Annotated in this window: 59 protein-coding genes and 1 riboswitch (2 of these 60 cut by a window edge); of the genes, 28 read left to right on the plus strand and 31 right to left on the minus strand. The window is 45.1% G+C overall.

All coding sequences use genetic code 11. The features are described from left to right. The 4 genes from JO154_RS26520 to JO154_RS13805 all read left to right on the plus strand — a co-directional run. Positions 1-12, plus strand: the final stretch of a protein-coding gene (locus JO154_RS26520; protein WP_366935587.1) for an MGMT family protein. It extends 150 nt beyond the left edge of the window; 12 of the gene's 162 nt are visible here — the last part of the coding sequence; its start codon lies beyond the left edge, outside the window; the stop codon is at positions 10-12. A gap of 22 nt (positions 13-34) precedes the next feature. Further along, a complete protein-coding gene (locus tag JO154_RS13795; protein ID WP_291946419.1) occupies positions 35-526 on the plus strand; it encodes a hypothetical protein in 492 nt (163 codons plus the stop codon). Between the two features lie 118 nt (positions 527-644). After that, positions 645-1,145, plus strand: a complete 501-nt coding sequence (locus JO154_RS13800; RefSeq protein ID WP_291946421.1) for a YdeI/OmpD-associated family protein — start codon at positions 645-647, stop codon at positions 1,143-1,145. A 17-nt stretch (positions 1,146-1,162) separates the two neighbouring features. After that, on the plus strand, positions 1,163-1,783 hold the full coding sequence (locus tag JO154_RS13805) for a hypothetical protein (RefSeq protein ID WP_291946423.1): 621 nt from the start codon (positions 1,163-1,165) through the stop codon (positions 1,781-1,783). On the opposite strand, the gene JO154_RS13810 is transcribed toward JO154_RS13805, so the two are convergent. Next, positions 1,778-2,623, minus strand: a complete 846-nt coding sequence (locus JO154_RS13810; protein WP_291946425.1) for an AraC family transcriptional regulator — start codon at positions 2,621-2,623, stop codon at positions 1,778-1,780. The genes JO154_RS13805 and JO154_RS13810 overlap by 6 nt on opposite strands. An 81-nt stretch (positions 2,624-2,704) precedes the next feature. On the opposite strand from JO154_RS13810, the gene JO154_RS13815 reads away from it, so the two are divergent. Further along, positions 2,705-2,929, plus strand: a complete 225-nt coding sequence (locus JO154_RS13815) for a hypothetical protein (RefSeq protein WP_291946427.1) — start codon at positions 2,705-2,707, stop codon at positions 2,927-2,929. Between the two features lie 55 nt (positions 2,930-2,984). Here the strand turns inward: JO154_RS13815 and JO154_RS13820 are convergent, their stop codons facing one another. The 7 genes from JO154_RS13820 to JO154_RS13850 all read right to left on the minus strand — a co-directional run bounded on the left by JO154_RS13820 (position 2,985) and on the right by JO154_RS13850 (position 9,171). Next, positions 2,985-3,107, minus strand: a complete 123-nt coding sequence (locus tag JO154_RS13820) for a hypothetical protein (RefSeq protein ID WP_291946429.1) — start codon at positions 3,105-3,107, stop codon at positions 2,985-2,987. A gap of 157 nt (positions 3,108-3,264) precedes the next feature. Further along, positions 3,265-3,624: a cupin domain-containing protein gene (locus tag JO154_RS13825; RefSeq protein WP_291946431.1), complete on the minus strand. Its 360-nt coding sequence runs from the start codon at positions 3,622-3,624 to the stop codon at positions 3,265-3,267. A gap of 13 nt (positions 3,625-3,637) precedes the next feature. After that, positions 3,638-4,057, minus strand: a complete 420-nt coding sequence (locus tag JO154_RS13830; RefSeq protein WP_291946433.1) for a DoxX protein — start codon at positions 4,055-4,057, stop codon at positions 3,638-3,640. An 86-nt stretch (positions 4,058-4,143) separates the two neighbouring features. After that, positions 4,144-4,935: an AraC family transcriptional regulator gene (locus JO154_RS13835; protein ID WP_291946435.1), complete on the minus strand. Its 792-nt coding sequence runs from the start codon at positions 4,933-4,935 to the stop codon at positions 4,144-4,146. Between the two features lie 14 nt (positions 4,936-4,949). Beyond that, positions 4,950-5,972, minus strand: a complete 1,023-nt coding sequence (locus JO154_RS13840; protein WP_291946437.1) for a metallophosphoesterase — start codon at positions 5,970-5,972, stop codon at positions 4,950-4,952. Between the two features lie 369 nt (positions 5,973-6,341). Beyond that, entirely contained in the window at positions 6,342-8,513 is a 2,172-nt protein-coding gene (locus tag JO154_RS13845; RefSeq protein WP_291946439.1) for a TonB-dependent receptor, read from the minus strand. Positions 8,514-8,655: 142 nt separating this feature from the next. Beyond that, positions 8,656-9,171, minus strand: a complete 516-nt coding sequence (locus JO154_RS13850; RefSeq protein ID WP_291946441.1) for a methyltransferase domain-containing protein — start codon at positions 9,169-9,171, stop codon at positions 8,656-8,658. 72 nt (positions 9,172-9,243) lie between these two features. Between JO154_RS13850 and JO154_RS13855 the strand changes: the two genes are divergently transcribed. Continuing rightward, positions 9,244-10,548 carry a hypothetical protein gene (locus tag JO154_RS13855; protein ID WP_291946443.1) on the plus strand — a complete coding sequence of 435 codons (1,305 nt, stop codon included), beginning with the start codon at positions 9,244-9,246 and terminating at the stop codon, positions 10,546-10,548. 46 nt (positions 10,549-10,594) lie between these two features. Here JO154_RS13855 and JO154_RS13860 read toward each other — a convergent pair whose 3' ends face one another. Beyond that, complete coding sequence (locus tag JO154_RS13860) at positions 10,595-11,311, minus strand: type 1 glutamine amidotransferase domain-containing protein (protein WP_291946450.1); 717 nt, start codon at positions 11,309-11,311, stop codon at positions 10,595-10,597. 155 nt (positions 11,312-11,466) lie between these two features. Further along, the gene (locus tag JO154_RS13865) at positions 11,467-11,949 is read right to left on the minus strand and encodes a Crp/Fnr family transcriptional regulator (RefSeq protein ID WP_291946452.1); all 483 of its coding nucleotides are present in this window, start codon (positions 11,947-11,949) and stop codon (positions 11,467-11,469) included. A 172-nt stretch (positions 11,950-12,121) separates the two neighbouring features. Between JO154_RS13865 and JO154_RS13870 the strand changes: the two genes are divergently transcribed. From JO154_RS13870 to JO154_RS13885, 4 genes are all read left to right on the plus strand, one after another. Beyond that, positions 12,122-13,075, plus strand: a complete 954-nt coding sequence (locus tag JO154_RS13870) for a DUF5996 family protein (RefSeq protein WP_291946454.1) — start codon at positions 12,122-12,124, stop codon at positions 13,073-13,075. A 76-nt stretch (positions 13,076-13,151) separates the two neighbouring features. After that, on the plus strand, positions 13,152-14,105 hold the full coding sequence (locus JO154_RS13875; protein WP_291946456.1) for a GNAT family N-acetyltransferase: 954 nt from the start codon (positions 13,152-13,154) through the stop codon (positions 14,103-14,105). A 202-nt stretch (positions 14,106-14,307) separates the two neighbouring features. Next, a complete protein-coding gene (locus JO154_RS13880; protein ID WP_291946458.1) occupies positions 14,308-14,997 on the plus strand; it encodes an aspartyl/asparaginyl beta-hydroxylase domain-containing protein in 690 nt (229 codons plus the stop codon). After that, entirely contained in the window at positions 14,997-15,959 is a 963-nt protein-coding gene (locus JO154_RS13885; protein ID WP_291946460.1) for a hypothetical protein, read from the plus strand. Before JO154_RS13880 ends, JO154_RS13885 begins: the two co-directional genes overlap by 1 nt. Here JO154_RS13885 and cysC read toward each other — a convergent pair. Beyond that, positions 15,930-16,451: an adenylyl-sulfate kinase gene (gene cysC, locus JO154_RS13890; protein WP_291946462.1), complete on the minus strand. Its 522-nt coding sequence runs from the start codon at positions 16,449-16,451 to the stop codon at positions 15,930-15,932. The two genes, JO154_RS13885 and cysC, sit on opposite strands and share 30 nt — an antisense overlap. 114 nt (positions 16,452-16,565) lie before the next feature. Between cysC and JO154_RS13895 the strand changes: the two genes are divergently transcribed. Further along, positions 16,566-18,098 (plus strand): M60 family metallopeptidase, encoded by a 1,533-nt coding sequence (locus JO154_RS13895; protein WP_291946464.1) that lies wholly within the window; start codon positions 16,566-16,568, stop codon positions 18,096-18,098. Positions 18,099-18,143: 45 nt separating this feature from the next. Here the strand turns inward: JO154_RS13895 and JO154_RS13900 are convergent, their stop codons facing one another. The 10 genes from JO154_RS13900 to JO154_RS13945 all read right to left on the minus strand — a co-directional run bounded on the left by JO154_RS13900 (position 18,144) and on the right by JO154_RS13945 (position 26,255). After that, the gene (locus tag JO154_RS13900; RefSeq protein ID WP_291946465.1) at positions 18,144-19,265 is read right to left on the minus strand and encodes a hypothetical protein; all 1,122 of its coding nucleotides are present in this window, start codon (positions 19,263-19,265) and stop codon (positions 18,144-18,146) included. After that, positions 19,222-20,862, minus strand: a complete 1,641-nt coding sequence (locus JO154_RS13905) for an NAD(P)-binding protein (protein WP_291946467.1) — start codon at positions 20,860-20,862, stop codon at positions 19,222-19,224. The genes JO154_RS13900 and JO154_RS13905 overlap by 44 nt, the downstream gene beginning before the upstream one ends. Continuing rightward, positions 20,837-22,336, minus strand: coding sequence for a polyamine aminopropyltransferase (locus JO154_RS13910; RefSeq protein WP_291946469.1), 1,500 nt, complete (start codon positions 22,334-22,336; stop codon positions 20,837-20,839). The genes JO154_RS13905 and JO154_RS13910 overlap by 26 nt, the downstream gene beginning before the upstream one ends. Positions 22,337-22,346: 10 nt before the next feature. Then, a complete protein-coding gene (locus JO154_RS13915; RefSeq protein ID WP_291946471.1) occupies positions 22,347-22,565 on the minus strand; it encodes a DUF350 domain-containing protein in 219 nt (72 codons plus the stop codon). A gap of 9 nt (positions 22,566-22,574) precedes the next feature. Then, complete coding sequence (locus JO154_RS13920; RefSeq protein WP_291946473.1) at positions 22,575-22,781, minus strand: hypothetical protein; 207 nt, start codon at positions 22,779-22,781, stop codon at positions 22,575-22,577. Beyond that, positions 22,762-24,051 carry a DUF4178 domain-containing protein gene (locus tag JO154_RS13925; RefSeq protein WP_291946475.1) on the minus strand — a complete coding sequence of 430 codons (1,290 nt, stop codon included), beginning with the start codon at positions 24,049-24,051 and terminating at the stop codon, positions 22,762-22,764. Before JO154_RS13925 ends, JO154_RS13920 begins: the two co-directional genes overlap by 20 nt. A gap of 1 nt (position 24,052) precedes the next feature. Then, positions 24,053-24,406 carry an S-adenosylmethionine decarboxylase family protein gene (locus tag JO154_RS13930; RefSeq protein WP_291946477.1) on the minus strand — a complete coding sequence of 118 codons (354 nt, stop codon included), beginning with the start codon at positions 24,404-24,406 and terminating at the stop codon, positions 24,053-24,055. 168 nt (positions 24,407-24,574) lie between these two features. After that, positions 24,575-24,964, minus strand: a complete 390-nt coding sequence (locus JO154_RS13935) for a hypothetical protein (protein ID WP_291946479.1) — start codon at positions 24,962-24,964, stop codon at positions 24,575-24,577. Between the two features lie 102 nt (positions 24,965-25,066). Beyond that, positions 25,067-25,414 carry a hypothetical protein gene (locus JO154_RS13940; RefSeq protein WP_291946481.1) on the minus strand — a complete coding sequence of 116 codons (348 nt, stop codon included), beginning with the start codon at positions 25,412-25,414 and terminating at the stop codon, positions 25,067-25,069. Positions 25,415-25,493: 79 nt separating this feature from the next. After that, positions 25,494-26,255 carry a helix-turn-helix domain-containing protein gene (locus JO154_RS13945; RefSeq protein ID WP_291946483.1) on the minus strand — a complete coding sequence of 254 codons (762 nt, stop codon included), beginning with the start codon at positions 26,253-26,255 and terminating at the stop codon, positions 25,494-25,496. 125 nt (positions 26,256-26,380) lie between these two features. On the opposite strand from JO154_RS13945, the gene JO154_RS13950 reads away from it, so the two are divergent. From JO154_RS13950 to JO154_RS13985, 8 genes are all read left to right on the plus strand, one after another. Then, positions 26,381-26,566, plus strand: coding sequence for a hypothetical protein (locus tag JO154_RS13950; protein ID WP_291946484.1), 186 nt, complete (start codon positions 26,381-26,383; stop codon positions 26,564-26,566). A 158-nt stretch (positions 26,567-26,724) separates the two neighbouring features. Then, positions 26,725-27,531, plus strand: coding sequence for a ThuA domain-containing protein (locus JO154_RS13955; RefSeq protein ID WP_291946486.1), 807 nt, complete (start codon positions 26,725-26,727; stop codon positions 27,529-27,531). Between the two features lie 129 nt (positions 27,532-27,660). Next, on the plus strand, positions 27,661-28,413 hold the full coding sequence (locus JO154_RS13960; RefSeq protein WP_291946488.1) for an ABC transporter ATP-binding protein: 753 nt from the start codon (positions 27,661-27,663) through the stop codon (positions 28,411-28,413). Continuing rightward, positions 28,404-29,711, plus strand: a complete 1,308-nt coding sequence (locus tag JO154_RS13965; protein WP_291946490.1) for a hypothetical protein — start codon at positions 28,404-28,406, stop codon at positions 29,709-29,711. The genes JO154_RS13960 and JO154_RS13965 overlap by 10 nt, the downstream gene beginning before the upstream one ends. A gap of 135 nt (positions 29,712-29,846) precedes the next feature. After that, positions 29,847-30,055: riboswitch (cobalamin riboswitch) on the plus strand. A gap of 109 nt (positions 30,056-30,164) precedes the next feature. Beyond that, entirely contained in the window at positions 30,165-32,183 is a 2,019-nt protein-coding gene (locus tag JO154_RS13970) for a TonB-dependent siderophore receptor (RefSeq protein WP_291946492.1), read from the plus strand. A gap of 3 nt (positions 32,184-32,186) precedes the next feature. Continuing rightward, complete coding sequence (locus tag JO154_RS13975; protein ID WP_291946494.1) at positions 32,187-33,338, plus strand: DUF5074 domain-containing protein; 1,152 nt, start codon at positions 32,187-32,189, stop codon at positions 33,336-33,338. Positions 33,339-33,349: 11 nt separating this feature from the next. Further along, positions 33,350-34,285: a hypothetical protein gene (locus tag JO154_RS13980; protein ID WP_291946496.1), complete on the plus strand. Its 936-nt coding sequence runs from the start codon at positions 33,350-33,352 to the stop codon at positions 34,283-34,285. 90 nt (positions 34,286-34,375) lie between these two features. Continuing rightward, positions 34,376-35,167, plus strand: coding sequence for a PhzF family phenazine biosynthesis protein (locus JO154_RS13985; protein WP_291946498.1), 792 nt, complete (start codon positions 34,376-34,378; stop codon positions 35,165-35,167). 85 nt (positions 35,168-35,252) lie between these two features. Here the strand turns inward: JO154_RS13985 and JO154_RS13990 are convergent, their stop codons facing one another. Together JO154_RS13990 and JO154_RS13995 are read right to left on the minus strand one after the other, a co-directional pair. After that, positions 35,253-36,071, minus strand: a complete 819-nt coding sequence (locus JO154_RS13990; protein ID WP_291946501.1) for an NAD(P)-dependent oxidoreductase — start codon at positions 36,069-36,071, stop codon at positions 35,253-35,255. Between the two features lie 72 nt (positions 36,072-36,143). Beyond that, a complete protein-coding gene (locus JO154_RS13995; RefSeq protein ID WP_291946503.1) occupies positions 36,144-37,391 on the minus strand; it encodes an MFS transporter in 1,248 nt (415 codons plus the stop codon). 131 nt (positions 37,392-37,522) lie between these two features. Here JO154_RS13995 and JO154_RS14000 point away from each other — a divergent pair, with 131 nt between their 5' ends. Beyond that, a complete protein-coding gene (locus JO154_RS14000) occupies positions 37,523-38,407 on the plus strand; it encodes a LysR substrate-binding domain-containing protein (protein ID WP_291946505.1) in 885 nt (294 codons plus the stop codon). A gap of 41 nt (positions 38,408-38,448) precedes the next feature. Here JO154_RS14000 and JO154_RS14005 read toward each other — a convergent pair whose 3' ends face one another. The 3 genes from JO154_RS14005 to JO154_RS14015 all read right to left on the minus strand — a co-directional run bounded on the left by JO154_RS14005 (position 38,449) and on the right by JO154_RS14015 (position 40,998). Further along, positions 38,449-39,471: an AraC family transcriptional regulator gene (locus JO154_RS14005; protein ID WP_291946507.1), complete on the minus strand. Its 1,023-nt coding sequence runs from the start codon at positions 39,469-39,471 to the stop codon at positions 38,449-38,451. Positions 39,472-39,613: 142 nt separating this feature from the next. Continuing rightward, positions 39,614-40,156, minus strand: coding sequence for a DUF1697 domain-containing protein (locus JO154_RS14010; RefSeq protein WP_291946508.1), 543 nt, complete (start codon positions 40,154-40,156; stop codon positions 39,614-39,616). A gap of 47 nt (positions 40,157-40,203) precedes the next feature. Further along, complete coding sequence (locus tag JO154_RS14015; RefSeq protein WP_291946510.1) at positions 40,204-40,998, minus strand: helix-turn-helix transcriptional regulator; 795 nt, start codon at positions 40,996-40,998, stop codon at positions 40,204-40,206. Positions 40,999-41,092: 94 nt separating this feature from the next. Between JO154_RS14015 and JO154_RS14020 the strand changes: the two genes are divergently transcribed. Next, complete coding sequence (locus tag JO154_RS14020; protein ID WP_291946512.1) at positions 41,093-41,986, plus strand: sugar phosphate isomerase/epimerase; 894 nt, start codon at positions 41,093-41,095, stop codon at positions 41,984-41,986. Positions 41,987-42,017: 31 nt separating this feature from the next. On the opposite strand, the gene JO154_RS14025 is transcribed toward JO154_RS14020, so the two are convergent. Together JO154_RS14025 and JO154_RS14030 are read right to left on the minus strand one after the other, a co-directional pair. After that, entirely contained in the window at positions 42,018-42,512 is a 495-nt protein-coding gene (locus JO154_RS14025) for a hypothetical protein (protein WP_291946514.1), read from the minus strand. Positions 42,513-42,684: 172 nt separating this feature from the next. After that, complete coding sequence (locus JO154_RS14030) at positions 42,685-44,025, minus strand: DEAD/DEAH box helicase (protein WP_291946516.1); 1,341 nt, start codon at positions 44,023-44,025, stop codon at positions 42,685-42,687. A 122-nt stretch (positions 44,026-44,147) separates the two neighbouring features. Between JO154_RS14030 and JO154_RS14035 the strand changes: the two genes are divergently transcribed. Next, entirely contained in the window at positions 44,148-45,116 is a 969-nt protein-coding gene (locus JO154_RS14035) for an ion channel (RefSeq protein ID WP_291946518.1), read from the plus strand. On the opposite strand, the gene JO154_RS14040 is transcribed toward JO154_RS14035, so the two are convergent. Continuing rightward, complete coding sequence (locus JO154_RS14040) at positions 45,113-46,567, minus strand: sodium:solute symporter (protein WP_291946520.1); 1,455 nt, start codon at positions 46,565-46,567, stop codon at positions 45,113-45,115. The genes JO154_RS14035 and JO154_RS14040 overlap by 4 nt on opposite strands. Before the next feature lie 133 nt (positions 46,568-46,700). Between JO154_RS14040 and JO154_RS14045 the strand changes: the two genes are divergently transcribed. After that, complete coding sequence (locus tag JO154_RS14045; RefSeq protein WP_291946522.1) at positions 46,701-47,630, plus strand: helix-turn-helix domain-containing GNAT family N-acetyltransferase; 930 nt, start codon at positions 46,701-46,703, stop codon at positions 47,628-47,630. 30 nt (positions 47,631-47,660) lie between these two features. Here JO154_RS14045 and JO154_RS14050 read toward each other — a convergent pair whose 3' ends face one another. Then, a complete protein-coding gene (locus JO154_RS14050) occupies positions 47,661-48,119 on the minus strand; it encodes a DinB family protein (protein ID WP_291946524.1) in 459 nt (152 codons plus the stop codon). A gap of 57 nt (positions 48,120-48,176) precedes the next feature. On the opposite strand from JO154_RS14050, the gene JO154_RS14055 reads away from it, so the two are divergent. From JO154_RS14055 to JO154_RS14075, 5 genes are all read left to right on the plus strand, one after another. Then, complete coding sequence (locus JO154_RS14055) at positions 48,177-49,814, plus strand: carboxyl transferase domain-containing protein (RefSeq protein ID WP_291946526.1); 1,638 nt, start codon at positions 48,177-48,179, stop codon at positions 49,812-49,814. Between the two features lie 31 nt (positions 49,815-49,845). Beyond that, on the plus strand, positions 49,846-50,307 hold the full coding sequence (gene rnhA, locus JO154_RS14060; protein WP_291946528.1) for a ribonuclease HI: 462 nt from the start codon (positions 49,846-49,848) through the stop codon (positions 50,305-50,307). 71 nt (positions 50,308-50,378) lie between these two features. Next, entirely contained in the window at positions 50,379-52,088 is a 1,710-nt protein-coding gene (gene aspT / locus JO154_RS14065) for an aspartate-alanine antiporter (RefSeq protein WP_291946530.1), read from the plus strand. 325 nt (positions 52,089-52,413) lie between these two features. Next, the gene (locus JO154_RS14070) at positions 52,414-55,503 is read left to right on the plus strand and encodes a TonB-dependent receptor (protein WP_291946532.1); all 3,090 of its coding nucleotides are present in this window, start codon (positions 52,414-52,416) and stop codon (positions 55,501-55,503) included. Between the two features lie 11 nt (positions 55,504-55,514). After that, entirely contained in the window at positions 55,515-57,023 is a 1,509-nt protein-coding gene (locus JO154_RS14075; RefSeq protein WP_291946534.1) for a RagB/SusD family nutrient uptake outer membrane protein, read from the plus strand. A gap of 224 nt (positions 57,024-57,247) precedes the next feature. Here the strand turns inward: JO154_RS14075 and JO154_RS14080 are convergent, their stop codons facing one another. Further along, positions 57,248-57,671, minus strand: partial view of an isoprenylcysteine carboxylmethyltransferase family protein gene (locus JO154_RS14080; RefSeq protein ID WP_291946536.1) — the 3' portion only. The gene runs 140 nt beyond the window's last position; only the last 424 of its 564 coding nucleotides appear in the window; the start codon falls outside the window, past its right edge; the stop codon is at positions 57,248-57,250.

Genomic DNA, 57,671 nt, shown 5'->3' on the forward strand with positions numbered 1-57,671 from the left:
ATTTGGTTGTAAGTATTTTACAAACCATATTTTTATGAAAAAGCTTGCCATCTTGGCCTGCCTCTTAGCCGGAGGTTTTTTCTGTGCGCCGGCATCTTACGCTCAGGTACGTTTCAATGTAAATGTAAACATCGGCAATCAACCTACCTGGGGCCCTGTAGGATATGACTATGCCGAATATTATTACCTCCCAGACATCGGCGCCTATTACTATATCCCGGATCGCCAGTTTATTTACTTTGATGAGGACGCAGATGATTGGGTATTCTCCCGCAACCTACCTAGATATTACCACTACGATTTATACCGTGGTTACAAAGTAGTCATCAATGAACCCCGGCCTTATCTCAACGATGATTATTACCGCTCACAATACAGACGCTACAAAGGATGTTATGGTAAACAAGTCATCATCCGGGATTGCAAGGATGATCGCTACCGCCGCCATCACGACGACGATGATGATGATGACCACGGCCATGGACGCGGCCACGGTCACTGGAAGCATCATGGCGATGATGATTGATCATACGCGCTTATTTTTCTAAACCTACATTTATATATGCCGCCCGGCAACGGGCGGTTTTTTATTTTATACCTGGAATAATTGTAATTTGTTGGTTGAATTTTTTCGCGAGATCATAATGACACAAGATAAAACTCCCCTTATAGATAAACAGGTACTCCTGGAAAAGATGCAGATGAAAGGCGGCTGGACGTTCATTCGTCTACCGGAGATTCCTAAGAATACGAGGGCCTACTTCGGTTTACGTAAAGTGCACGGTTCGATTGATAACTACACATTGGATACTTTCTCTCTAATGCCCAGTAAAGCCGGCCTCATGATGATGGCAGTGAATGCCACGATCAGGAAGGCTATCAAAAAGGAAGCGGGGGATAAGGTGCACTTGGTGTTGTATGATAGCGAGCCCGCAGCAGCGGACGTAATTCCGGAAGACTTCCTAGATTGTCTGAAGGATGAACCAGAGGCATGGAAAGCTTTTCAAGCCATGCCAAAAGAAGAGCAGCAGCAGTGTGTAGCCTGGGTTTTGGAAACCAGTGTCACAGAGGCACGCATACAACGCATGGCAGATGCCATTAATCACCTGGCCGCTGGCCGAACTTATCTTGGAACTAAAAAATAATACACGCATAAGCCAGCATGAATACACATTGGAAGCACATGGTGTCAGCAGAGGAATTTAAGCAGCAATATGGTCATTTCTATGCCAATGAATCGGAAATGAAAGAAGGCTATAGCAAGTATGTATTACAGCGTAGCAAAGAGATACGGGCGACAGATCACTGGCAAACCGCGTCTCCCCAACATCTGCAAAAGGAAAGCATCCGCTTTTATCATAACTATTTTCATATACGCCCTGAACTACCAGGACAAATCTACTGGCTCATACGACCAGAAAAAGACCCCGCTTCCTGGGGAAGTTTACTGGGTAACCCCAACGGCTATACGCTTCAAACGGGCTGGTGTAGGTTAATGGAAAACCGATTTTCCGTAACACTGGACAATGCATTGGGAGATCGTTGTTGCCATTTGTTTTCAATGGCTATCAACAACGCCATAGCGCCTATACCAGGAACAGGAAAAATGGAAGGTACCAAATATGACTTAGGAAGTTGTTGGGATGGAGTGACACGATTAGTGACGAAACGAGCGCCGGAGATGGATTCCCAACCAGGAAGGGTAGTACAGTTAATCACACTGCTGATGGATTATAGCGCATCTGGCAACAAAGATTTTTTATTAGCATCAGCAAAGCTATAATACCGCACTGCCACTGCGGATGTCCTTCGGATTCTGTCCACTGTACTTTTTTACAAACTTATTGAAATGGCTGACATCCGTAAACCCAAAGTCGTGGCTGATTTCCTTTAATAAGTCGCGACTATGTTTTAACCTGGCCTGGATCAGTTTGAATTTGTACTGTGAAATATATTCCTTCAATGAAATGCCCATTTCCCGCCGAAATAACATGCCCAAGTAGCTGGCAGATAAATGAAATTTCCCGGCAATATACGTACTGCTTAACGCCTCCGGCGATTGAATATGTGCATGTATATGATGCATAATGCCAATGGAGAGGTTGTCCGTGGAGAGGCCCGTTCCGCCAGTATCTCCGAAGATATTCCGTTTCAAGATCACCAGTACCCCTCGCAGCAGGTGTACCATTAATTCATTGGCTTGCTGATCGGACTCCTCCCATTCTCGGATAATCATGCGGAACAATTGCTCCACTTTTTTCAGTTCTTTTTTAATCAGAATAATGGCAGACACTTCTTCATTGTTCACAATCAGTTCATCCATGAGTAGGTTCCAATCTCGTCGCTCTTTGCTTTCCGTATCCCCACTAAGGTAGATAGGAAGAAATTTTATCACGCTGAACTCTGTCTCTTCATGCACCACAAACTTATGTTGATCCTGCGGCGCCAGGAGGAATAAGGCTTTATCACTGTACTCCGTGCGGGCATTGTTCAGTACATGCATCCCTTTACCAGCATGTATAAACACCAACTCGTAATGGTTGTGATTATGCGTAGGGAAGGGCCATTGTCCGGTGGTGAAATGGCGGATGAAAATCGGGTCAAACTGCACATAGCGCTCCATAATCGTTTTTTACAAATTTATAATCAAATATTACAAATTCCACCCACCAGGGCGGACTAGTTTTGCAAATAAAAAAAGACAATGGAATTAGCGCTTGGGAGGAAAGAAGCCCTGGGAATACCTGTGATGGTGGCATCTGCAGGGATTATTGTGGCCAATCTCTATTATAATCAGCCCATCTTACACAATATAGCACAATCTATTCATGCGTCTGAAAGCAGTATTGGGAAAATGTCGATGATGGCGCAACTAGGATATGGCCTCGGCATGTTATTCTTGGTGCCCTTGGGGGATAAAATGAACTGAAAAAATCTCATCATCAGTACGAGTATACTGTTGGCAGTCACCTTACTACTCACCACTACGGCGCATACCGCCAATGCCTGAGTTTCTTCACATTCGGTGTTTTCTGTTCTTTCTGGACTACCCTTACTTTCCATTTAAGTGAAGCGCCCACCTGGCAAATGCTTGTCTGGAGTATCATTGCACTGGTGATTGTATTTATTTCCCAACGAAATAGCAGAAAAAACGATACTGTATTAAAAGGCCGAAATTGACGTCGCAGAAGTCAATTTCAGCCTTTTATCTTTTTTGTTGTCCATGCCCAACGGGCAAGGACAACAAATTGGAGCACAATGGGTTTATTCAGATAAGATTTCTACTTCTTCAGGCACTACAAACAATAGGGTAGCGCCATTAGGACTATACACGGCATGCTTGAACCCTGGCGGTGTATACAGGTAGTCGCCTTGTTGGAGGGTGGTACCTTCTACCAATGCTTCCCCTTCTAGTACAAAGATTTCTTCTCCGGCAGGATGGTTATGATAAGGATATTTTGCACCTGCGTCGAATTTCAGGAGAATTGTTTTGGAACGGCCACTCGCCTCATCATAGCGTAATGATTTAACATAAATGCCGTTATAGTTTACGCCTTTTTCGATCAATGGTTCCCAGGTAGTGTGGTTACTTTTGGTGATGTAGTGATGGATGTCTGTTTTCATAATATATGTTTTTTTAACGTTGTAATAAATAATCAAGGCTCCAGCGGGAAGTAGGAACAGAGGCCAATAAGAAGGATCCTGCACTGAAAGCCAACACGGAATAATCGAGTACTTCCTTCCAGCCAAAGGACCAGGCCATCGCGCAAGCAAAAAATAAGGTCAGTGTACCGGCGGCTACTGCTACTAAACTGGTTTTATATCCCAGTAATAGCAAGCATGCCAGTGTAGTTTCCAGGATGGTGGAACTAATGGCGATGGCGGGAATAGCCGTGGATGGCATAAACGAATTGACCTGCGCGGTGTATTTCAGAAAGGCATCCCATCCAGAAGATTGTTTGCCCCATAGGCCGGTTCTGCTGGCCACGGCCGACAGAAAACCTCCTGCCAGAGCCAGTCGCAATAAAAGTGAAGTAATAGCTGTATTAGAAATCATATGCTGGTATTATGTGTTTACCAGCACAAAATTGGGGCAAAAGGGAGGGCTAAAGAATAGACAATTATGGAAAACAGATGTAATTTTTAGGAAAGTCCATTTACTTCCCTGAAATGTTTGGGTGATACCTGGGTATGTTTCTTGAAGAAATTGGAAAAGTAATAGGGATCATTGAAGCCCAGTTTATAGGCTACCTCTTTAATGGTCAGATCTCCATAGAGTAATAATCGTTTCGCTTCTGCGGTTACCAGGCCGTAAATGACATTCTGCGCGGTTTTACCGGCATGCAGCCGGGCCTGCTCATTCAATTTGGCCTCAGTGGTATTGAGCATGCGTGCAAACTCCGCTACGGGGTAATCATGGATAAAATGATGGCGCACCGCCTCCAAAAAGCGCAAAAAGAGGGCAGAGGGCTTCCAGATTTCATCTCCTCGTTCCACCTTTGCCCGATTAATCCCCACGAGCAGCAATACGATCCTGCTGTGAATACTAGTAAGATATTGATAAGGCTGGGTTGTTAGCTCCGATTGTATCAGTGCCAACTGTTCCTGCATGAGGGCAGTATGTACAGCTATCACTTCATTCTGATCGAAATGGCAGAACAACCCATTATGAAAGATCAACTCAATATCTTGATCATCCTTACAGAAGAAATCGAGCGTAAACTCCAGTACATACCCCTCCGCGCCAGGCGCTGGTTCCAGGTGATGGTACTGCCCGGAAGTAATAGTAATCACTTCTCCAGCATGAAGTGGGTAGCGATTCCCGTCAATATGGGCAAGGATAGATTCCTTGGCGCAATAGACTAACAAATAACGCATCACCCTACGCGGAGTGGCTGCATCCTGTAACTGCTCGAATGTCCGGATTTCAATCATTCGCTAAAGATAAATTATTCTGGGAATGATAAAATATTGGCCTGTAATGCGTCCGCCAACTTCAGCACTTTTTCCGGTGTTTGTAGGGACTGTTCCAGGTCGGATATTTTCAGATTGTTGGCATTCGCTTTATAAAGGAACACTTTGAAAAAATACTGGTTGGCTTCCTGCACAAAATTCCGATTTTCATCTGCCTGGATGCTGGCTGCAAATTGCTCAATGGCACTCGTTAGGAGTTGCCACGTCTGCGGGAGTGATACCACCCAGTGGTGTACCTGATCCAATATCTGTCGGGCTTCCGGCTCCTGCAGGTAATCCAGCTTTTTCAACTGGTGACGAATCGCTTTGAACTCCATCTGTTTCCAGTTTCTGGAATAAAGCACAGGCAACTGCCACTTTTTTTGTTCCGCCCGCCAGTGATTTGCTAATCCATCTACCTGGTGAATGCGCATGCCAGGTAACTCGATGGCAGTGAGCTGCCGACCGTGACAACAGCCAGTGTCTATTCCCCAGCAATTCCCAGTGATTTCTACCTCGTTTACCACCCGATGACCGAAGATAACGGGCTTATCTCCTTTATAGTGCTGCATCCACTCCATGCTGTTGCCATAGGCTTTTTCCAGTTGCTTTTCGCCGGAGATAGTGCCACAGAGTACTTCTTCCCGTTGCTCTTCCAATGGCATGCCATCTAACAGGGAAGCATGTACGATAATGGCTTCTGGGGTAGTATAATAATATGGCAGTCCTTTTAACCACTCCAGGAATGCAGGGTAGGCCGTTCCAAATTGCAACTGTACAATTTCCTGCGAATAAGAAAGGATGCCTTGCAGGTGTTTTCGTTCATGGTTGCCCATTAAAACAACTGTGTTCGGGCGCTCACGAAGGTATTGGTATACTTCCAAGGATTTGTTGCCTCTGTCAACTATATCGCCCAGCGCTATCAGTAGGTCATTCGGTTGCAGGTGTAGTTTAGCTAGTAGTAGCATTAGTTCGTCGTAACATCCATGGATGTCCCCAACGATAATCGTTCGATTCATAGGTTTTACATTTTCATTTTGGGAGAATCCGGCCGCTAGATGCTGCTGTAGTATGGATTAACAAACATGACATTTTGGGTATGCCGGAATTATCACGAACGCAAATATCTGATTTTTCTTGGATATTTCACCCCATGAATCAAATTGCCGGTGTCTTTTGATAGTGGCCGGCCATTTCACATGGTTACCAGGAACATATGGGAACTCACGCAGGTACCCAGTACGGCCAAGGAAACAGGGCGATTGAGAACCTCTCTCCAAGTGGCCGATTTCCTGAAACTCATAAAACGTTAACGGCAAACCATGTATGCGAGTAAAGGGTGTCTCCATATTTGGGGACACCCTTTACTTTTTCAGGACAGCCTCGGACTAAAACCTTGCTGCTACCCCTATGTATAAGCTCCTGCCATCGGAAGGAATAATTCCAGGACCAGGATATTCATCTGTACGACGCGTGAAATAGGCTTTGTTGGCCAGGTTATTGACACCGGCTTTTAAAGTATATCGACTGATCTTATAAGTAGCGCTTACATCCATCACCGTATATGCGGGTATATATCCTGCGATAGGGTCTTCACTGAATTTCGCATTGGTAGCGTCGCCATAGGCATCGCCGACATTATTCAACTGGAAGGTGGCAGAGAAATGAGGATCACTGTAAATGAGACCTACACGATTAGTATATTTCACAGCCGCTTCCACGCGATTGTTTTTGAATTCCCCAGAGGTATATTTTGCATCTGTATAACCAAATGCGTCAAAGATACTGATACCCCTCCTGGAAGTAGGTTGCAGCCATTTCAGAATATTCAGTTCTACATAACTTTCTACACCTTTATGTACGCTGTTGGCCACATTGGTACGGAGTGTATAAGGATTCCCATTGGCATCATTGAGGAGTATCGTACCAATTCGATTATTATACGCGAGATAAAAAAGACCGAAATCAAAGTTCAGGAAATTTTTCACAGTACCCCTGTAACCTAAGTCGGCATTGAATCCGGAGGCATCTTTCATATGCGGATCAATCTTCGAGGTAATACCAATAGGCGTCAGTTGCGAGTAATCAACGGGGCGGTAAGCCTGGCTGATGTTTGCATACACATTGGTGTAACTGCTGGTTTTAAACTCGGCACCGATCCCGAACAAAGGGAAACTGCGAGATTTACTATCGTTGGTGTAAACCTTTGCACTGTCTGTAATATAGCCTTTTGCTGTATTTTTCAAATATTCCAATCGGAAACCTGGTGTGATAGATAATTTTTTCCCGATCCTGAAAATGTTCTCAACGAACGGCGCCACATTGGTAGTGGTAAAGTCCAGAGCATATGCATATTCTCCGTTTATATGAAGGTCGAAGTCGCTGCCAGTGCTGCCTTCTCCGCCACCTTGCCTTTTAAACCATGCGTAGCTATAACGTATACCGCCTGCAAGGGTGTTATTCATATTGCCCAGTTGGTAGTGATGCAGTAAACGCGCTTCTGTAGTGGTGTTATGCATTACTTCGTTCTGTACCTCTCGTGGAATGTATTGTCCTGTTGCAGGATTGATGGTGTCCAGTACGCCTGGGCCACCATCTTCATTTCTCCATACAAGGGCTCTGCTGCTAAACAGATAAGTGGTTTTTACATTCAATGTAGTGGCAGGAGATATATCGTAGTTCATATAGCCGCTGACAACATTCCAAGGACTTTTCAGCCAGTTACGCGCACGGAAGGACGCACGTGGATCAGCATGAAACATGCTGTCGTTTAGGCCTCCCGGCATTTTGATGCGGTTTCGTAAAAGGGAATATTCCACCCCCACCTGTAGTTTGTCAGATGCATTATATTGTACTTTGCCGTAGCCTGTAAACTGCTGTTGGTGGCTATTAGGGCGATATCCATCCAAGGTGCGGTATTGAAGAAAGCTATAGTAACTCCACTTTTTAATGGTACCTGCAAATGAATGAAAGGAATTGAAAAGGCCAAAACTACCTGCTGTTTGTGAGGTGTAGTATTCAAAAGGCTTATCAGTAGGAGGTGTATGCAAAATATAATTAACTAATCCTCCAAACTGTGAACCAAACTGAAGCGAAGCCGCGCCTCTTACCATTTCTATCCGACTTACAGCCTCCATTGGCGGCAGGTAATAGGCTTCGTTATAACCGTAAATATCTGCGGAGATATTGTAGCCATTTTGCCGGGTATTCATCTCTATGCTCTGCGTAGGGTTAAGTCCACGTGTAGCGATACCATTGGCAGTAAACCCACCGGTTTCGGTTTCTGTGATGTTTAATCCGGGTATACGTCCTAGTATCTGACGGGTATTGTTAATGGCCTTATTGGCATCCAGGCTGTCTACCGCTATCACTTCATTCTTTTTGCCTGCATATATAACACCATCACTCTCTTCCGGTAGATGGCCCGTTCCCCGAACAGTGCGAATACCTTTCACCCTGATATCTTTCAGGAAATAAATTCTGGTTGAGTCCGAATGCCGTTGTGCGGAAGCCAGCACTGGCAATAAAAGAAAAGGAAGTCCCGACAATAATTTGCGCATAAATATCTGATGTGATGCAAATGTCGATTGGCTACCAGTGTGTGATTGCTCCAATCGGGAAATTGACTTACGCGATCGGGAAAATTATCAAGCAATATTAAAACTAGCTTAAAATAGAATTAAAATGAAGGTAAAAATGGGGCTATTGGCGGAATGTGGCAGCGTACATCTTCCCAGATCTAAACACGGAAGGCCGATCGCCCAAATAGATGGATTGTCCAAATCCTACCTGCTGCATCAAACGAGTAAGTGCTTGGAAGGGGATAGGATAGGGGACCCAAGGATTGGCCTGATCGGTTTCATACTCCACAATGATAAAAATAGCAGTTGGTTCCATATGCGTTTTCAACTGTCGCACCAGAGATTTTTTATCAGCTACATAATGCAAGGAATTGGCCATTAGGATACCTGATAATCCACCCATGGAAAGTGGCTGCTGCACAAAATCCTGCTGCATTGGAATAATCTGAATGTCTGACGGTATAGGATATACGATTTTTTCAGGAGGGTGGATATCAATAGCATAAATCGTACTGCCAGCAGGTAACAACTGTGCGAGCGCAGCACTGAATAAACCGCTCCCAGCGCCAAGATCCGCCCAGGTTCCTCCCGGCAACCCGGCTTGTGCAATCAATGACTGTGCTTCCGTTATTTTCATAAAGTAATTTACAAAGAATCCGATAGATGCCATAGACCGCTTCCTATAGGATAATTTGTTATTTTGTGCAGGATGAAAACTTTTGCTTTTAAATTTCAGAATGCCAGGAAAATATTGCTGTACCTGTTGTTGACCATCCTCAGTCCAATAGTGGGTCTGACAATATTAATTGTATTAGATAGTACCTCCACCACTGCTTTCTTGCTGGCAACCTTGTTGCCATTGGCGATTGGAGTCTACCTAATGTTCCGAAACGGAAAAGCAGAAGATACCATTACCTTGGATAGTTCAGGCTTTACTTCTACTTATCACGGGCGTATTAATTTGGATGATATAGACCAAATCATACACCTGAAATGGTATCAGCGTAATCCTCCATCTATGAGTCTGCGCCTGAAATCCGGCCAGAAAATCAGTTGGTGGCTCACTTACAATAGCAATGTTTTTAACAGTAGGGAGGATGCAGTCACCTTTGCCGAATTTACCGCTGCCCTGCAAACTAAGCTAGATACACGTTATGCCAAAAAGCTGCACAGCAAAATACCATCTACATACGAAGATCCTGCCATACAATTAAAACGCGAAGGCGAAAAGAACAAAAATGCTGCCATCTGGACGGTCCCTCTCAGCTTTGCTATTGCCCTGATTGGTCTTGTTAAAGCCTGCGGCAAAGACTGGATAAAGGATCGTGGTCCGAACTTCAGTCAATTTACTGCCATGCAGGCGGATAAATTTGATAAGAATATCCAGGTGGCCAAATTAATGGTGGATTCTATGTCCAAGGCACAGGGGGCGGTTTATTTGTATAGCAATGATACAGGAGCTATTATAAAGCTGTTGCCGAACATATCAGTGAGCGAACCAACTAGTATCAAGCTTTTCGAACTCACCGCTAATAATGAGCAACTGGATAAATTTATTGAACATCCTGATTCCTTCCAACTGAAGATGATCATTTGGGGTGGAGATAGTGTCATGAGAAGTATGAGTAAAAGCATCATGAATTATGATGATAGCGCCGCGATAAACCTATTTATTCGTTGTTATGACCCCAAACACCTAATAAATCCTCCAGGCAGCACACGGGGCCAAACCATTGATTCTTCCACCGCCAAACCCTTTGATATGACCACTGGCATTCCGTTATACGACACGCTGCAACCGGGTAAAGCCATATCAAGGGCCTATCCTGGCATGAATATTATGCTTGCACAGGTAAACCATAGCCCTTCTTTTCGTATATACTTAGCCGGTAGGCAACAAGATGGCATTTCTGCTGCATTATTTCAAAAGAGCGTATATGCGCTGAATAAGCAGTTTGCTGCGGTGGGCGTGGATACAACGCGATTTATGATGCGAACTTTCTATGATAAATAAAAAAATCCGTGAGCTGGAGGCTCACGGATTTTTTTGAGGATTCGTTTTATTTACTAGTTACTTGTTGTAATAATTTTTCTGCTACTGCAATAGAAGACGCTGGGTTCTGGCCTGTAATCAGGAGCCCGTCCTGTAAGGAAAAGGATTGCCAATCGGGGCCACTCTGATAATGCGCTCCTTTAGACTTCAGCATATCTTCCAGCAAGAAAGGCACTACGGTAGTCAGTTTTACACCAGCTTCTTCACTGTTACTGAAGCCCGTTACATTTTTACCTTTAACAAAGGGTGCTCCATTGCCGTCTACTACGTGTTGTAGTGCTACAGGTGCATGGCATACCAATGCCGCTGGTTTGTTACTGTGCAGGAATGCACCAATGAGCGCGGCAGAGGTTTTATCTTCTGCCAAATCCCACATGGGGCCGTGGCCGCCAGGATAAAACACCGCGTCATAATCTTCCGATTTTACGGTAGAAAGTGCCACGGTATGTGCTAATCTTTCTTGGGTTGCAGGATCGCTATAATACCTTTTGGTAGCTTCCGTTTGTGCGTTTGGATCTGTACTCTTAGGGTCGATGGGAGCAGCGCCGCCAGCAGGGGAGGCGATGGTAATATCCACGCCCTTATCATGCAAGAAGTAGTACGGTGCTGCAAATTCTTCGATCCAGATACCAGTTTTTTCACCGGTATTGCCGAGATCGGAATGGGAAGTAACTACGAAGAGTATTTTCTTCCCCTTACTTTGATGGGTGTTATTTGTATTCATCTGTGAGAAACCTTTAAATGTTGAAAGAATAATAAGGGTAGTAAACACTAACTTGGATAGGATGTTCATTGCTGATCTTTGTTTTTAGACTACAAAGGTCAGCCAGTTATAGATTTCAGCACAGGAGGTATGTCACAATATGGATGTGACCTGTATCACATTTCTTTGTTTTTGGTGTAGAGCCGACTGAGCGTTTCCCTACTAACGCCAAGGAATGCCGCCAGGTCTTGTTTAGGCACTACCTGGAATAATTCAGGATACTGCCGGAGCAATTGCTCATAACGGTCTTTGGCACTACCTGTAAGCATGGATAAGATGCGTCGTTGTAAGCCAATATAGCCGTAAGCGTTCTTTATGCGAAAGAAATGCTCCATCTTATGCATCTCTGTACAGAGGCGTTCTTTGTCTTCCCGGGTGATGCATAGCACTTGCGTTGGAACTACAGCTTCTAAAAACATGCTAGACGGACTTTGCGTAATCAGTGCCTGGTAATCGCTAATCCACCAGTCTGGTAAGGCGAATTGCATGATATGGGGCTTATCCTCACGGTCTAGCACATACGATTTTAAACAACCCTTTACTACAAAATACTCTTGAGTAACCGCATCTCCTTCCTGCAACAGGAACTGCTTCTTCATAATCCGCCTGCTGCGAAAGAATTGTAAAATGTATTCAAATTCCTTATCTTCTAGTGTAATTAACTTTTCGAAATGGTCCCGTAGAAATTGCATGGCTGCTAATTGAATGCACTGTAAAGATAGGCATAAACCATCAGCGGACTCGTTTGTTAATGCTTTAAAAGAAATTGTTATGGCACAAACCCAACCTTGGCCCGTATTGAATTATACCGCCTGGAAAGATACCCTCGCTACTTTGCATCTCTGGACGCAGATTGTAGGCAAAATCAGGTTACGTAAAATGCCCTGGCTAAATCATTCCTGGCATGTTACCCTTTATGTGAACCCCGAAGGATTGGGTACTGGCAGTATGCCATATCAACATGGTATTTTCAGCATCGATTTTAATTTCGTGGAACATGCGTTAGTGGTGGTCACTAGTGCGGGCGGTAAGGAGAAGCTGCCACTGAAACCAATGACGGTGGCCGATTTCTACCAAAAATTGTTTGAGTTACTCTATCAAATGGATATTGATGTTTCCATCACAGATATGCCTAGTGAAATTCCAGGCGCCATTCCTTTTAGTTCTGATACGGTCCATCATGCTTATGATGCTGCTCAGGTGCGGGATTTCTGGTCTGCCATGGTCCAGGTGCATTCGGTGTTTACCCGTTTCCGTACCGGTTTTATCGGGAAGGCAAGTCCAGTGCATTTCTTCTGGGGCGCATTTGATATGGCAGTTACCCGCTTTTCAGGTAGAAGAGCGCCCGCTCATAACGGACAAATGCCGAATATGCCTAAACTAGTGATGCAAGAGGCTTACTCTCATGAAGTCAGCTCCTGTGGCTTCTGGCTGGGCAGTGACCAATATCCGCATGCCGTTTTCTATTCCTATTGTTACCCAACGCCAGATGACTTTTCTCAACAACCCATTAAGCCCGCTGCTGCATTCTTTAGCCAGGAAATGGGTGAGTTTATGCTGAACTACGAGGATGTCCAGCAAAGTGAAGATCCTGCGGCTACACTACTGGACTTTCTCAGAACTACTTACGAAGCAGCCGCCAATACCGCCAATTGGGATCGCCGACAACTGGAGTGCGACTTGTCCCTCTATGAAAATACATACGGTTGTTACAAAGAGTCTTGAGTCTCCCTAAAAAATATTTGGAAGAAAAATCATTCTATTATACATTTACGTAACCAGTTACGAAATAGTATACATAATGGAAAATTTCTTCGATCATATTGGCAAAATGGCCATAGGCAGTAGATTGCGATTCCTGACGGATAAAATTACTGCAGATGCGGCGCAGATATATGCGCTCTTTGGGGTAGACCTCCAACCGAAATGGTTCCCGGTATTTTACGTGCTCTCCCAAAAAGAAGAAGAAACCATTACGGCGATTGCCCGCGAAATAGGACATAGCCACGTGTCTGTCAGTAAAATAGTCAAGGAGATGATCAAGAAAGGGCTGGTGAAGGAGAAGAAGGATAAGGAAGACGGACGTCGGACATTGGTGAGTCTTACTGCAAAAGGCAAAGCCACAGCAGAAAATATTCAACAGCAATATATAGACGTGAACAATGCGATAGAAGAACTGATGGCCCAAACAAAACATGACCTCTGGAAAGCCATCGGAGAATGGGAATACTTGCTGGAACAACGTTCCCTGCTGCGCAGAGTGCAGGAACAAAAGAAATTAAGGGAAAGCAAAGAGGTCCAGATCGTGGCATACACGCCTGCATATCAAAAGGCTTTCCGCGACCTCAATGAGGAATGGATCAGCCACTGGTTCAAAATGGAAGAAGCAGATTATAAGGCCTTGGATAACCCGCAAGGATATATCCTCGATAAAGGTGGACATATCCTAGTGGCATTGCTTCATGGCGAGCCAGTAGGGGTTTGCGCCCTCATCAAAATGCATGATCCAGATTATGATTATGAACTGGCGAAGATGGCAGTATCACCCGCTGCACGTGGCAAAAACATCGGCTGGCTACTAGGCAGTGCTATCGCTGAAAAAGCAAAGGTATTAGGCGCGAAGAAACTCTACCTGGAAAGCAATACCATCTTGAAACCCGCTATCAGCCTATATGAAAAGCTGGGCTTTCGAAAAGTGGCGGCTCGCAATTCGCCCTATGAACGTGCTAATATTCAGATGGAGCTAGTGTTGTAAGGCATATTATTCCCAAAGTGGTATAAGCAGCAAAGACCCGCAGCATGCTGTCTGGTTGATTGTTAAGATAATATGTTATGTTGATTGTTAAATAATATGTTATTGACATAATTTCGCATCTTTGCTGCTTATACTGCATTGCGAGCAAAATACCTTTTGCAACCTTTTCTGGCGTAAATGCAGGCCAAATATATCTGCACCTATGAAGGGAAATAATATCATCCAACTGCCATTCCACTTTGATGTTTCAAAACTACAGGCGGACCTCATCAATTGTGAACAAGCCACTTGGCAACTGCATTTCAATACTCGTGATTATGATGGCGAATGGACGGCCGTAGCCCTGCGCTCCGGAACCGGCCATGATGCAGACATCTACGCGCATCCTTCTGCTGAATACCAAGATACCGATTTGCTGGATGCATGCCCTTATTTCCGGGAAGTGATCAATACTTTCAAATGCCCCTTGGATGGTGTTCGCCTGCTAAAACTCGAAAGCGGCAGCGTTATCAAACCGCACTGCGACTTAGATGGCGCCTATGAAGATGGATTTGTACGTATACACATCCCCGTTATTACACATCCCGATGTGGTATTCATGGTAGACGGCGAAAGGGTAAACATGCAACCAGGACAATGCTGGTATGCCAATTTCAGCAAGCGGCACAGTGTGGAGAATCTCAGTCCGATAGATAGGGTGCACCTGGTGATTGACGCGCGCCGCAATGAGTGGACGGATGAACTGTTCCTACAAGCAGGATATGATTTTCACACGGAGAAAGTGGCTGGTAAACTGGATCGCGGCACTACACTGCTCGTCATCGCAGAACTAGAACGTAATAATAACCCCGCCAATCAAGCCCTGATCGCACAACTGAAAGCTTCCCTTTAATGATGTACTTACTCAACAATTCTATTCCATACCAAGCCATACTCAGCGGTCCCGCGATGCGATTTGAGTGGTTGGATGCAGCACAACACCGGTTTACACAACCCTTCTTTCATAATACTATCCAGGAGCTGAAAAAGCTGCAATCACCTGGTTTTCGCAACTTCAGTTGCATCAGTACTGCGGAAGATATTATCCACTGGGCATCGGATCTACCTACACCCGCTCCGGCTGCGATCATTTTTCATGTGTCCCGCTGTGGCTCCACTACGATTTCTCAAATGCTGGCGGAAGATGAGCGCAATGTTATCCTCTCTGAAGTGGGTGTACTGGATGATGTACTCCGCCTCCCTTTTATACCGGAGATTACAGCGGCCCCGCCAAGAGAACAGTTGTTCAAGTCATTGATCGCCATACTGTCCAGGCCCCGTACAAGTGAAGCACAACGGGTTTTCGTCAAACTAGACAGTTGGCATTTATTCTTCTATGAGGAACTGCGGCAATGGTTTCCCAACACGCCGTTTATGCTGCTATACCGCCATCCGGCAGAGGTGGTCCGCTCCCAAATGAAACAACACGGTATGCATTTTACACGGGGCTTGATTCCTGCGGAATGGTTAGGATGTTCCTGGGAGGAACTTCCAGCGCAGAACCCGGAGTACATCTCTTTTCTAATTGATCGCTACCTACAGAAAATGGCGTATATCCATGCTCGTGATACAAATACTTTTCTCGTAGATTATAAGGATGGTAATGAATCGATGCTGGAAAAACTGCTGTTACATACGCAATATCAGCCGGCGCTACCCTTGAAACAACAGATGCTGCAACGTGCGGACAGGCATGGGAAATACCCTGATCAGGCATTTGAGCCGGAACCACAAATCAAGGAAATACCAGATTATCTGCTGCAAGCCTGCAACAGTTATGAATTATTACAAACTAGCAAGGATATACGAAGATAATCGCTGTACGGAATTTTCAATAGCTTCCTCATGGGTATGTATGATCAGTTGGGGAGACACGGGTTCTTCATACGGATCATTCACTCCCGTGAGGTTGTGGAGTTTTTCAGGATGGCCATCAGGCAGCATCGCACGGTGATATAAGCCTTTGGTATCTCTTTGCAACAGCACATTCAGCGGACAATGAATCCACACCGTATGCGCACCATATGTACTGGCCGCCCATGCTCTCATGGCCTCATATGGGTGAATAACAGAGAGTAGTGTGATAATACCATCCTTTGTTTTTTCTGCTGCCAGTGCAGAGAGACGGCGGATATTTTCGTACCGGTCTTCCCGGGAGAACCCCAGATCCTTGCATAGTGTTTGGCGGTATACGTCGCCGTCGATTACTTCCACTGTATACCCTTGTTGGCTTAGCTGCTGCTGGACGGCAGTGGCAATCGTAGTTTTCCCGGCGCCGGATAACCCGGTTAGCTGAATAAAGCGCATAATCAATTAGTTGGATGGCCCTGCAAAAATATCATTTACCGCCAGTTTATCTTGAACAAAATAATACGGGAAGAAAGGCGGTCTTAACTTAATTTCCTGTTACAAAACAGGAACATGAAATACAGCTATCTACTCCTTACCATGTTGACTGCCTGTACCTCCACAGTTTCAGCCCAACAACCCGTTACAACACCCACTCCGGAAGAGGTAATCATCACCCCTACGAATCGTCTGAAAGGAAAGGATTCCACGCTGCGGCAACAAGTGGTGGAGTGGAGTCGTAAGGAACTGGTCAGTAAAGATTACCAACATGTAAAAGCGCATCCCTCTGCAGCTTGGTTTCCGGGTGCAGTGAAGCCGGGGGCAGAACATATTACCCGTACCCTACATATCGATCATAAACAGGTAAACAAAAGTGACTGGGCCGTTATCCGGAAACTGGAATCCGGTGCGCCTTCGGAGGCTACACTGTATACTACAGGCCTTTATGCAGCTCCGGGAGAAGTGGTGGAATTCACGATCCCCGCCAACATGACGAATGGAATGGTTACCGTTCAAATCGGCGCCCACTCGGATGATCTAGGCTACTGGGTGGCAGGAGGAGAGGACTGGCGCAGAATGCCCGAGGTTGTAAAGATCATAACACTAAAGGAAACGACTACACGAATAGCAAGTCCCTTCGGTGGATTAATTTATATTTCCACTTTACCAGTGGTGAATGATTGGTCCGCGGATGTGACGATTAAAGGAGCGATTACCGCTCCACAATTCGTTTTAGGTAAAACTACTAAGGAAGAATGGCTACAACAGTTGAAGAATAATAAAGCGCCCTGGGGCGAAATGGGCACAGACCGTATTATCCTCACCCTACCAGATTCCGTGATGCAACAGGTAACTGATCCGGAAAAAGTGATGAAAATATGGGATCGTATCATCGGTGGAATCATGGAATTGGCCCAATATCCGCAACCCGTATACCGCCCACAACGTATGGTGATAGACGAGCATATGGGAGGCGGATATATGCATTCGGGCTACCCGATAATGGTGCACCATTCTCCATCCACTGGTATGCTCTCTGCGAATATCATTGTAAACCCTGAAAAACTGTTGGTGCCTAGTGAAGGCGGTGCCAACTGGGGATTCTTCCATGAAATAGGACATAATATGCAAAGCAGCGATTGGTCATTCGAAGGGACTGGGGAAGTAGGTTGTAATTTCTTTGCCCTCTACTGCTTCGACCGACTCACAGGCGGCCGCAATGGCGCACACGAAGAGGTGTCCAATAAAAGAACGATGGAAATGATGCAACAGTATTTTGCCAAGGGAGCTGATTTCGAAAAATGGAAGCAGGACCCTTTCCTGGCCTTGATCCTCTTCCGCCAATTACAGGAAGGCTTTGGCTGGGAAGCCTTCAAAACATTCTTCCGCAATTGCCAGACCCTTGCAAAGCAAGACCCTACAGGTAGCTACGCTAAAACAGAAGAGCAGAAAAGAGACTTATGGGCAAGAGAATTTTCAAAAATTGCCGGCCGCAACCTAGCGCCATTCTTTGAATACTGGGGTGTTCCTATCAGCAGCAGTGTGAAAGAAGAACTGAAATCGCTGCCGGGATGGATGCCTTATAACGTTCCCCCGTTACCGTAATAAATAGCTGAAATGTTTGAAGGTACTAGCTTTCAGACATTTCGTTTATGCGCCAATAGTATTTTCTTTCCAATTATACTGGTCGTTTTTTATCTTCCAGATAAATCCATCCAGTACGTAGTGTGTAACTTGCGGAATAGCAAGAAAAGGTATGATGAAAGCGAGGATATAATTATCATCATAAGCTGGCAAATGACTAAATAAGGAGAAGAATTGCAGATGCTCTCTCCATACAAACCCGTCCCATAGCCCTTCTTCCACATAAGCAAATAACATGGTCAGCCCGATGAACAGCAAAATTCCTTTATTGCTGAAGAGCAATTGCAGGAATCGACTTCCCTGTGCTGGCCGGTAATATTGCTTGCGGCCATGGGCCCATATCAGCGCCATATAAGGTATGCCATGGGAAATAACATTCAGCAAAGTGAAGGTAAGATCACCGTTGAAATAGATGATCCCGAAATACCAGGATAACACCGTTCCCAATACCAATACATGTTTGGGCACATTGAAAGTACGAGCGACTATCGTCTCCCTAACAGTATTTATTACATACAACAATAAAATAGCGATATACGGATATTGTAGGAAATCCGCCACCCTGGCTCCGGAGATATAGTAAAAATCATTCTCTACAAACCAGTTGAATACCCTCGGACCACGCAGATGCCAGTATAACAATGGGTAAATGGTTGCGGCGTAAATCGTAATACTGTCAATGGTTTTACTAAACCCAGCTACTTTTTCTTTCCTGCTATAAATACGCAGAAAGCCATACTGCTGTCGTACAAAATGATACACCGCCATATACGCTAATATCCGCCAGAATACTAAGGGGCCCGCCAAATAAGCCAGCACGCCGGCTAGCCAGGCAATGATGGGCACACTGATAAACAATGCACTGCGCTTACGAAAAGTATCGCGATCAAAATAAGTGCGGTAGATCGTACTGTAGACATGCGATACATCAATAAACAATACCAAAATCACCCACCAGGCCAGGTTTACACCGCCAGATAACTGGAATGCCGCGGGAAACAGCCATATGGCCACTAATGCGGCAAACGGTGGAAACAGCACGAACAGGCCGTCTACCCAACTATTATATATCCATGGCTGACGCTCAGCTACAGTAGTCGACAAGAGCATTGGCGGCTTTATTTCCATGATAAAATGCTTCTTCAAATATGGATACGCCACTCAGATCGGAGTGGGCATAGAAGATATTTTTATAGGGAGACACCTGGGCCGCTGCCCTCGCTGCTCCCGTGATAAAGCCGGTATGTGGCCTTATCATCCCATGTCCCCAAACGGTAATATCTACATCACGAATGACTGCATGTATATCCGGATGCACTTTTTCCAAATCATCGGTAATGAGTTTCACCCATTGCTGCGGTTCCAGTGCGATGGCGTATTTACGGGATTCTACGGGATCAAGGTGATCCAATGGCAAATAATAAGTGATGACTTGCCGCGCTGGCATTTGCTGGAAAAGCTGCTGCTGTTGTGCATAAACATACCCAAGGGATTTTCCTTTGTAAATCACATTATCCCAGCAGAGTTGATATCCAGATGATTCCGGAATGGCATCCAACGTAATATTGGCTACTAACCACGGTGAATATACGAAATCATGATTGTACTGGCCTCCAGGGATCAATCGCTGCGTGACAAACTGCGGAGTGGCCAGGATACAGGCTTTCGCAATAATGCGGTGAGTAGTATGCTCTTTCATATCGTAATAGTCAATGGCTACCCGATTGTCCTGCTGCGTCACTTTATAAACAATCGCCTGGTCCAAGGTTTTATCTTTGCTGAACTGCTGTAAGTGCTGTACTAGGCGCCCATTCCCTTGTGGCCATGTCAGCATCTGGGAGTTATCCGCATTGGCGGCTTTCCCTTTACGGCTGGCAAAATAATGTATCCCAGCCCAGGCACTGATGATATCAATACCTGCACCATAGTCATCGCGACAGCAATAATCCAAATACCAATACAGTTCTTCCGATTGATAACCTTTCTGTGTCAGATATTGGCGCATGTTGATGTTGTCCAATTCCCGGAATGCAGGATCTGCGGAGCTATTGGCGATAGGTATATCAAATGCATAGCGGCCATCATTGCCTCGAACAGTACGTAGTTGGAGCATCTCATCCAGCCAGCGTTTCATCTCTTGTTGTGTGGCTTTGCTGGTACCAAACTGAGGGATCAGTCCTTCCTGCCAGCGGCCATGGATGTAAAGTCGTTCTTCGGGGTCAAAACAAAGATCGGTTTCACTGTAGACGGGGAGGCCGTTGGAATTATAACCCGTGAGGATACCCGCTTCTGCCAACATATCCAGCAATGGCTGATTATCGGTATTGGGTATAGGGAGATAGTGAGCGCCTCGAGGATACGCACTGTACGCATTTTCACCGAAGCTGGCATTACCACCGGTATGCGATTCCAGCTCCAGTAAGCGATAGTTGCTCATCCCTCGATGATGGAGTATACGGGCTGCTGCCAGTCCTGCTACGCCGCCACCAATGATGACTGCATCATATTCCGTGCTATTGGTAGGCGTATGGAAAACGCCGTCCCGCATCATATGCCCAGCTTTCGCAGAAGCGCCGCTAATGCGACTGGTAATGTGCCCATATTTATCCCGCTTTTCAGAACAGGCGATATACTGGGATGCAGTGATCGTACTGCCCGCAATAATGGCCATATATCGCAGGAAATCTTTCCGGCTGATATTATTCCTGGTATTTTCCCCACTCATCTTCAAAATATTGTACCAGTATCTGGTTGTTCAGGTGATTGGCCAACACTTTTCTATTCTGCATATCAGGCGTGAAATCAGCCATCTGGCGGAAAGTGGCGGCTGTAAAGTATCTTAAACCAGCCGGTAGCTGGTCGTGGTGCTGTGATAAGGGCGCAGGCGAGGCCATCACATAACCCCATTCCCCGAAAGAAGGGACGTAGGTATGATAAGGGATCGTCTGAAAATTACATTCCTGCAAGGTGGTATTTACGCACCAAAAAGCCTTGGGAGCCACAAATGGAGAGGTGGACTGTATCACGATCACACTGCTATCTGTCAACGCATTGCGCAGCTTGCGGTAAAACGCAGTTGTGTAAAGCTTGCCTACCGCATAGTTCCCAGGATCTGGAAAATCTACAATGGCTACATCAAACTGTTGTTTGTTTTCTTTCAGCCACTGGAAAGCGTCTGCATTGATGACTTTAATGCGCGGAGATAGGAGGGAGCTGTCGTTCAGGCCCACTAGCATACTATTGCTGCGAAACAGTTTCGTCATCGCAGGGTCCAGATCTACTAGTGTGATTTGCTGTACTTCCGGGTATTTCAGGAGCTCTCTTGCCGCCATGCCGTCTCCACCGCCCAGAATGAGGATATGGCTACGTTTAGGGCTATACATCATGGGTGGATGTACCAACGCTTCATGATAGCGGTATTCATCAGCGGAGCTGAACTGTAGGTTCCCATTGAGGTAGAGCCGTAAGTCCAGCCGACTCCGCGTCAGCACAATGCGCTGATACGCAGAAGAATGGCTGTAGATCACCGGATCACGGAAGGCAACGCCTTCGGAATAACTCATGATCTTATCTGCCCAGAAAAATATGGCTACCAATGCTGCAATACATGCAATAGCCTTGGTTTTCAGATAAGTGGCCCACTTTACTTCTTGTTTAAATCGTACGCAAACCACGATGGCTACTGCCACATTCATGATCCCGAAAAAGCAGGAGGTGCGAATAAGTCCTAGGTAAGGCACCAGCAACAATGGGAAAATAAGGGAGGCCAGCAGCGCCCCGATATAATCAAAAGTAAATACGCGGGATACCAGGTCTTTGAATTCATACCTGTCTTTCAGAATATTCATGAGCAACGGTAGTTCCAGTCCTACCAAGGTTCCTGTGAGTCCGACCAACAGGTATAACACCAAGCGGAAGCTCGCTGCATGTTCAAATAAAAGGAATAGCAGGGCAGAGCTGATACCACCGATTAATCCAACGAGTATTTCCAATTGAATAAACCAACTAAGTAAGTCTTTTTTGAAAAACCGGGAGAGCCATGCACCAATGCCCATGGAGAATAAATACACTCCAATAATGGTAGAAAACTGTGTTACAGAATCACCCAATAAATAGCTCGCCAGGGTACCTGCTACCAGCTCGTAAATGAGGCCGCAGGTAGCAATTACAAACACCGATAATAATAACAGAATTTCCACCCGAAGTAATTTAGCTGTGAATGGCAGAACTGATAATCAGTCCCATCGCAATGATATAGGCAGCCACTACAATCGCTAAGGCTACATTTTTGTTTTGTACTACTTCCTTCCAGGTGTCTTCAGGTGTAATAAACTTGTCTACCAGCCAGAAGCCGCCTACGAGAACGATTACGCCAATGAGGGCATACACGATGGATGCCAAGATGAGTTTCAGTTGTAATGTTTCCATTTACAGGGATTATTTGTGATAGAAATAATGAACGCCGCTATGACTGCGGGAGCCATGGGCTTTCCCAGGTTCCCATTTTTCAGTACTGGTACAGTTACAAATTCGGTAGCCATATACATTGCTCACCAGTAACAGGCCAAGGAAACCGCCGATCACCACAATGGTGAGCCAATCTTGTTTCCACGAAAAAGGAAATTTATTCAGAAGGGTCTTCATATAACTTGAAGTTTATGTTGGACGCAAACCAGCGTTCTTCATTAAATTTTGATTCCCACCATAGCAAACCGATGGCGGCAACCCCGAGTATAATACATAACAGGACTTCATTCCAGTAAGTAGGTACATCATATTTAGCGGATACATTGGCGGAGATATAGCCATTACGCGGCTCTCCACTGGTAGACATTACAAAATGGTAAGTACCGCGTGTTACGCCGCATATAAATGCTTTCTGATAGGCACTTCCTTCCGACCAGGATTCACCGTCCTCTACACCTCTGTATAATGAAGACTCCATACCAAAGGCATATTCCTTACCGGTATTTTCATTCACCAGCGCTAAATCCAGGGCAGCCCAGTTGTTGTTTACATCCGAGTAAAATTCAATTTCCAGGTTGCTGTAATCGGCATCCAGACTATAACTCGGACTAACTATCTGTTTATTGGAAATAGCGGAGCTGTCGATGACTAATTTTTGATTGAATACTTCTATATTTTTCCTGCTGCCATTGCTATACAGCGAAAACAGGATGGCAATCAAACAGAATAACAGTGTCCCATATACGAATTGACGAGGGCGGAGAAATCGGGAGAAAGGCTGCGTAGGCCCCACGCCCTCACGGCGAGGGGGGTATTTGCCATTCAAAAAGCCTTTTCTGATTTCAGCCGGATAGATGTAGGTGCCATGGAAGGTATCAAACTCGTGGGTATGATTTTCCTGCTCCGCCATTTCTATGGCCAACATGTAGGGCGGACGAATGAACTCTACACACTTGGTCGCTTTTTTATAAAGCAGCTCCCAGGGTATTTCCCCCACGATGTAGGTATATTTGGCGGAGTACCGGCTAAATGCCTGAAATTCCTTATCCTGGTATAGCAAGGTTTTGGTCGACTGTGCCACCTTTACATTCGTGAAAGGCTTGTCTGGTATGGGCTCCATCAAGTTCCAATGGCCGCCATATTCCGCAAGGAAAACGGTGGTATTATCGCGGAGTCGCTGCATTACGTACTCCGACCAGTAATAAACGGTACCTGATTCCAGGCGCTCGATATACCCGATGATGCGGTATTTTTCACCATGTAGGGTCCCTTCCGTTCCTATTTGGATCCATTGCTTCCGATGAGCGCCTTGCATAGCAATAGTGCTGCTAACATCGCCATTTCTGACACGGAGCAAGGAATGGCAATTCGGGCAACCATAAAAACCGTCACCGGTATACTGCATCTCAAAGGGTTGATGACAGCCGGAACAATTGTAGTGTGGCATATTATCTTCTTAGCATGTGGGATTCATGACGATGCGTTTCAAAGAAATCATGAATCGCCGCCATAATGGATTGCGTGGTATTGTCGTTGTTCTTTTTGAAATTGGACAGAAAAACATCACAGGTACATAGCCCATATTCCGGCCAGGTATGGATGGAGATATGAGATTCCGTCAGGCAATGTACTGCGGTAAACCCTCCCGTGGGAAAGTCATGAATAGCCTGGCCTACCTCGGTCAATTGGTATTTGCTGATCTGTTCCTGGATAAAATTCTTCCAGTTGGCGCTGTGCTGCAGTAATTCAGATTTATCGGTATACAATGTGGTCAGCAAATGTAATCCCGGCTGATATTCCATAGTAGAGATAATGTTGTGTGGGCAAGATATAAATTCTCTCCTGATTATAAAAGAATCTGGAGGAACTCAAATATGCATAATACATGCCAAAATTTAACAAAAAAAACGGATACAACTGAGAGAAGCCATATCCGTTTATATATTCACTATAGGACTTATCGTTGATGGTTATTCTTGTTTTTTCATTTCTTTTTCTTCTTTACGCTCTTTGTATTTTTCTTTTGCCTGTTCCCGACGCTCTTTTTTGTTGGTTTCATAGGTGGTGTATTGTTGTGGCGTCAGTACAACTTTCAGCGAGGAATCCCGCTCATGGCTGAGATGCTGCATCTGTTTCCCTTTCTCCATCCGCGGCAACTGATTGTCTTTTCGTAGGGTAGACATGCGGTCGGAGAAATTCTTATTGATGTCGTATACTTTCGTGTATTGCTCATCGGTGAGTGAAAGATTTACTTTCATGGAATCTGTCATGATGCGGATATAGTCCCTTTTTTCCTGAGATCTGGAAGTATATCCGGTCAGCAACAGTGTCACCAGCAAGGGCAGGAATAATCTTTTCATGTAAGGTTATTTCTTCTTTCAACAACCCGCATTCAACATTTGTTCGCAGCAAAAAAGGCTTCCCTGATGAGGAAGCCCTGCCCGCATTTTTTTCCAAAAACGTTAATTGACAGTTACATCAGCTACTGTACGCTGTGGTATGCGTATCTCCACTGATCCGCCAAATTGCAATACCGGCGCCATAGCGGCCAACTGTATAGCTTGTTCATCATTTTCGGCAGACATATGAATAAAGCTTACCAGCCGGTTCCCATTTTCGCGTACTACGCCCGCAGCGCTATTTTCAGCACCTACTACCATCCCAGGCTGTACCACTGGGATGCCATAGATGTAATGATTACCTGCTTTCCATGTTTCCACTACTTCATCCCAACCTGCGTGAATAGTAGCCAGGTCCGCTTCAGACAATGCTTCCGGATTAATTCTTACAAAAAATACATACTCTTTCATAGCAATGATTATTTATGTCAGCAAAGCTAGCAGCAATGCCATCCCTGGAATTGTAAAAAATCATTTTTTATAAAAACGCTCACCACTCGGGTGTATGGCTGAAGAATGCCTGTGGTGTTTGTCCGGTAAACAAACGGAAATCCCGAATGAAATGTGCCTGGTCGAAATAACCGGCTTCATAAGCAAGGTCTGTAAAGGAGCGATTAGGATGATATCGGGAGATGACAGCTCGGAAGCGTACAATGGCAGCAAAATGCTTGGGACTAGTGCCCACCATGCTACGAAATCTTTTCTCTAAAGGATCTCTACTGATATGCAGTTGGGTGGCCAGATCGCGTATTTTCAATTGTCCTGCAGCATCCCTGATATGCGCTATGGCAGCGAGGATCAGTGGGTCCTGTTGTTGAGGCTGAATGATACTGTATAACCATTTGTCCAGTAATTGAACCCGTAGAATATCGGTGGTGGCTGATTGTAAACGATCAGAGATGGCATGAAGCGTACCAGGAGGAAAGAGATCCGCCATAGCAACCACTTGGCTACTAAGTAGATGTAGGGGAGCTGGTATGAAGACAGCCGCTGCACCGGGTTTCAGCGTTACCAGTAGGATACGCGTTTTGTCATGATACGCCATTTGCTGTGGGCCTTTACGAATGCCGGCAATATTGGTATCCGAAAGGGCTGTGGACGCATGATCTACTTGTCCGTCTAACCGAAATGAAAGGGTTAAGGTAGTATCAGGCAATACCGTATTGATCCGGCCAGATTCACTGCTAATGATCATATAGCCGGAAATATAAGGTTGTAATCTGCTGGAAGGCGGAAAGTGCCGGATATTCATCGTAATGCTAAAATTATCCTATGAAGATATTAATTAACACCGCTTTAATACTAACGTATTGGAAATTTGAGGAAATTTAATGAAGAATTTTAAAGCTCATTTGTTCACATTTAAAATTCAAGATCATGATGCATAAAGGGAATGCTTCCGGAAAACATTCGGAACAACATCGTGAAAGAGCCATGGGTAGAGAACCTGGCAAAACACAACATCGTAAGAACACCGCCCGGAACATGCAGGACAATCCAGATAAATTGGAACATGGTATGTCCGAAAAAGGCCACCAGTCAAAACGTAAGGGTGGACACTAGCCTCCGCTCCGGGTTACCAACAATAGCTTTCATCATTACACCAAAACAACCAGCGTCGTGGATGACACAGCCGTATCCAGGGCGCTGGTTTTTTTATGCCTACTTCTTTACTACGTCAGCATAGGAATTTAAAAAGGAGATAGCTATTTTTAGCACCTATGAAGAAACTGCTCCTTCCGTTGCTGCTATTGCTCGCAGAAGCCCTGAGCGGCCAGCGTCTCCCTAAAGCTATCGCTTTCTATACCGGTACAAACGACCAGGCACATATCAATTTTGTGAAAGAAGCGAATAAATTCTTTACCAATCACATGAAATTTTATGGCTATCAGTACTTTAGTACGCAAGACTGGGATCGCCTAAACCGGGACACCCTCCGGAAATATGATGTTGTCATCTTCCTGGATACCAGACCCGAGAAACCGGCACAGCGGGCCGCTTTCCAGTATTATATGGAACATGGTGGCGCATGGCTAGGTTTTCACTTCTCTGCATTTGCACTCACACCATCCGAATTCCCTGCCAATTGGGATTGGTATCATGAAAAGTTCCTCGGCAGCGGATCTTATGTCAGTAATACCTGGAGGCCTACCAGTGCATACCTGCGCGTAGTAGACGCCCAACATCCGGTCACAGAAGGCCTACCGGCTATTTTCGGGAGTGCGCCCAACGAGTGGTACCGTTGGCGCAACGACCTGCGTAAAAATCCGGATATAGACATCCTACTAGCCATTGACAGTAGCAGTTTTCCCTTGGGGACTGGCCCCAAACCCGCTGAAGTCTGGCATAGCGGCTATTATCCAGTGGTCTGGACAAACAAAAAATACCGTATGGTGTACATCAATATGGGCCACAACGACATGAATTACCAAACCGATACCGGATTATCCTCTACTTTCAGTTCACCTGACCAGAATAGATTGATCCTACAGGCTTTCCGCTGGTTACTCAGTACCCGTGTTAGATAACCTTGGCGTAAGAATGTCGAATTTTTACTATTGAAATATATCTGAATGGTGATATATTTACTAGATGTAACCCAAGTTGACAGAGGGTCTTTCTTTCAACTATTTTTTTCCTTTGGAAAATAGCCATCTATGCAGTTGTCGGTAAATAATGCCACCAAGAAATACGGTAAGAAAACGGTGTTAGACCAAGTCAGTATTGATTTTAACCAAGGAAATTGCTATTGTATACTTGGCGTTAACGGCGCAGGAAAATCTACGCTTTTTAATTTACTCATGCAATTTATAATGGCCGATGCAGGCACCATCACTTATGATGGTCATCATTTTCCTGTATTACCGTCGGCCTACAAAAAACGTATGGGATATTTAAGTGAACCTCTTCATTTGTTGGAGGAACTTTCTGCGGAGCAATACCTCCAATTTATAGGCAAATTGTATGAGGTAGTACCCAAAATACTGGAGGAGAGAAAGGAAAAAATCATGCACTTTCTTTTTGAGGATTACCAGGAAGTATTAAGGAAGCGGATGGCGACCTTGTCCAGCGGCATGAAGAAGAAAGTAGCCTTCGCAGGTGCTATTTTACATTCGCCCGAATTCCTCTTGTTAGACGAACCCTTCTCAACACTAGATCCCATATCTGGAAAGAAGTTATGCAATTTTTTATCCAGTTATTTGAATGAGCAACGCACCATTGTATTCTCTTCTCACAATTTGGAATATTTGGAGGCCCTCAACCCGGTGATTATTATTTTGGATGAATCAGGCATCCAATACAATGCATCACTGGCTGATTTCACGAAGAATCATAGTCAAAGTATTAGTCAGTCGCTCATGGAGAAACTGAAAATAAATGATAGCTCAACTGTAATGCAATGGGACTAGTATTACTGCATCTGCGTTTTAAGATCAATGCCTTCTTCAACTGGAAGTATAATAAGTCGGGCATCATATTTTCTTTGCTTTATCTCGCTACCACCAGCTATTCCTTATTCATAGTGCATCTCCTGACGGGGCCATTGAACAGTCAGATATCTCCAGCAAGTATAAAGCACATCATTTTTGGCACACTCATTTTACTGACCATTATCCGAAAATTTATACCGCAGTATATACCCTTTCGTAAACGCCTATTACAATATCATCCTAAGTCTGCTATCTTCAGGCATGCCTTTAATATCTTGGATGAAATATTATGTTTCAATTTCCTGAACGCTATTTTATTCATTTGTTTATTGTTGATTTTTCCTTTCTATCATTGGAAGGATGCATGCATTTGGATTACCTGGCTATGTGTTGCTATCATTAGCAGGAGAGTAGTGCAATGTTTTTTTGAACAGAGAATACTGCATTATACTAGGTTTCTATTAGGCTGTTTGGTACCTATAGCCACCACGATTATTATGCTGCTATGGCAATTTAACTATGAACTTCCACAAACAGCTTTGGCGGTGCTGGTAGTGATTTTACTAGTGAGCTTTATGATGGAAGAGGTGGTGAGTGAATATGATGATACAGGTAAGCAAGGTGTTACCAGTGAGCATCTGGGCATTAATGTCCTTTTAAACGCACCAGCAGTGCGCGTGTCGGTCCTTGCAGCGCTGATATTGAAATCAGTATTTATGATCTTGTTTACCATCAAGATCCAAAAGAAAGGACCAGGAGATATGCTGTTTATCATTATGCTGCTGTCCTCACCGGCATACCTGTTTACCTATTGTTTCAATAATTCCTGGGGCATGTTAAGGAATTACTGGTTTACATTAGACCGTGCAAATCCCAGTGGGTTTTTAATTTGGAGGTTTCAATTGCGACTAATAGCCGTGCCTTTAGCGATAGATTGTTTCATTACAAGTATTTTCTACTTGGCAAATGACAAGCTAGGCCCGGTGATTATTATCTCTTACTTTTTTTCCGTGATACTCCTTTGCGTATTAGCATATTATTGGTCCTTACTCTTTCCGTTCTATGTCAGTAAAGGATTTAGTATGAGTGTGAACACCTCCACAGTGGCCGCTTTCTGTACCATAATTATTTGCACCGCTATGTATCTTGCCACATACTCGCCGATATTTTACCTGATTGGTGGTTTGTACCTGATCATTGCTGTTGCCTTGATGAAAGGGATGAATAAATTTTACAGCGATACAAGAATCGGACTCTATCACAAATTGTTTCATTAAGCCCCCATAGCCTCCTTGAATTAGCCCCCCTCCACTTACCAGCTAAATATATTTTAGCAACCATGGAACTTTTGATCTATATTTGCCCCGTTAAAATTGGGATGGGAGAGGGTTAAAGTCTATTCCTTCTTGATTTATACAAAAAAATGTTATGGTTCAATGCTTACAAATCTGCTAAGCATTGATTAAAAGGGAACTCGGGTGCAAATCCCGGACAGTCCCGCTGCTGTAAATCTCATCAATGATGCACTGGCAATCCATCACAGGTCACTGTTTCGAAAGAAATGGGAAGGCCGCCAGCGCAGAGATAAGTCAGAATACCTGCCATACGTGTTGATTTTTGAGCTTTCGTGGAATGAGGCTCGGAATGATGATCCGGTACAGACGTACTGTATTCATACTATTTCCATTTCTCTAAGAAAGCTGTTAAGTGGTCAATTAACAGATTGGTTTATGTACTTCAAAGAACTACTTAGTTCTCTGACGAAAGGATTTCTGCATGTGATGTTCGTAGCAACGGCTATAGCCGCCTCCGCACAGCAGAAAGACAGTGTGGCGTCAAAAGATTTGAAAGAAGTGGCCGTGTCCGCACTGAAAGTGGGCAAAGAAGTTGTGCCCGGTCAAAAACTACAAGGCGAAGAGCTGAAACGATTAGGCGGCAACTCCGTGGCAGATGCTCTCCGTTTTTTCGCCGGCGTGCAACTGAAGGACTATGGCGGTATCGGCGGACTCAAAACCGTGGATATCCGCAGTATGGGTACCACCCAAACCGGCGTTTTCTACGACGGTATCCAACTAGGCAATGCCCAGAACGGAACGGTAGACTTGGGCAAGTTCTCCCTGGATAACATGGAAGAGATTTCCATGTACAACGGCCAAAGAAGTAATATCTTCCAAACTGCGAAAGACTTCGCTGCTGCAACCGCCATCTATCTCACTACCATCAAACCTACATTTGCCGAAGGAGAAAAAACACATTTCCGTACTACCATTAAAACAGGTTCTTTTGGATTATTTAATCCTTCTATTCTCTGGCAACAGAAAATCAGTAACCATGTTACCGCTAATCTCAGCGCAGAATGGGTGAACGCTAACGGTCAATACAAATTCCGATATGCCAAAGCTAAAGGTTATGATACCACGGCTATACGAAAAAATGGAGACATCAACGCTTATAGGATAGAAGGTGGTTTTAACGGCCAACTACAACACGGCGAATGGTCTGCCAAAGGTTATTTTTATCAGTCGGAGCGCGGTATTCCAGGGTTTGTAGTCAACAATGTTTTTGGCCACGTGGATCGCCAGTGGGATAGAGATTATTTTTTCCAAGGTACCTTCCGTAAAGATGTGACGGATAAATATAGCTTGCAACTCAATACCAAATACACCAGCAATTACAACCGCTTTTCCCAGCCAGATACGGCTTTGCTGATGGTGGATAATACTTACCGTCAACAAGAATATTACTTTTCTTCCGCAAACCAGTATACGATCAATAAATGGTGGACCGTCGCGCTCTCTGGCGATTTCCAATGGAATGCGCTACGTTCTTTTGATAGATCTGGCAATGAATTAGCGCATCCTATCCGCTATACGACTTTGGTGGCAGCCGCTACCAGCTTGAACTTTAACAAGTTTAGCACACAACTTAGTATGCTGGGTACTATCGTGAATGAAGATAATAAAATCAATATGCCGGCTCCTTCCAAACAGGAGTTCACTCCGGCCATATATCTTTCCTGGCAACCTGGGACTAACCCTGAGTTCAAGCTGAGAGGCTTTTACAAGCGGATCTTCCGCATGCCTACCCTGAATGATTTATACTACCAGGAAATCGGCATCGCCACCTTAAAGCCGGAATTTGCCACCCAATACGACGCTGGTTACAGTTGGTATATGACCCCGATCTCCTCCATCATAAAGCATTTTGGATTGGACTTGGATTTTTGGTTCAGCCAAGTGAAAGATAAAATAGTAGCCGTGCCTACCACAGACCCTCAACGCTGGCAGATGAGTAATATCGGCCTGGTAAAAATCAAAGGCATAGATCTCAAAGCCAGAGCAGACTGGGAGGTTTCGGAAGACACGCGTCTCTCTACAAAACTGGTGTACACCTTTCAACGCGCGCAAGACTTTACCAATCCAGGCGATATCTATTACGAAGATCAGATCGTTTATATACCAAAACACAGCGGCTCCTTTATCCTACAGGCCGACTATAAAGCCTGGCAACTGAATTTCAGCCAGATCTATACCGGGGAAAGATATAACGCTAAAACCAACATACCGGAAAACTATGTACAGCCTTGGTATACCAGTGATATCGGATTATCGCGCATCATTACCTGGCATAAATGGATGCTGAAAGCCACTTGCATGGTCAACAATGTACTGAACCAATACTATGATGTGGTGCAGAGTTTTCCAATGCCAGGTCGAAACTATAAAGTAATTCTAACCATCAATATTTAAAGTATGATCCAATATTCCCGGACATTGCTATCTCTAACGCTGTTGGCTACACTACTGCTGTATGCCTGCCGTAAAGGGGATCAAATTGTTCCTCCCGTGGAAACACCCGTTACAACGCCCGTTCCGAATGCAGCAGTAGCTGGTTTTTATCTGCTGAATGAAGGCAATATGGGTAGTAATAAAGCCACCTTGGATTATTTCGATTATACCACTGGTATCTATCATAAAAATATCTACGCTACCATCAATCCCAATGTGGTAAAGGAACTCGGCGATGTAGGCAATGATGTACAGATCTATGGCGGTAAGTTGTATGCGGTGATCAATGTTTCCAATAAAGTGGAAGTGATGGATGCCGCTACCACCAAACGTATTAAACAGATTGATATCCTGAATTGCCGCTATGTAGTGTTTGCTAACGGTAAGGCCTATGTGAGTTCATATGCGGGCCCTGTGCAATTGGATGTAAACGCGCCTATTGGCTTTGTGGCGGAAGTGGATACGGCTACATTGGAAGTAACCCGTAAAGTGACGGTAGGCTTTCAACCGGAAGAAATGGCGGTAGTAAATGGTAAACTATATGTGGCCAATTCTGGCGGCTATCGGGTGCCCAACTATGATAGCACCGTTTCTGTCATCGACCTGAACACATTCACCGAGGTGAAGAAAATCAATACAGGCATAAATCTGCATCGTTTGAAAGCAGATGCCTACGGTGATATCTATGTTTCTTCCCGTGGCGATTATCGCAAAGTGCCGTCTTCCTTGTATCGCATCGACACTAAAACAGATGAGGTAGTTCAACATTTTGATTTACCTACCAGCGATATCTGGATATCGGGAGACACGGCCTATCTCTATGGCTCTGAGTTTAGCTATAATACGAACAGTTTCAAGATTTCTTATAACATGCTGAATGTCCGTACGGAAACAGTGTTGAATAAAAATTTCATCACAGACGGCTCCGACGCGCAAATCAAAATGCCTTATGCAGTGGCGGTAAACCCCGTTACGAAAGAGATCTTGGTAGGCGATGCTAAAGATTATATCTCTCCCGGAAAACTATTTTGCTATACCAGTACCGGCCAATTGAAATGGTCGGTGATCACTGGAGATATCCCCGGACATATTGCATTTATCCCTGTTAAAAAATAAAAGAACGCATCATGAAGAACTCGAAATTATGGATGGTGGCCGGATTGGCATTATTGGCTGCCTGCTCTAAAAAAGAATCGGTAACCAATGTGACGCCAGTAGATCCGCCACATACCACCAACAGGGCTATGGTGCTGGATTATCAGCCTGCTCCCGGTCAGTTTATCAACCAGGCGCCAGAATGGGTAGCCGGTAATTCCGATCAAGACTTAATCGCGAAAGCACAAACCTCCCTAGACAATAACAATTTCGTGTGCCTGGGTGGCTACGGCGGTTATATCGTGTTGGGTATGCAATATGCCATCCCCAATGTGGACGATCAATACAGCTTCTTGGTGAAAGGCAATGCATTCACTAACTGGGCGGAACCTGGTATCATCCTGGTGTCCGCAGATACGAATAACAACGGTAAACCAGATGATGAATGGTATGAGATTGCTGGCTCTGAATATAACAGCAGCAAGACGATCCGGAATTACCAAATTACCTATTTCAAACCGGATGAAAAGAAAATAGCTACACCCTCCAAAACAGATAATAATCTCAGCGATACGACTTACATCCGTTGGAAAGATAACATAGGTAGATCCGGTTACCTCTCTAAAAATATCTACCACAGCCAAAGCTATTATCCGCAGTGGAAAGGGGATAGCATCACTTTCACCGGCTCCCTGCTCTCTGCAGAAAACGTGAAAGATCTCTCTGGTACTGGCGTAAACTGGGTGAGTCCGGCACTGTCCTTCGGTTATGCCGACAACTGGGCAAATGATAACGACAATGCTAAAATTAAAATCAGTTGGGCTGTAGATAAATCCGGTAAAAAAGTAAACCTGAAAAATATCAAATTCATTAAGGTGTACACTGGTATGCGTGCAGAAGCAGGCTGGTTGGGAGAAGTATCTACGGAAGTGACTGGCGTAACTGATCTGACATTAAAACAGCAGTAGTACGGCAAACTGATATGGTCGATTAAACTGAATCTGGATCTGTTTTACTTAGCTGATTTTTTAAATCTTTGCAGTAGAAAAAACCTCGACATGCAATTCAGATTCTTCCATGTAGATGCCTTTACCGGCGAAGCTTTCAAAGGAAATCCGGCTGCAGTATGCCTGCTGGATACCATGCCCTCCGACGAAATATTAAGCAGCATAGGAAAGGAAAACAACTTGCCTATGACTGCTTTTTTATTGGCACAGCATGGCGATTACATCTTGCGCTGGTTCCTTCCTAATGGCGAAGAGTCCAAGCTCTGTGGGCACGCCACGCTGGCCAGTGCACACGTACTATGGGAATCAGCGATGAAGCTGGCAGATGAAACGATCCGCTTTCATACCGCTGGTGGCCTACTTACCGCTACCAAAGGAGAAGATGGTTGGATCACGTTGAATTTCCCAGCAATTGAAAATACGCCTATGCAGCACCATGGCCCTATGGCGGCATTGTTCCCTCGTGCAAAGGAGGTCTTGGCTACGAATTCAGGCGGCTACCTCGTGGTATTGCCTACAGAAGCGGAGGTGCGAGAATATTCGCCGAATGCGGAAACGCTGAAACCTTATAGAATTACCATCACAGCGCTTGCAGACACAGGGAAGCCGTACGACTTCGTGTCCAGGTTCTTCATGAATCATGGCGGCTCTCCAGAAGATCCTGTAACCGGATCTGCACATTGCAGTCTAGTCCCATATTACGCTCAGGTGCTTAATAAAACAGACTTCGATGCACGCCAGGTTTCTCCAAGAGGAGGTATCTTGAAAGTAGGATTACGTGGCAATAGAGTAGATATCTCTGGGCAGGCAGTAACCGTGGTAGACGGCTGGTATAATTTATAAGCGTTAATACGCAGTAGACATAAATAGGCGCAAAGGGAATGGTGTCTCTCCATTATTCCCTTTGCGCTTTTTGCTAGTAATAATTTTACAGGAATAAATCTTTCTGCAGTCTAGATCCCGGTTTTACGGCATACTTACTGAAATCCGTTACCCCAGCGGATTGTAGCACCTCTTCATCAATCAATGTATGACCGGTATAGGAAATAGACGGCTGATTGAGAATATAATAAACGGCATCGGCGATGATATCGGGAGTGCGACTCATATTCACCAGGGCATCTCCGCCGAGGAGGTTTTTCACTGCGGCAGTAGCAATAGTAGTGGCCGGCCAGAGGGCATTCGAGGCGATGCCATCCTGCTCCAGTTCTGCAGCCCATCCTAAAGCGAGCATGCTCATATTGTATTTGCTGATGGTATATGCTACATGTGGTCCTAGCCAATGGGCCGCTAAATTGATAGGGGGCGATAAGGTCAGGATATGCGGATTCTTACCTAGTTTAAGATAAGGGAGACAGTGTTGGGTGACGAGGAAAGTACCGCGCACATTGATGTCGTGCATTAGGTCAAATTTTTTGGCGCTGGTCTGTTGGGTATTGGTCAATTGAATGGCGGAGGCATTGTTGATGACTACATCAATGCCACCAAACCGTTCCACCGCTTTGGCAACAGCTTCCGCAATTTGGGCTTCATCCCGGATGTCTACCTGTACTGCCAGTGCTTTTCCGCCGTGAGCTTCCACTTCTGCGGCTGCACTGTGAATAGTTCCTCCAAGCCTGGGATCTTCCTCTACACTTTTCGCGGCTATCACAATGTTGGCGCCTCCTGCGGCAAGCTTCAGGGCAATCGCCTTACCAATTCCTCTGCTCGCTCCCGTAATAAAAACCGTACGTTGTTGGTATGTCATATCTGGCTGCTTTAAAGAAATGAAAAATGCTGTCAGGAATTTAAGCATTCTTTCTGTCCTGGCAAAAGCCTTCTATTTTACCAATGCTGGCTGACCAGTGGCATTTGGCCGCTGCATATCATCCGCATGGCGCCGGCGATAAGCTACAAATAAGGCTACCGCTACTGCGCCTAATATGCCTTCGAAAAATACGGTAAACCGTGGTCCGGCTATATTGGCCGCAGCACCTGCAAGCAAACTCCCGATAGGTATCATTCCTTGGTAAGCCATGATGTAATAACTGATGGCGCGCGCACGCATGGCAGGAAGGGCATGCGTTTGTATATAGGTGTTAATAGCAGATGTCTGTGCCATCATCCCTACGCCGGATACTAACATGAACAGCAATGCCATAGGCAACCATCCCGCATAGGCGAGCAACAATAAACTTAATGAGAAAATCAAACTGGCAGTAATGAGCACTTTGATAAGATCCCTACCAGGCTTCAATCTAGCCAAATATAGGGCAGATATAATAGAACCCAAGCCTGCTGCGCTCTCAAACCAACTGAAAGTACGGGCATCTCCATGAAATACATCTTTGGCAAATATGGGCATCAAGGTATTAAAAGGCATGACCAACATACTGCTAACAGTTAGCAGTAACAGGAGAGAAGTAAGGTCCTTGTCATGGGAGATATACTGAAATCCTGCCCGCAGCTCTACCCAGATACTAGTGTTGGTGTTATGCACTACCGGGACCTCCATTTTCATCATAAACAGGCAAATCAATATGGGGATATAACTCACGAAGTTCAATACAAAACAAACATTTTCCCCAAGGGTACTGAGGAGAATCCCTGCCAGCGCGGGCCCGGCTATACGGGCAAAATTCCACATAGTGGAGTTTAGGACAATGGCATTGGGTAAATCCTCCTTATTGGTAACCATATCCACCATGAGGGATTGCCTACAAGTCACTTCAAAAACATTCACGATCCCTTGTAATAAGGTCAGCAGGATAATCCAGTTGGTATTATAATACTGGAATATGATCAGTATGGCGAGTGCAAGTGCCTGTACCATATTGATTACCTGCGTTTGTACGAGTAATTTGTATCGGTTATGCCGATCTATATAACTGCCTGCATAGGGCGCTAATATTAAGGAGGGGATGAGTCCTGCAAAACTGACAACACCCAGCAGCCATGCAGAGCCGGTGAGCCGGTAAATCAGCCAGCAAACGGCTGTCTTCTGCATCCACGTTCCAATCAAGGAAACGGATTGACCATAAAAGAACAGTCTGAAATTGCGGGATTTTAATGAGCGAAATACTTCCATGCTAAAGGTTTTTCTTGGTTCTCAAAGCATCCATCTGATGGTTAGTGCTAAATCGATCACAAAAGTCCTACATTTACACTAATTAGTTAAATAGATTGTTTTAATCATTTCCATTAGTAAAACCGATTAGTATGGAATTGCGTCAGTTAAAATATTTTGTACATGCTGCGGAGAAAGGCAATTTCACAGCGGCCGCTGAGGAGCTGTACATTACCCAATCCACCCTTTCCCAGCAAATCATGCAATTGGAATCGGAATTGAACACGCACCTATTTGACCGCATCGGAAGAAGGGTACGCCTGACGGAGAGCGGACAAGTGTTACTGGACCATGCTCGTTTTGTATTGACGGAAGTAGATAAAACCAAGCAGGCCATTGAAGATTTACAGGGCCTCCTCACCGGGGAACTGCGTATCGGCGTGACTTACGCCTTTACGATGCTATTGCAACCTATACTAATCAGCTTTCCTAAGAAGTATCCAGGTGTACGCCTGCGGATTGTCTATGGCTCCCCGGATGAACTGGTACAGAAATTACTGTCGGCAGATCTAGACATGGTATTGTCTTTCCATACATCGGGCCAAGACGAACACCTAAATATGGAGCCATTGGTGAATTCTCGTATAGTCCTGGCCGTTGGAAAGCACCACCCATTGGCCACCAAGAAAACGTTACCGATTGAATCGTTGAAAGGAGTGGATATGATTTTGGCGACAAGGGGCTACAGCTCTAGGGATTTCCTGGATGAAATCCTGTATAAACATAATATCAACCTAACGGTACGCATTGAAATGAATGATGTACACTCTATCTTGTCGTTGGTGGAAAAAGGCCACTGGGCCACGCTTTTGAATGAACGTGCCGTTACTGGCTGGAAGAATATTGCGGCGATACCAGTAAAAGGGCAGGAGTGGGAGAGAAGGTCTTATATCATTACGCAGAAAGGAACACAGCCAAAAAAATCAGCGGCCCGTTTCATGGAGGAACTCCTGAAACAGACCGCTGCTGATAAATGATCAACCATAACAAAACGTGGTCAATAATGAATGATGGTCAGCTAGTTCATTTCTACTCTGATCTCTAATAAAGTAAGGTTAAAATAACTTCTAAAATCTCTGACAAAGCGCTTGAAACTATGCTGGTCATTGTTTAATTCTTCATCCGGACTACCCCATGGCAAATAGCCGCAGAGGCAAGCAATAGATTCAAAGTCATCGGTGGTATTTGTCAGTTGATGATAAGCCCAGTCCATTCTTTCCATATGCAGGTATTCATGGATACTGTTATGCATAACAGCTTTGAAATAATCATCCAACTGTTGGAACGTCCGACCGAATTTCTCTGTCAACAGGTTCTCTATATATATCAGGTAGAAATTTTCACGAATGGTGGCGGCAATTTCATGCGCCAGCTCAATTTCAGCGGAAGTCATTTGCTGTGGCGTGCTCTCTACCAGCTCATTAATGAAATTCACGAGATAGTTGACAGCGCAGCGAGCCATATACCGTTTGCGGTGGTTCAGCAAATCCTGACAGGATAACATCCGCTTCTTCATGGTTTCGCGGATATAATTTGTATTCAGATTATTTTCATGTACACGAGTAGTGGTAATCACTTGCTCCCAACGTTTGATCCGGCGCAGTTCAGGATAAGCGCGTACCAGCGACTTAATCCAGTCCGGCCTAACGGTGACATAAAAGATCTCTCCCAATCCACTATCTACCACTGTGCTATTCACGCCAGGCGCTACTTTGAACAGTGTATGTTCGGAGGCATACCTGTCGCCAACATCCACAAAGTTGCCGGTATGTGTCTGCACCAGGTAAGAGGAGGATTGGTTTAACGCCAGCAAATGATATTCACTGACTACTTCCAGGTTTGTACCCGCCGGCAGGTGATGTAGATCCCTGCAAATGCCGATACCAAAAATTTCTACCTTTTGTTCCATCACCCAGCCAGACTCGTCCCGATCCAGGTAAATCCTGGCAGGCCGCCAACAATAGTCTTTTAAATCCGAAGGAATTGAAGATTCTCGTTTGAAATCTGCAATGGGCGTGTGTAAGTAAATTCTTCGAGTCATATCAGTTGTGTTATTCCTTTAATGTATTGCGATTGCGCAATAGGGTTTTCAATTTGCACTGTACATTATCAGGTACATTATCAGAATAACAATGACGAAGAATATTGGTACTAGAAATTTATAAATGATTAACAAAAAAGTTTCATCGGGCGGAAAGCGTCAATAATTTATTAACCGTGGCCCAATTCCGGGTTGTAGCGGCCATTTTTAATTTTTTCTCTAACAATACATTGGTAAATAAAGGTTTAAGCATGCTTTTTTCGACGGCTATGTAGAGCTCTCTGCCTATAAAGTGGAATTTTTCTTGATCCGATTGTAATTGAAGCATACTTTGTTGCATGGCTTCGGAGGGAGTGTCATGTAGAAAAGTTACATAGAGTTTCCGGGTTTCTTCTGGAGATACATTCCCGAAAGGATGTTGGGAGACGACTGTCGCCAAAGAACTAGGGGTACGCAGCATCACCGGAACACTATATCCTAGTTCTTTTTCCAGTCCCTTTTCAATCTTTTGCAATAGGGCGCTCTCTGCGGTGGACTTAGCAGAGAAAATCACATTCCCACTTTGGATATAGGTTTGCACATTGCTGAACTGCATCCGCTCAAATATTTGGCGCAGGTCTTCCATTTTGATAATATTCTTTCCACTGACATTAATGCCTCTCAGTAGGGCTACATATGTTTCCATACATCGAAGTTAAAGATTTTATTTTAGGGAGACACGTCCCCTCCATACTAATAACCGCCACCATGGAGTGATAGCAAGTAATTCTCCGCCTGAAATTTTCCAGGAGAAATACTAACTATTGATTTAAAATACTTAATGAAATGTGCCTGGTCATAAAAGCCCTGTTCCAGCGCCATCGCGGTGAGGCGCGATTTGTACGCTCCCGTCTGCAACTGATCTATCAAGCTTCGGATGCGAATAATACCTGCATAGGTTTTCGGACTAATGCCAAGGGAATCTTTGAACATCGTTTCCAGATATCTCCCCGAACGTCCAAATTCACCTGCTACCGCTTGCATCGTTATATTTCCTCTATACTCCCGGATTAACTGACAGGCTTGCAACGCAGGCGTTACAGGCAATAGCACTTGACTAAAATATTGATTGAAGTAAGCGAGCACCAATTGATCGACTGTGATGTCAAAAGTTAGTTCCAGTCGGTGCGCCAGTAGCTCCAACGGAACAAACAGATCTGCTGTTCCATTTAAACTATCCTCCAAAAAATAGGCAGGCGCCCAGGGATAAAATTGTACGAGAAATATTTTCGTATACCCGTGTAGGTGAATTTGAATACTGGTGGTTAGTTGGCCACATAGATAGACGCCAGCACGCAGGAAATGATGGCCTTTAGCACCGCTGATATCAATGCCTGTGCCTTGTATAAATGCGATATTGAAACAGCCGTTAGGTAATACCTGTTTACCGCCAAGTGCAGTGTCGGAGCGGGAATTATCCAGTACCCAGCACTTTTTTATATAGCCAGAAGCCAGGAGGGATACAGGATATTCATGATAGCGGAACATATTCCAAGATAATAAAAAAAATCCCCGTTTCGCATTTTTACAATTCTATCCAGGATCTTTCTGATACTTTTGAAAGTAGATTAATACCACGGTTATGAACAGACGAAATTTTATCGGTCTTGCCGGCACATTCGCCGCAGCAGGCCTCGTGCCCTCATGGGCAAGCGCGGCCATCGCTCCCAAATATAAAATGGGATTACAATTGTATTCGCTCAATACGGAAATGAAACAGAACCCTAGGGATACCCTAAAACAAGTGGCATCATTCGGTTACCAGGAAGTGGAAACGTATGGCTTTAATCATGGAGGCAACAAATTTTATTGGAATATGGAACCCGCCGCTTTCCACGACCTATTGCAGGAATTCAACCTTACCACTTCCAGTGGGCATTATGATATCGATAAATTCCTGCTGCCAGGTGTAACCGTTGATGAAAGAAAAAAATACTTGGACGACTGTATCAAGGGGGCAAAGGTATTAGGACAGCAATACATCGTATGGCCCTGGCTGGACCCTCAATTGCGAAATCCCGAAAGTTTTCGCCTGCTGGCACAAACCCTCAATGAAATGGGGGAGCAGGTAAAGCAGGCTGGCCTACAGTTGCTATACCACAATCATAATTTCGAATTCGAAGCACATAATGGAAAAACAGGGTATGATATTATCCTCTCACAAACAGATCCGGATTTGGTAAAACTGGAGCTGGACTTATACTGGGCCATCTGGTCCGGTCAAGATCCACAACACCTGTTCTCCTTGCAGCCAGGAAGGTTTGTCATCTGGCACATAAAAGATATGGATAAAACCAACCCTGATTTGCATACGGTAGTTGGAGATGGCTCCATCGATTTTAATAAAATCTTACCGTATGCAAAGCGCGCAGGATTGAAACATCTCTTCATAGAGCAAGGGAACAATTATGTTCCCAGTGCACTGCAATGTGTGGCGAAAAGCGCCCGATTTGTAAAAGATAATATACTTAGATAAAAGCAGAAAGATAAAGTACAGTGAGGATGCACTACTTTTTCACTTTGGATTTATCTACTACTTCCACATAGCGTATAGCCGTATCCGTAGTGATAGTGATGGGCGCAAAAACTTTCTTGAAAGTCTTTACTTTTTCGCCATCAGTAAAGGTAATACTGAGCGTACATTCCAGCTCGCAAGGCTCTTTGGTAGGAGGATTCATGTACAAACGAATAAAAGTATCCTGGATGTCTTCCAGCTTATACTTCTCTTCAGATGGAACCAGCTCCGCATTGCGTTGCCAGCCTTTGCTCCAGTTTGTCATGGTGTCATTCTTGGCAGTAACATAGTCTTTGTCGTCGTCGTAATTGTGGAAGCCCACTCTTACACTCAATTGCCCTGTCGGACTCTTTTCATTATTAAGCGTCCTAATCACCATACTTGTTTTTAGTACGTCATTTTTACTGTTAGGAAAGATCGTCTGCGCACAGGCAGCGCTTGAGATTCCAGCCAATAAAAAGCCAATGGATAAAAACTTCCTACGCATTACTTATGGTTTTTTTGGTCAATAATGAATGATGGTTACATCAAGTTTACATCAGGAGTAACTAGTAGACTAGTATTTTAGTACTACATTTTTACAAATCGTTAACAAAAAAGTCCGGCTTACACCCGCTGAGGTGTAAGCCGGACTTAATATGCTTGTGCTTACTGTCGTATTAACGCTTGCGCTTAGGTTTGGCGCCTCTCTTCTTAGGCTTACCATACTTCAGCATCATCTTATCTTTATGACTGATCTTTTGGTTGGTCTTCATATTTTTCGCTTTCTTCTCGTGGAAGGCAGGGCCAAAGTCTTCGAGTTTGGGTGCTTTCACAAGCGTATTGCGCATAAATACTTTCGGCTTCTCATCTTCTGTCAGTACATCTGATATTTCTAGGGCTTCTGGTAAATCCATCAACGGTATGCGATAGTTCATCAATTCTTCTACAGCCGCCAATTGCGCTTCTTCTGAATCTTTGCTCAGCAATATCGCAATCCCTTTTTTATCCGCTCTACCCGTACGACCAATCCGGTGAATATAATTCTCTGGTTGCACTGGTGTATCAAAGTTGATGACATGCGTTACTTCCGCAATATCCAATCCTCTAGCGATAATATCCGTTGCAATCAGAAAACGGAAAGTGCCTGCCTGAAAGGAATTGACGGTATTGAAACGATGGTTCTGCTCTTTATTACTATGGATGACACCTACTTTCTCCGGGAAAGCCTGATTCAACTGCTCATACAGGTCATCGGCCAGGGCCTTGGTGCCTGTAAAGATCAGGGTCTTGGTCATGCTCTCATCTGTGCTGATCAATAGTTTGAGCAGATTTACTTTAGTATTGAAGTTAGGAACACGGAAAAGGCGCTGATCGATGTTTTCCAGCGGCGTGCCTACAGGCGCGGCTTCTATACGTGCAGGATTGTTGAAACTACTTTCAATCAAAAGTTCTACATCTTCTGTGATGGTAGCGGAGAAGAGGAGATTTTGTCTTTTCTCTGGCAACAGGCTCACGATATTCTGAATCTGCGTACGGAAGCCAAGGTTCAACATCTCGTCCATCTCATCAATCACCAGTCTTTTGATAGACTTCATTTTCAAGGCGCCACTGAGAATAATATCGTATAGGCGACCAGGGGTGGCTACTATAATATCTACTTTCTCCTTGGCCGCTGCTGCTTGCGGATTCATATTCACACCACCATAGAGGCCGAGTACTTCTACACTCATATAGGTGGTCAGTTTTTTAATAGACTCCACTACCTGTACTACTAGTTCCCTCGTTGGCACCAAGATGAGCATCTGGGGATGCTTCTCCTTGCTGAACTTGAACAAGCGCAGGGTGGGCAATAAATAGGCAAAAGTTTTACCGGTTCCAGTTTGTGCAATGCCGCATACATCCTGTCCGGACATAATCACGGAAAAGGCCCGCTCCTGTATAGTGGTAGGTTGCTGAATACCCAGGTCATCCAGGGCATTCAATAAAGATGAATTCAGATTTAATTCACGAAAAGTCATGACGCTGCTATAAAATGAACGACAAAGGTAAATATTTTAACGTTGCAGTCCGGCATCCTCCAGAATAGCCTGATGATTACATCTGAAATTCTTACTAGCTTTATGTTACAATCTATTTCAATATGGCGCTTCTGAAACGAATTAACCCTTTCTCCAAAACGAATGATGATACAGGTTTTGGAATCAATGCCGCCGGCTATGGCGGCCGCTTTATCAATAGGGATGGTTCCTTCAACCTCCGTCGGGAAGGCTATCCCTTCTGGCATCGGTTTAGTATCTTTTATGCGCTATTGAATGTCTCGGCCTGGCAATTTATCATTTTCCTGTTCCTATTTTATTTTGCAGTCAACCTATTTTATACCAGTATTTACTGGATGGTAGGGCCGGAGCAACTGCAAGGTGTCAGAGGTGTAACCGCCTGGGAAAAATTCAAGGAACTTTATTTCTTTAGTACAGAAACCTTTACCACGGTCGGTTATGGCAGGGTAAACCCTGTAGGGGATGGGGCAAACTTTGTAGCCTCTATTGAAGCGATGACGGGCTTCCTCTCTTTCGCTATCGTAACGGGCTTGCTCTACGGCCGCTTTTCCCGCCCACGTGCACATCTGCTCTTCAGCGATGATGCGGTGATCGCTCCTTATAAAGATAAAACTGCACTGATGTTCCGAATGGCGTCGCATAAGGAATATCATACCCTAACAGATGTGATCATCCAGGTAAACCTGGCACTCCTGGTGGAAGAAAACGGCCACCTGATCTATAAATATTATGAATTGGCACTGGAAAGGAAGCGTGTCGACAGTCTCTCTATGAACTGGACAGTGGTGCATCCCATTGATGATAACAGCCCTTTACTGGGATTTAATGAGGAGGATATGAAAACGGCGGATGTGGAAGTCTACGTGTTGGTAAGAGGGTTCAACGATGTCTATTCTAATGTAGTACAACAGCGAACTTCCTATACTTTCGAAGAAATAAAGCTAAACCGCAAATTCGTTCCGATGTACCGTGTGAGCAACAATGGACGCACGACCATCCTGGAACTGAATAAATTGAATGCCACCATCTCGGCGGAATCCGAGGCCCATTAGGCCACGGATTCCGCTTTGCGGGATATTAGGAATATTCCCATAAAGGTGAAGAAGCCGTTGATCACGAGCAACTCCAATCCAATCTGGAATTCACCGAAAAATCTTTGTTGATTATTATCTACCACCAAGCAGAGTAACGGCGCCACTATACATACCAATGGTACCAGCTTATCGTTTACTACGCGCTTGGTGAATATACCGAAGGTAAATAAGCCCAGCAACGGACCATAGGTATAAGCAGCGATCTTCAGGATAACCCCAATCATGCTCTGGTTATTGATCCACTCAAACACCATTACAAACAGCAGGAAGGTAAAGGCCATCATCAAGTGTACCCGTTGACGTATTTTTTTCTGCTTTTCCGCCGACCAGTCTGGCCTACGTTGAATACCCAGGATATCTATACAGAAGGAAGACGTGAGGGCCGTCATAGCGCCATCCGCACTCGGGAAGAGGGCAGAGATCAAAGCGATGATGAAGATCACGGAAATCACCGGCGGCATATGATGCAGGGCCAGTTCTGGGAAAATTTTATCTCCCGTAGCGGTAACACCCTGTGAAGCGCCATACAGGTATAATAAGCCTCCCAAGAACAGGAACAGACCAATTACTATGAGCATGATGAAACCTAATACCACTACGTTCTTCTGAGAATCTTTAACAGTAGTTACAGATATATTTTTCTGCATCATTTCCTGATCCAAACCTGTCATGGTAATGGTTATAAAGGCCCCGGCTATAATCTGCTTGACGAAAAACAACTTGCTGTTGGGGTCCGTCACAAAGATGTTCGTTAACCCTTTTTCTTTCATGGCAGCAATACTTTCTCCAAAGCCCAGGTTCATTGAATGCAGAATATAAAACACGCAAATAATCAGGCCGGCCAGCATACAGGTGGTCTGTAAGGTATCTGTATAGACAATGGTTTTTACCCCGCCTTCATAGGTATACAACAGTATCATCGCGAGGATGATCAGGGTTGTTACGGCAAAAGGTACCCCGAAATTCTGCAAGATGGTTTCTTGTAGAATACGCACTACGAGAAACAGCCTCGCAGTAGCGCCCAGGGTTCTAGACAGGATAAAGAAGGAGGCGCCGGTTTTATACGAGGCCACCCCAAATCGATTATTTAGGTAATTGTAAATAGATGTCAACTGCAACCGGTAGTAAAGTGGAATCAATACATAGGCGATTGTCAGATATCCAATCAGGTAACCCAGGGTGATCTGAAAATAGGTAAAGGCATCCTTACCTACCGCTCCCGGAACACTCACGAAGGTGACCCCACTCAGAGAAGTACCAATCATCCCGAAAGCAACCAGCATCCAGTTGCTGTTTCGGTTACCGATGAAAAAAGATTCATTGTTTGAATTACGCCCGGTATACCAGGCTACAATCAGCAGAATGACAAAATATGCAACGACGAATGAAAATAATAACGCTGGCGACATGTATCCGTTTTAGTAAGATGTCAAATATATGGAATCAGCTTTAGTTTTTACTACTTCTAATGTTTGATTTTGTCAAATAAAAAATTTGATTTTGTCAAATTATATTGTAATTTTTATTGATAAACAACTCGCTATGCCTGATATAAATAACCTTGCCGACACGATTTCGAGCTTTAACGGATTTTATGAAGAGATAGCCGCTCTCCTAAATAACCATCGCACCCGTCAGCCACTGTCGGGGGCGGAACTCCGCATTTTATACGAAGTAGCCCGTGGAAATCATCCAAATGCAGGGCAACTGGCCCTTGCTACAGGTACCGATCCTGGATACCTAACCCGCATCGTCCGATCCCTCCAGCAACAAGGCTTGATACTCCGCATCCCAGCGCCTACAGATGCCCGCAGCTTTTCCCTGGGCCTTACCCCGGATGGAGAATCCTTATTGACCACCCTCCACCAGGAAAGTCGCGAAGATATCTTGCGCCTCATCGCCCCGCTCACCCAGCAACAACAGGAACAATTAGGATCTGCCATGAAAACGATCCACCGCCTCTTGGGGAAAGACGAAAGCAGCACCGGAGAAGGTATCATCTTCCGAAATATTATCCTCCCCGGCGATATCGGCTACTTAATTCATCTTCACGGCGACCTCTATGCAAAAGAAAAAGGCTACAACCTGGAATTTGAGGCCTATGTCTGTAAAACCTTCTATGAATTTGTGGCGAGCTATTCACCGGCAAAGGATCGCCTGTTCTTGGCCACTGAAGGCGGCCGCATAGTGGGGGCAGTGGCTATTCTTGGTGCAGGAAGGCTCGCACAACTACGATGGTTCCTCGTGCATCCCGATTACCGGGGCCGCGGACTAGGTAGGAAACTAATCACGGATGCACTGGAATTCTGTCGGGAAAAGCGTTTCCAGACGGTATACCTCATGACCACCAGTATGCAAACTTCCGCCATCGCACTGTATAAGCAGATGGGATTCAGGAAAACAGGGGAGAAGCTGCTCCAGCTTTGGGGCCAGCAATTATATGAGCAACGTTATGATATGGACCTGATGTGATTTTTTCAGATAGCCGCCTCCGTTATAGCATCAGGCATAACGGTGCAAAAGCACGATCTGTCCTAAATGGTAGGAATCATGATCTGTCAGGCCCTGGAGATAATAGATAGCCGTGTTATCCGTGCCAGGAAATACATCAAATAATTCCCCTTCTGGAAACTGACGGATAGCCTTCACGATACTGCCAAAGGAATGCTCCAATCGCTGTATGGTGCCATGCCAATTATCTGGACCATGATTATCCGGTAGGTAGAAGTCGGGCAGGTCCCCGTCCTGCTCAGGCGCTTCATTATGCATATAGCGCTCTACCCGCTGATGCCAATAAATGAGGTGATTGACGATTTGCCAGATGCAGTTGGAATCCTGGAAACGCTTTACTGCCTTATCTGCATCAATGCGGATAAGATGTTCCTTAAAAGTAACCCCTATCCAGGGTTCGCCATTGTAAAGACTTTCCAGTGAATTGGCTACATGTTTTGTAAATGACATACCTGAAAGATTAAGGAATTGATACTCGTTATTCGTAATTTACAAAAAAACCTGGTTATGAATCAACTGGAACTGGAAAGCAACAAAAACGAAGATTCCATTCGTCTGGCTGTAAGTACAATGAAACAGCGCCTTGGTGTCATTGAACAGGGCGGTGGTAAAAAAAGCCTGGAGAAAGTACGGCAACGCGGTAAGTTAACTGCCCGCGAACGCATTGCCTACCTGATCGACAAAGAATCCAAATTTACAGAAATCGGCGCCTTCGCTGCGTACGACATGTACTCCGAACACGGCGGCTGTCCCGCTGCCGGAACCGTTGCGGGTATAGGCTATGTCAGCGGCCGCCAATGCATGATCGTGGCCAACGACATGACCGTTAAAGCGGGAGCCTGGTTCCCCTTAACAGGCAAGAAAAACTTACGCCTGCAAGAAATCGCCATGGAAAACAGGTTGCCTGTAATCTACCTGGTAGACAGTGCCGGGGTTTTCCTCCCTATGCAAGACGAAATCTTTCCAGACAAGGAACATTTCGGTCGTATCTTCCGCAATAACGCACGCATGAGCGCTATGGGCATCACCCAGATCGCTGCTGTGATGGGCAGTTGTGTGGCAGGCGGCGCGTATCTCCCGATCATGTCTGACGAAGTACTCATGGTGGAAGGAAACGGTTCTATCTTCCTGGCAGGCCCTTACCTGGTAAAAGCCGCTATCGGCGAAGACGTAGATGCGGAAACGTTAGGTGGCGCCGTTACCCATACGGAAATCTCTGGGATTGCCGACTACAAATTCAAATCGGACGAAGAGTGCCTGGACCGTATCAAGCATATCGTTGGCAAAATCGGCCATAACACTGGCGCAGGCTACGATCGCATCAAGCCAGTAGCACCGTTATTCCCTGCGGAAGAACTGTACAAACTGATGCCAGCAGAAAGTACGAAACCTTATGATATGCTGGACATCATTCATCGCCTGGTGGATGGTTCCGAGTTTGATCAGTATAAGGAAGATTACGGGAAAAGCATCCTCTGTGGCTACGCCCGTATCGATGGCTGGGCAGTAGGTATCGTTGCGAACCAACGCAAGATTGTAAAAAGTCGCAAAGGGGAAATGCAGATGGGTGGCGTTATTTACAACGACAGCGCCGACAAAGCATCCCGCTTCATCATGAATTGTAACCAGAAAAAAATTCCACTGGTATTCCTACAGGACGTTACTGGCTTTATGGTGGGCAGCAGAAGCGAACATGCAGGCATCATTAAGGATGGCGCTAAACTCGTGAATGCGGTAGCCAATTCCGTAGTCCCTAAAATCACCATTATCATTGGTAATTCCTACGGCGCTGGTAACTATGCCATGTGCGGAAAAGCTTATGATCCACGTTTCATTTATGCCTGGCCCACTGCTAAAATCGCAGTGATGGGAGGAGAACAGGCCGCCAAAACATTACTACAAATACAGGTTGCATCGCTAAAGGCTAAAGGAGAAGAAATCTCGCCTGAAGAAGAAAGCAAATTATTGGCAGCTATCACTGAAAAGTATACTGCACAAACTACTCCATACTATGCCGCTGCTAGATTATGGGTAGATGATATCATCGATCCAGTGGACACACGGTCACGTATATCCGAAGGAATCAAGGCTGCCGAAAACGCACCTATTGAGCAATCCTTCAACGTAGGCGTATTCCAGGTATAGGAATAATGTGTGAATCCACTATCTTCGCCGAATGGCTGAACTCATCATATATACAGACGGAGCATCACGCGGTAACCCCGGTCCCGGCGGTTACGGCGTGATACTCATGTGGGGAAACGTTAGAAAGGAATTGTCCCAGGGATACCGTAAAACCACCAATAACCGCATGGAATTACTAGCGGTGATCACCGGCCTGGAAGTCCTTACCCGCGAGGGTTTGGACATCACTGTTTATACCGATAGTAAATATGTGGTAGACAGTATCGAAAAAGGATGGATATGGGGTTGGGTGAAAACTGGTTTCAAAGACAAAAAAAATAAAGACCTCTGGATGCGGTTTATCCCGCTCTATCGCAAGCATAAAGTAAAAATGAACTGGGTGAAAGGCCATGCCTCGAACCCTTTCAACAACCGCTGTGATGAACTGGCCACGCAGGCCGCCGATAGCGGCAACTGGCTGATCGACACCGGCTTTGAAAGCGGTAACGGATAAACTGCTGTCACACCAAACAGAACCAATTCAATAGTTGAGTTGTAATTATTCCGACAATTCAACTATTGCTTATGTTCGAATGGCTCATCCACACCCTGCAGAAATACCCTGAAATTGCAGTGATGTTAACCCTCATGCTGGGGTACCTAATCGGAAAAGTACGTATCAAAGGCTTTACCCTTGGCACCGTAACTGGTGTACTACTCGTAGGTATTTTCATAGGCACTTATCATATACATATCCCCGATGGCGCCAAAGCCATTTTCTTCCTCTTCTTTCTGTTTTGTACGGGTTATGGTATCGGGCCACAGTTTTTTCAAGCGTTGAGAAAAGACGGGATGCCCATTGCCGTATTTTCATTTATGGTATGTGTCAGTAGTTTGCTACTCTGCTGGATCATCTCGTCCATATTACGTTTTGAAATAGGAACGGCCGCGGGCTTCATGTCTGGCGCCAATACTTGCTCCGCTATTATCGGGGTGGCCTCTAATAGTATTAAGGATCTTAATATCCCGGATTTCGAGAAATCAAAATACTTGGACCAGATACCCGTAGCATATGCCGTTACCTATATTTTTGGTACTGCTGGCACTAGCTGGTTCCTCTCTGTGATTGGCCCCTGGTTTATGTCTGGCAGCAGGGCAAAACTGATTGAAGAAACCAAGCAACTGGAATCGCAACTGGCCGAATCGGCCACGGAAGAAGAAGGCGCTCCTACCAATGCATACGATAAAGTGGCTTTCCGAGCCTATCTACTCAGTAGAGATATTATCGGTGATGGCCAAACAGTAACGGAACTGGAAGATTCCCTCAAGGCCAAAGGTCGTATGCTCTGGATGCTGCGCGTACGGCGGGAAGGGAGGCTGATATCCCTTACGCCGGATCTCATTTTACATGCAGGAGATATCGTAGCAGTAGGAGGGCAGCGGGTTTCAGCCATCGGCGCAGATAGCCTCTTAGGTAAAGAAGTAGCAGATGTTGAACTCCTGACCTTCCCGGTGCAAGATGCCATGGTATATGTCACCAATAGAAGTATTATCGGCCACCATATACGCAGACTCGCTGCTGATCCTTGTTTTAGAGGTATCAGCGTCCGTAAACTCACGAGGGCAGGGATTGAAATCCCTTTATCTCCACTAACGGTGCTCGCCAAAGGAGATGTATTAGAATTAGTAGGTATCCAACAAGACCTAGACAGGGCCATCAAATTACTAGGCTTCAAGGAGAAAACCGGGGTGGAAACAGATATCATTTACATGGCCGGTGGTATCGTAATCGGTGCTTTGGTAGGAGCCCTATCTGTAAAGGTGGGAAAAGTACCCCTGGAACTCAGTACCAGCGGCGGTTCGCTCATAGCTGGGCTCTTTTTTGGCTGGTTACGCAGTGCCAGACCTACTTTTGGCTATATCCCGCCATCTTCGCAATGGGTATTGGCAAAATTGGGTCTGCATGTCTTTATTGCGATAGTCGGACTCACTTCCAGCGAAGGATTCCTGACTGGATTGAAACAGGAGGGTATCACCCTCTTCCTAGCTGGTATCGTATTAAGCCTTTCTCCTATGGTACTGGCGCTTTTTCTTTCCAAATACGTCTTCAAATTTCATCCGGCGGTAGGGCTGGGAGCCTGTGCTGGCGCGCATGACGAGTCGGCCCCACTACTGGCTATACAGGATGCGCTGAATAGTAAGGTGCCCGCACTAGGCTATACAGTAGCCTATGCCGTCGCCAATATCACCCTCACCACTTCAGGGGTCATTATTGTACTCCTAATGAGCCATTGAAAATAAATTTCGCCACTTTTTTAACATTTCTTTTTGTAGATAACAGAATAACCCCTAGCTTTGCGCTCCTATAAGTCTATAGAATTAATAGGGTAATAAAATGAAACTCATGACAGGGAACCACATACGAAGAAACCAACTGCAATGTACTGCTTACTCACCGTGTTGTTGCGATACCCGAATGTATTGTTGATATAGCCGCACCATCAACTAACACCAACTAAATAACAAGGGAAACAGAGCTTGGATACCTGGCGCCGTATAGGAGCTGGGATGACCATTTCATGCTTTTTTAAAACAACAAAACCTCCATAATTAAAATATTATGTCACAACGATTACTATTAGTTTTTCTCGTGTTGCTGGGCCCTGTATTGGGTTACGCACAAACGCGCACGGTAACAGGTACGGTATTGTCGGCACGCGACAAGGCGCCTTTACCTGGAGCAACCGTAGTGGTGAAAGGTACTTCCAAAGGTACTGCCACCAATGTAGACGGTGCTTTTAAATTAGACATCAATGATCCCGCGGCCACCACGCTGGTGGTGAGCTTTATAGGTATGACACCACAGGAAGTGGCTATAACAGCAGCGCCTATACGTATCTCCCTGGAATCTTCCAGTAAGGATATAGATGAGGTGGTGGTGATTGCCTATGGTACTGGTAAGAAGAATTCACTCACGGGTTCTGTGTCACAGATTAAAGGGGCAGAATTGGAAGATCGCCAGATCTCCAGTGTTTCCCGCGGTCTGCAAGGACAAGTAGCGGGTGTGCAAAGTACCGCCCAGAGTGGACAGCCTGGTTCTGATGCTACGATCCGCATCCGTGGTATTGGCTCTATCAATGCTTCTTCTGATCCATTATATGTGGTGGATGGCGCACCATATACAGGTAGTATTAATGCGATCAATCCATCTGATATTGAATCTATTTCTGTACTGAAAGATGCTGCTTCCAGCGCCCTGTATGGTTCTCGCGGTGCAAACGGCGTGATTATCATTACCACTAAGAAAGGGAAAGGCAATGGTACCAATATCAATGCGCGTGTAAGCCAAGGTTATTCTAAACGCGCGGTGAAGGATTATGCGCAGATGAGTACAGAGCAGTATTTCCAATTATATTGGGAAGCCTTACGTAATACAGGTCTTACCAATGGCCTATCGGCAGACGCGGCCGCTGCATATGCCAGCGGCAATGTAGTCGGAGACCTAGGCATCAACCCTTTTGGAACGGCGTATCCTACACCAGTAGGACTGGATGGAAAAATCGTAGCAGGCGCTCACCCGCTCTGGAACGATAACTGGAATGATGCATTACAACGTACTGGGCACCGCACACAGGCGGATGTATCTATCAGCGGTAGTTCCGATAAAGCAAGATATTATGTTTCCGGCGGATACCTGGATGATCAAGGTATTTACCTGGGCTCTGGCTTCAAACGTTATAATGTACGTACCAACCTGGATTTGGATGCTAAGAAATGGTTGAAAGTGGGTATGAACCTCGCTGCTGCACATTCTGACCAACAAGCGCCTCCTTCTGAAGATAGCCGCTCTGATAACTATGTGAACTATGGCAGATTAATGCCATCTTTCTATCCTGTATACCAACGCGATCTTGCAACAGGCGCTTATATCCTGGATGCGAACGGCAATAAGATCTTTGATTATGGCGCTTATCGTCCAAGTGCCAGCAATCCTAGGTCTAACCTGGCACAAACTGCCAATATCGATCTGCACAATGTACTCCTGGACAACGTGTCTGCCCGCACTTTTGCAGAAGCCACTATCTGGGATCAGTTGAAATTTAAGACTACTTACAGCGCCGACTATACGCAGCGCATGACCCATGATTACACGAATCCAACTTTAGGTTTTGATGCACCTATTGGTGGTACCGTAGATCGTGGTAGCTTCCGTACATTCAGTTGGACATTCAACAATATTCTTACCTACGATAAAACCTTCCAGCAGAAACATCATATTAGCTTACTCGCTGGTCAGGAAGCTTATAAATACAAGTATACCTTCATCGACGGAAACCGCTCCGGCTTTGCGCTGCCAGGTGTGAACGAACCTGCTGACGCCTCTGTACTGCTGGGCTACACTGGTTATACCGATGTATTTACTTTATCCAGTTACCTGTCACGTGCAGAATATGACTACAAAGGAAAATATTTCTTCTCTGGATCACTGCGTCGCGATGGTTCTTCCCGTTTCTCTCCAGAAAAACGTTGGGGTACCTTCTGGTCTTTAGGCGGTTCTTGGAAAATGACGGAAGAGAATTGGCTGAAAGAGGCTAAGTGGCTGGATCTCCTGACGCTCCGCGCTAGCTATGGTGCGCAGGGAAATGACAACCTGGGTACTTTCTATGGTTACCAGAAATTATATGTGTCGAACCCCAACCTGGGAGAAGGTGGTACTTACCGCGACGCACTAGCCAATACCAACCTGAAATGGGAAACAAATCTAAACCTCAACGCAGGGGTAGACTGGTCTATGTTTAATAACCGTTTTGGTGGTACGGTAGAATTCTTCCAGCGTAAATCAAAAGATCTGCTGTATCAGTTGCCACTGGCGCCTTCTACAGGTTATCCTTCTATTTCGCAGAACATTGGCGCAATGCGTAACAATGGTATAGACGTAACATTAAGAGGTGTACCAGTGAGAACCAAAGACTTCCAATGGTCTGTTGACTTCAATCTCACCCATTACAAAAATACGGTGACTGCACTGCCGCAGAAAGAAATTATCAGTGGTACTAAAAAGTTGATGGTAGGCCACTCTATCTATGATTTCTATATCCGTCAATGGGCGGGTGTTGATGCTAAAACAGGTGCGCCGCTGTGGTATGTAACAGATCCTACTACCGGCAAGCAAACCACTACTTCCAACTATAGCAGCGGTTCCTTGTATTACTCCGGTTCTGCATTACCAGATGTATATGGTGGTCTGACTAATACCTTCTCTTACCGTGGTATTTCCCTTTCTCTCCTCTGGGCTTACAGTCTGGGTGGAAAGGTACTGGACCAAGACTATCCTCAGTTGATGCATACAGGTAACAATCCTGGTCGTGCATGGTCCGAGGAAATACTCAACCGTTGGACACCACAAAACACCAATACAGATGTACCAAAGCTGACGACCAACAATACGAACTGGACTTCTACCTCCACTCGTTTCCTCTACGATGCATCTTATGCGCGTCTGAAGAATGTGAACCTCAGCTATACATTGCCTAAATCTTTATTAGAGAAGGCGCACCTGAATACGGTAACCGTGTATGTAACAGGCGAAAACCTGATTACCATCTACGGTCATAAGGGGATGGACCCTGAGCAGGCAGTAGCAGGTGTTACTTATTTCCGCTTTCCGGCTATCAAATCCGTATCTGCCGGTATTAATCTGAATTTCTAAAAAACAGCGCCATGAAAAAGAACAGTTATATACTTACAGCGATATTGAGTGTGGGATTGTTGTCGTCGTGCAGTAAAAGCTTCCTCGACCAACAGCCTACCAACCAGGTACCGGAAGATCAGGTATTCACCACCGCAGATAATGTGGAAACGGTTATCAATGGAACCTGGGCTTATGCCATGGAATCATTCTTCACCTATTCCGTACCAGGATATACTTCTATCCTCCGTGCCAGCGATGCCATGGGAGATGATGTAGCGGTGACTACAAAATATGGTTTACGTGATTCCTACACATTTGTAGAAATGGTAGACAATACCAAAAACCGTGTCAGCGCTTACTGGAGCATTCTCTATAAAGTGATTGACAATGCCAATGGCATTATCGCCAATGTAGACAAGGTAACCGGCGACGCTACCCAGAAAGCCCGTCTGAAAGGACAAGCTTATGCGCTCCGTGGTTGGTGCTACTTGACATTGGCATCTTTCTACCAATTTAATCCGATAGTAGATCCTAACGCCAAGGCAGTACCTATCTACCTAACGCCTACCACGCCTACTACCAAAGGCAATCCACGTGCTACCATTAAACAGGTGTACGATCAGGCTATTGCAGATTTACAGGCAGCAGAGCCACTGGTAACAGGATATAGTAGGGGAGACGTGAGCAAAAAATATAAGATCGATCTTAATGTGGTAGAAGGATTGCTGGCAAGAGCCTACCTGCAAACACAACAGTGGAACCTGGCGCAACAAAAAGCTGCTGCTGCTCGCAATGGTTACCCACTGATGGCGGGAACTGAATACGGCAAAGGTTTCAGTGATGTTAGCAACGTGGAATGGATCTGGGGACATCCCCAAACGCCCAACCAGAGCAATGCTAGCTACAACTTCCATTTCCTGGATGTAAGCTCTCCTGGTTCTTACTACTACAGCTTTATGGCGGATCCGTTCTTCAAGAATTACTTTGATAACGGTGACGTACGTACGCAATTATTCGATTGGGATACATTACCATCACAGGAAGGATACCTGCGCTATAAAAAATTCCGTTTCCGTGATCAGACGGCTTTAATCGGAGATCTGGTGTTGATGCGTTCTGCTGAAATGGTGTTGATCCAGGCGGAAGCCTACGCCCGTGGTGGAGATGCAACAAATGCTGCTCTGAAACTGAACGAATTGCGTTCCGCTCGTAATGCATACCAATATGTACCGGGTACTGGCAATCTGATCGATTCCATTCTGATTGAAAGAAGGAAGGAACTCTGGGGAGAAGGATTTTCATTGTCTGATATCATTCGTACCAATGGTACCGTGGTGAGAAAACCATTCACTTCCTACACTGGCGCGGATTCCATCATACAAGTCCCTCGTGCAGACGGTTCTTTCAAGGCGGTGAAGGCAAAAGGTCACAGAACAGTGCGCTTCCCTGATGGAACTTCGTTTGTACCACAAAGTAAATTCTATCTCTTCGCTATTCCGTTATCAGAAGTTCAGAATAATCCGAACCTGAATAACTAGTAATGAAAGCATAAATCTCTTGCCTTTCGCCTCCATTTGCAAAAGGCAATAAAAGCAAACATCTCTTGCCTTTCGCGGTCCATTTGCAAAAGGGAACAAAGGCAAACATCTCTTGCCTGTTGCCCCTGCCCAGCGGGCAGGGGCAACAAAAAAAACAAAAAATGGGATTGACGTCGCAGACGTCAATCCCATTTTTTTGTTCAAATAAAGCCGCTATTTTATGCTTAATAAATAAACGGTATCAACCGCTTCGTATGCTCCATATACGCCCTATAACGATCCCCAAATTGCCCCTGCAATACTTTCTCTTCAATACTAATCCGATAGGAAAAAGCAATGAATACCGGAATAACCACTACGGCTACACTGTACCAGTTATTGTAGGATAAGCCATAGCCGAGAAAGGAGAGGAGAGATGCGGAATAAGAGGGATGGCGAAGGTACTTGTAAAACCCGTCTGTCTTCAGTTGATGACCTTCCCGAATGGTAACCGTCACGGTGAAGAATTTACCAAGAGAGCGAATTGCTGCAAATCGTAATATCACTCCCAATACTACTAACACGAGTCCTGTATAATGCACGGGCCAAAAGTTAGCTGCTATCGGGGCTTTGGTTCGATAACCCAACTGGGAGGCTGCTACCACGGAA

This window comes from Chitinophaga sp., assembly GCF_019236475.1.
Lineage (GTDB): Bacteria > Bacteroidota > Bacteroidia > Chitinophagales > Chitinophagaceae > Chitinophaga.

Coding starts and splice junctions, on each gene's coding strand:
- JO154_RS13840 (WP_291946437.1), bottom strand. CDS start 5,972: ATGAATCGAACGATTATCGTTGGGGACATCCATGGATGTTACGACGAA.
- JO154_RS14035 (WP_291946518.1), top strand. CDS start 44,148: ATGGCGCTTCTGAAACGAATTAACCCTTTCTCCAAAACGAATGATGAT.
- JO154_RS13995 (WP_291946503.1), bottom strand. CDS start 37,391: ATGGAAGTATTTCGCTCATTAAAATCCCGCAATTTCAGACTGTTCTTT.
- JO154_RS14005 (WP_291946507.1), bottom strand. CDS start 39,471: ATGACTCGAAGAATTTACTTACACACGCCCATTGCAGATTTCAAACGA.
- JO154_RS14010 (WP_291946508.1), bottom strand. CDS start 40,156: ATGGAAACATATGTAGCCCTACTGAGAGGCATTAATGTCAGTGGAAAG.
- JO154_RS13905 (WP_291946467.1), bottom strand. CDS start 20,862: ATGAGTGGGGAAAATACCAGGAATAATATCAGCCGGAAAGATTTCCTG.
- JO154_RS13795 (WP_291946419.1), top strand. CDS start 35: ATGAAAAAGCTTGCCATCTTGGCCTGCCTCTTAGCCGGAGGTTTTTTC.
- JO154_RS13990 (WP_291946501.1), bottom strand. CDS start 36,071: ATGACATACCAACAACGTACGGTTTTTATTACGGGAGCGAGCAGAGGA.
- JO154_RS14025 (WP_291946514.1), bottom strand. CDS start 42,512: ATGCGTAGGAAGTTTTTATCCATTGGCTTTTTATTGGCTGGAATCTCA.
- JO154_RS13975 (WP_291946494.1), top strand. CDS start 32,187: ATGATCCAATATTCCCGGACATTGCTATCTCTAACGCTGTTGGCTACA.
- JO154_RS13850 (WP_291946441.1), bottom strand. CDS start 9,171: ATGAAAATAACGGAAGCACAGTCATTGATTGCACAAGCCGGGTTGCCG.
- JO154_RS13865 (WP_291946452.1), bottom strand. CDS start 11,949: ATGAAGAAGCAGTTCCTGTTGCAGGAAGGAGATGCGGTTACTCAAGAG.
- JO154_RS14070 (WP_291946532.1), top strand. CDS start 52,414: ATGTCACAACGATTACTATTAGTTTTTCTCGTGTTGCTGGGCCCTGTA.
- JO154_RS14030 (WP_291946516.1), bottom strand. CDS start 44,025: ATGACTTTTCGTGAATTAAATCTGAATTCATCTTTATTGAATGCCCTG.
- JO154_RS13805 (WP_291946423.1), top strand. CDS start 1,163: ATGAATACACATTGGAAGCACATGGTGTCAGCAGAGGAATTTAAGCAG.
- JO154_RS14075 (WP_291946534.1), top strand. CDS start 55,515: ATGAAAAAGAACAGTTATATACTTACAGCGATATTGAGTGTGGGATTG.
- JO154_RS13800 (WP_291946421.1), top strand. CDS start 645: ATGACACAAGATAAAACTCCCCTTATAGATAAACAGGTACTCCTGGAA.
- JO154_RS13855 (WP_291946443.1), top strand. CDS start 9,244: ATGAAAACTTTTGCTTTTAAATTTCAGAATGCCAGGAAAATATTGCTG.
- JO154_RS13900 (WP_291946465.1), bottom strand. CDS start 19,265: ATGGAAATAAAGCCGCCAATGCTCTTGTCGACTACTGTAGCTGAGCGT.
- JO154_RS13950 (WP_291946484.1), top strand. CDS start 26,381: ATGATGCATAAAGGGAATGCTTCCGGAAAACATTCGGAACAACATCGT.
- JO154_RS13930 (WP_291946477.1), bottom strand. CDS start 24,406: ATGGAATATCAGCCGGGATTACATTTGCTGACCACATTGTATACCGAT.
- JO154_RS13970 (WP_291946492.1), top strand. CDS start 30,165: ATGTACTTCAAAGAACTACTTAGTTCTCTGACGAAAGGATTTCTGCAT.
- JO154_RS13820 (WP_291946429.1), bottom strand. CDS start 3,107: ATGATACTCCAGACAAGCATTTGCCAGGTGGGCGCTTCACTTAAATGG.
- JO154_RS13935 (WP_291946479.1), bottom strand. CDS start 24,964: ATGAAAAGATTATTCCTGCCCTTGCTGGTGACACTGTTGCTGACCGGA.
- JO154_RS14040 (WP_291946520.1), bottom strand. CDS start 46,567: ATGTCGCCAGCGTTATTATTTTCATTCGTCGTTGCATATTTTGTCATT.
- JO154_RS13965 (WP_291946490.1), top strand. CDS start 28,404: ATGGGACTAGTATTACTGCATCTGCGTTTTAAGATCAATGCCTTCTTC.
- JO154_RS13885 (WP_291946460.1), top strand. CDS start 14,997: ATGATGTACTTACTCAACAATTCTATTCCATACCAAGCCATACTCAGC.
- cysC (WP_291946462.1), bottom strand. CDS start 16,451: ATGCGCTTTATTCAGCTAACCGGGTTATCCGGCGCCGGGAAAACTACG.
- JO154_RS14045 (WP_291946522.1), top strand. CDS start 46,701: ATGCCTGATATAAATAACCTTGCCGACACGATTTCGAGCTTTAACGGA.
- JO154_RS13815 (WP_291946427.1), top strand. CDS start 2,705: ATGGAATTAGCGCTTGGGAGGAAAGAAGCCCTGGGAATACCTGTGATG.
- JO154_RS13945 (WP_291946483.1), bottom strand. CDS start 26,255: ATGAATATCCGGCACTTTCCGCCTTCCAGCAGATTACAACCTTATATT.
- JO154_RS13825 (WP_291946431.1), bottom strand. CDS start 3,624: ATGAAAACAGACATCCATCACTACATCACCAAAAGTAACCACACTACC.
- JO154_RS13810 (WP_291946425.1), bottom strand. CDS start 2,623: ATGGAGCGCTATGTGCAGTTTGACCCGATTTTCATCCGCCATTTCACC.
- rnhA (WP_291946528.1), top strand. CDS start 49,846: ATGGCTGAACTCATCATATATACAGACGGAGCATCACGCGGTAACCCC.
- JO154_RS13980 (WP_291946496.1), top strand. CDS start 33,350: ATGAAGAACTCGAAATTATGGATGGTGGCCGGATTGGCATTATTGGCT.
- JO154_RS14020 (WP_291946512.1), top strand. CDS start 41,093: ATGAACAGACGAAATTTTATCGGTCTTGCCGGCACATTCGCCGCAGCA.
- JO154_RS13895 (WP_291946464.1), top strand. CDS start 16,566: ATGAAATACAGCTATCTACTCCTTACCATGTTGACTGCCTGTACCTCC.
- JO154_RS14050 (WP_291946524.1), bottom strand. CDS start 48,119: ATGTCATTTACAAAACATGTAGCCAATTCACTGGAAAGTCTTTACAAT.
- JO154_RS13915 (WP_291946471.1), bottom strand. CDS start 22,565: ATGGAAACATTACAACTGAAACTCATCTTGGCATCCATCGTGTATGCC.
- JO154_RS13830 (WP_291946433.1), bottom strand. CDS start 4,057: ATGATTTCTAATACAGCTATTACTTCACTTTTATTGCGACTGGCTCTG.
- JO154_RS13875 (WP_291946456.1), top strand. CDS start 13,152: ATGGAAAATTTCTTCGATCATATTGGCAAAATGGCCATAGGCAGTAGA.
- JO154_RS13960 (WP_291946488.1), top strand. CDS start 27,661: ATGCAGTTGTCGGTAAATAATGCCACCAAGAAATACGGTAAGAAAACG.
- JO154_RS14000 (WP_291946505.1), top strand. CDS start 37,523: ATGGAATTGCGTCAGTTAAAATATTTTGTACATGCTGCGGAGAAAGGC.
- JO154_RS13925 (WP_291946475.1), bottom strand. CDS start 24,051: ATGCCACACTACAATTGTTCCGGCTGTCATCAACCCTTTGAGATGCAG.
- JO154_RS13955 (WP_291946486.1), top strand. CDS start 26,725: ATGAAGAAACTGCTCCTTCCGTTGCTGCTATTGCTCGCAGAAGCCCTG.
- JO154_RS13845 (WP_291946439.1), bottom strand. CDS start 8,513: ATGCGCAAATTATTGTCGGGACTTCCTTTTCTTTTATTGCCAGTGCTG.
- JO154_RS13870 (WP_291946454.1), top strand. CDS start 12,122: ATGGCACAAACCCAACCTTGGCCCGTATTGAATTATACCGCCTGGAAA.
- aspT (WP_291946530.1), top strand. CDS start 50,379: ATGTTCGAATGGCTCATCCACACCCTGCAGAAATACCCTGAAATTGCA.
- JO154_RS13835 (WP_291946435.1), bottom strand. CDS start 4,935: ATGATTGAAATCCGGACATTCGAGCAGTTACAGGATGCAGCCACTCCG.
- JO154_RS13985 (WP_291946498.1), top strand. CDS start 34,376: ATGCAATTCAGATTCTTCCATGTAGATGCCTTTACCGGCGAAGCTTTC.
- JO154_RS13940 (WP_291946481.1), bottom strand. CDS start 25,414: ATGAAAGAGTATGTATTTTTTGTAAGAATTAATCCGGAAGCATTGTCT.
- JO154_RS14055 (WP_291946526.1), top strand. CDS start 48,177: ATGAATCAACTGGAACTGGAAAGCAACAAAAACGAAGATTCCATTCGT.
- JO154_RS13920 (WP_291946473.1), bottom strand. CDS start 22,781: ATGAAGACCCTTCTGAATAAATTTCCTTTTTCGTGGAAACAAGATTGG.
- JO154_RS14015 (WP_291946510.1), bottom strand. CDS start 40,998: ATGTTCCGCTATCATGAATATCCTGTATCCCTCCTGGCTTCTGGCTAT.
- JO154_RS13860 (WP_291946450.1), bottom strand. CDS start 11,311: ATGAATACAAATAACACCCATCAAAGTAAGGGGAAGAAAATACTCTTC.
- JO154_RS13880 (WP_291946458.1), top strand. CDS start 14,308: ATGAAGGGAAATAATATCATCCAACTGCCATTCCACTTTGATGTTTCA.